Genomic DNA, 54797 nt, shown 5'->3' on the forward strand with positions numbered 1-54797 from the left:
ACCGACACCCGGCAGCGAGTGCCGCCGGGTGGTGACCCGAGGAGCCCACCTTGGCTGCTGAGCTGCACGTCGAGCTCGTCGCCGCGGACCGCAGTGTCTGGTCCGGCGAGGCCACCCTGGTCGTCGCGCGTACCACGTCCGGCGACATCGGCGTCATGCCCGGTCACCAGCCGCTGCTCGGTGTGCTGGAGTCGGGACCCGTGACGATCCGTACGACGGACGGGGGAACGATCGTGGCGGCTGTCCACGGCGGTTTCATCTCGTTCGCCGACAACAAGCTGTCCCTGCTGGCCGAGATCGCCGAGCTTTCGGACGAGATCGACGCCCAGCGGGCGGAGCGGGCGCTGGAGCGCGCGAAGTCGGACGCGGACGCGTCCGCCGAGCGTCGCGCCGACGTGCGACTCCGTACGGTGGCGGCGCGCTGAATCCAGCGAGCCACATGATGTACCTCAGCCGCGGCCCAGGCCGGAGATAATCTCCGGACCGGGTCGCGGCTGAGGCGATCTACAACTGTTTTGCTGTTCCGTTATCGGTCGAGAAGCGAGGAGGTCGGTGCAGATGGTCCTCGTTCTCGTGCTGTGCGTAGTCGCGGTCGTCGTACTCGTGGTGGTGGGGCTTGTCGCCTTCGGGGTGCGGCGGCGGCTCATCCAGCGGTCCGGCGGTACGTTCGACTGTTCGCTGCGGTGGGACGCTCCGGCGCCCGATGCGGCGGATGCCTCCGGCAAAGGGTGGGGGTACGGGATCGCCCGCTACAACGGGGACCGGGTCGAGTGGTTCCGGGTCTTCTCGTATGCGCCGCGGCCCAAGCGGATTCTGGAGCGGGCGGCGATCGAGGTCACCGGGCGGCGGGCGCCCGAGGGCGAGGAGGAGCTCGCGCTTCTCTCGGACGCGGTCGTCCTCGCGTGTACGCATCGCGGTACGCGTCTCGAGCTGGCCATGAGCGAGGACGCGCTGACCGGTTTCCTCGCGTGGCTGGAGGCGGCACCTCCCGGCCAGCGGGTCAACGTGGCGTAGCGCCTCGGGGCTCCAAAATTGGAGCCCGTCCGGCGATTGAGAACAGTCTTGTGAGCCGGTTCGGGTGCACCCTTCCAGCCGTCCGGCGTCTGAGGGACTTCGGGAAGGGGCGGGGTGGGGGAATGGCATGGAGAAGCCGGGCCGCGGGGGGCGTTCCCGGGGCCCGGCTTCGGTCTGTGGAGGGCTACTTCAGGCCGGAGTTGATGGCCGTCACCAGTTCGCCGTTGGACGTGTCGCCCGAGAACTCCCAGAAGAACGCGCCGCCCAGACCCTGCGACTTGGCCCAGCTCATCTTCGAGCCGATCGTCGCCGGGGTGTCGTACGACCACCAGTCCGAGCCGCAGTGCGCGTACGCGGTCCCGGCCACCGTCCCGTTCGACGGGCACTTGGTCTTGAGGACCTTGTAGTCCTCGATCCCCTGCTCGTACGTGCCGGCGGCAGGCCCCGTCGCCGTACCGCCCGGCTCCTTCTGCGTCACACCGGTCCAGCCGCGGCCGTAGAAGCCGATGCCGAGCAGGAGCTTCGAGGCCGGTACGCCCTGTGCCTTCAACTTGGCGATGGCGTCGGCCGAGTTGAAGCCCTGCTGCGGGATGCCGGAGTACGAGGTGAGCGGGGAGTGCGGGGCCGTCGGGCCCTTCGCGTCCCAGGCGCCGAAGAAGTCGTACGTCATGACGTTGTACCAGTCGAGGGACTGGCCGGCGCCCGCGTAGTCGTTCTTCTCGATCTTGCCGCCGGAGGAGGCGTCGGCCGTGATGGCCGCCGTGACCAGGTTGCTGTTGCCGAACTTCGAACGCAGTGCCGTCGTCAGCTTCTTGAGCGCGTCCTGCCCGGACGTGTCACAGCTCAGACCGCACGCGTTCGGGTACTCCCAGTCGATGTCGATGCCGTCGAAGACATCGGCCCAGCGCGGGTCCTCGACCAGCTTGTAGCAGGAGTCGGCGAACGCGGCCGGGTTCTTCGCGGCCTCACCGAAGCCGCCGGACCAGGTCCAGCCGCCGAAGGACCAGAGGATCTTGAGGTTCGGGTGCTTGGCCTTCAGCTGACGCAACTGGTTGAAGGCGCCGCGCAGCGGCTGGTCCCAGGTGTCGGCCTGTCCGGAGACGGAGTTGGCGGCCGTGTACGCCATGTCCGTGTCGGCGTAGGAGTCGCCCATGGTGCACTTGCCGCCCTGGACGTTGCCGAAGGCGTAGTTGATGTGCGTGACCTTGGCGGCCGAGCCGGAGGTCTCCAGGTTCTTCGGGTAGTACTGGCGGCCGTAGACGCCCCAGTCGGTGAAGTAGCCCAGGTTCTTCTTGCCGCCGGTGCCCGGGTCCGTGCCGCCGCCCGTTGTGTGCACCTTGACGGAGCCGGAGACCGGGCCCGTCTGGTCGGCGGTGTCGCGCGCCTGCACCGTGTACGAGTAGTCGGTGCCGGCGCTCAGGCCCGTGTCGGTGTACGAAGTGCCGGTCACCGTGGCGACCTTGGCGCCGTCGCGCAGCACGTCGTAGTTCTTGACGCCCTTGTCGTCGGTGGCGGCCGACCAGGACAGCTTGGCGGAGGTGTCGGTGACGCCGGAGGCGGTCGGGGTGCCGGGCGCGGAGGGTGCCGCGTCGCCGGGCACGTCGCCGCCGTCGCAGGAGGCGCCGTTGAGCTTGCAGCCCGTGGGGGCGCCGGAGCCGGTGCCGTTGAAGCCGAAGGAGACCGAGGCGCCGGGGGCGATCGACCCGTTCCAGGAGAGGTTCTTGGCGGTCCAGTGGTCGGCCGAGTTGGTGACGCTCGCGTCCCAGGCCGAGGTCACCTTCGTACCGGAGGGGAAGTCCCACTCGACGTTCCACGAATTCACGGTCGTGGTCCCGGAGTTCTTGATCGTCCACTTGCCCTCGAAGCCGTTGCCCCAGTCCTGGGTCTTGGCGTACGTGGCGGTGACGGTGGTGGCCTCGGCGGCGGCGTGGGAGGGGGTGGCGAGGCCGACGAGGGCGGCGGCGGGCAGGACGAGGGTCGCGAGTGCCGCGGTCGTTCTGTGCCGAAGTCGCTGTCTGGGTACGTCAGTCGGGTGCATCGGGTGCTCCTCGGGAGGTCCGGGGTTCGTCTTGGGGGTGGAACCCTGCGACGCCCATGAGCACCGGAGTGGGGGGTGTGCTCACCGCAGTGCGGCGAGAATAGAAAGGTCTGGACCAGCGGTCAAGGTCTAAACCAATCACGGCTTTCGGCCAACTTCCCGCGCCAGCACGGCCGCCTGCACCCGGCTGCGCAGGTTCAACTTGCCGAGCAGGCGGCTGACATGGGTCTTCACCGTGGCCTCCGCCATGTCGAGCCGGTCCGCGATCTCCGCGTTGGACAGGCCTTCGCCCAGCCGGTCGAGCACCTCCCGCTCCCGGCGCGTGAGCGTCTCCAACTCCGTTGGAAGATTGGTCGGTTCAACCTCGGAGGGCCGCGCGAACTCGGCGATCAGGCGGCGGGTGACCGCCGGCGCGATCAGGCCCTCGCCCCGGGCGACCGCGCGGACGGCCTCCAGGAGGTCCCGCGCGTCGGTGTTCTTGAGCAGGAACCCGGCCGCCCCCGCGCGCAGCGCCCCGAACACGTACGCGTCGACGTCGAAGGTGGTCAGGACCAGCACGTCCGCGAGCCCCTCCTCGACGACCGCGCGGGTGGCCGACACGCCGTCGAGGCGCGGCATCTGCACGTCCATCAGGACCAGCTCGGGCCGCAGCTCCCGGGCCAGCTCCAGGGCGCGCTCGCCGTCCTCCGCCTCGCCGACGACCTCGATGTCGGGCGCGCTGTTCAGGATCAGCACGAGCCCGGCCCGTACGGCGGACTGGTCCTCGGCGACGAGTACGCGGATCACGTGGGGTCTCCTCCTTCGGTGTGCAGCGGCAGGGCGGCGTGCACCCGCCACGTGCCGCCGTCCTGCGGACCGGCCTCCTGCGGACCGGCCTCGAACGTGCCGCCCAGCAGCGCCGCCCGCTCCCGCATCCCGACGAGCCCGGCCCCGGAACCCGGCGCGCGGGGCCCGCCCCGGTCGCCGTGCGGGCTGTCGACCCGCACCTCGATCCGCTCCCGCGAGCGGTCGACGGCCACCGTGACGCGGCCGGGCCCCGCGTGCTTGAGCGCGTTCGTGAGGGACTCCTGGACGATGCGGTAGGCGGCGAGCTCGACCGGCGCGGGCAGCCCGGTGACGGCGCCCGACACGGCCAGCCGGACGTCGAGGCCGTTCGTGCGGGACTGCTCGACGAGGGCGCCGAGGCCCGCGAGGGTGGGCGCGGCGGCCGGCTCCTCGTCCTCGCCCGCGTCCCGCAGGATGCCGATGAGGCGGCGCATCTCGGCAAGGCCCTCGACGCTGTTCTCGCGGATCGTCGTCAGCGCCTCGCGGGTGGTGTCCTGATCGTCGAGGGACAGCGCGGCCGTCGAGTGGATCGCGATCGCCGACAGGTGGTTCGCCACCATGTCGTGCAGCTCGCGGGCCATCCGGGCGCGCTCCGCGGTCACCGCCTGCGCCCGGTCCATCTCGGCGAGCAGCGCCGTCTGCTCCGCCCGCAGCCGCTCGGCCTGCGCCGCCTCGCGATGGCCGCGGACCAGCAGTCCGGTGGCGGCGGGGCCGAACGAGACGAGCCCGGTCGCGACACCGATCAGGATCGCCTCCGGCTGCCGCAGCCAGGCGACGAAGCCGAGCGTGACGGCGACCGTCACCAGGCCGGTGCTGACCGGGAGGCGGCGGGCCGCGGCCGGGGTCCCGTACAGCGCGGCCGCGTACATCAGGTCCGTGTACATGAGCACCGTCGCCAGGCTGCCCCGGGTGAACTGGTCGGCGATCAGCACGAGCGTGCCGGCGACGACGGCGAACCGGGGGCGGGTGCGGCGCAGCAGTTCCAGCGCCGCCATCGCGACGAGCGGCACGAGCAGCCACGAACCGTCGAAGAGACGTCCCGTGTTCATGCCGAGCCCGAAGCCCCACAGCGCGAGACCGCCGAGCAGCCCGCCGACGGCGATGCGCACGTCGTCACGGTGCGGGCGGGGGAGAGCGGCGGCCTGCATGACTCCATCCAACACGGCCGGGGCGGTCCTGCCATGGTGCGGCGGGACGAGCCGCGTCTTCGCGGCACTACATCGAAGGATGCAGTCCCACTTCGTCATGTACGACGACGATCACGCGCCGCGCGGCAGGGAGCCTGAAAGCAGGGGAACGAGAGGAGCCCGTCGTGATCGTCACGCTGATCATCGTCTGCGAGGTCGGCTTCTGGGTGCTGCTCGCCGCCGGTCTGGCCCTGCGCTACTGGGCGAGGATGCCGCGCGCGAGTGTGGCCGTGCTGCTGTGCGAGCCGCTCCTCGAAGTGCTGCTGCTCGTCGTCACGGCCATCGACCTCAAGAACGGCGCCGAACCCGACTGGAAGCACGGCCTGGCCGCCGTCTACATCGGCTACTCGATCGCGCTGGGCCACTACACGATCACGTGGGTCGACGTCCGCGTCGCCCACCGCTTCGCGGGCGGCCCGCCGCCGTCGACCCCCAAGTACGGGGTGCCGCGCGCGGTCCACGAGTGGAAGCTGGCCGCCCGCTGGATCCTCGCCGCGCTCATCGCGATGGGCCTGTTGCAGGGCGCGATCTGGTACGTGGGCCCCGACGGGGCCACCGATTCGCTCGCCCAGTGGCAGCAGCGCATGCTCTTCCTGATCGCGCTCAACGTGATCATCGCGGTGAGCTACACGGTGTTCCCGAAGAAAGCCCCGGCGGTACCGGCGAGCAAGGGCTAGCGCTCGCCTCCGGGCACCCACAGCACGTCCCCGACCTCCTTGTTCGCGATCCTCGCGAGGATGAACAGGAGGTCGGAGAGGCGGTTCAGGTAGGTCGCCGTCAGCGGGTTCATCGACTCGCCGTGGACCTCCATCGCGGCCCACGTCGAGCGCTCCGCCCGGCGGACGACCGTGCACGCCTGGTGCAGGAGCGCGGCGCCCGCGGTGCCGCCGGGCAGGATGAAGGAGCGGAGCTTCTCCAGCTGCTCGTTGAAGTGGTCGCAGTCCGCCTCCAGCTTGTCGATGTAGAACTGCTCGACGCGCAGCGGCGGGAACTCGGGGTTCTCGACGACGGGCGTCGACAGGTCGGCGCCGACGTCGAAGAGGTCGTTCTGGACGCGGGTGAGCACCTTCACGACCCCCTCCTGCAGGCCGCCGAGGGCGATCGCCGTGCCGATCACGGCGTTCGCCTCGTTGGCGTCCGCGTACGCCGAGATCCGCAGATCGGTCTTGGCGGTGCGGCTCATGTCGCCGAGGGCGGTGCTGCCCTTGTCTCCGGTACGGGTGTAGATGCGCGTCAGATTGACCATGCGACCAGCCTAGTTACGCGGCGGCCCGCCGGAAGCCGCGTGTGCCGACCGTCACGGCGAGCGCCGCGAAGCCGAGCGCGACCAGCACCCCGTAGAGCATGTTCGCGGTCGCGTAGTGGCCGACGTACGCGTCCCGCATCGCGTCCACGAGATAGCGCAGCGGCATCACGTGCGAGAGCGCGTCCAGCCAGCCGGGCGCGAGCGCCATCGGCAGCATCAGGCCCGAGAGCAGCATCGACGGCATGGTGACCGCGTTGATGACGGGCCCGAACTCCTGCGGCGTACGGGCCTTGAAGGCGAGCGCGTACGACAGGGAGGCGAGGGACACCGTCAGCAGGGCCACGAAGGCGAAGCCGATCAGGATCCCGCCGAGCGGCGCCCGCAGGCCCATCGCGAGCGCGGCGAGTACGAGCAGCACGGCCTGGAAGAGGAACAGCGCGGTGTCCCGCAGGACGCGGCCGAGCAGCAGCGCGAGCCGGCTGACCGGTGTCACCCGCATCCGCTCCACGACGCCGCAGTTCTTCTCGATGATGATCCCGAAGCCGCAGAACGCGGCCCCGAAGAGGCCGAGTTGGAGCAGCAGGCCAGGGACCAGGATCTGCCAGGAGCTGCCGCCGGTGCCGAGCGGCAGCTCGGTGAGCAGCGGGCCGAAGAAGAGCAGGTACAGCAGCGGCATGAGGATGCCGAAGAGCATCTGGAAGCGGGAGGAGAGGGTCTGCCGGGCGTAGCGCCCGAAGATCAGGGCGGTGTCCGATGCCAGGGTCTTCATCGCGCTCACACCGCCACCGGGGTCGTGTCCACCGGCGCCGGGCCGCGCCCGGTGATGGCCAGGAACGTGTCCTGGAGCGTCGCGTCGATCGACCCGCCGTGCGCCAGCTTGAGCGCGCTCGGGGTGCCCTCGGCCGCCACGACTCCCTTGTCCACCACGACGATCCGCTCCGCGAGCGCGTCCGCCTCGTCCAGGTAGTGCGTGGTCAGGATGACGGTCGTGCCGTGCTCGGTGCGCAGCCTGCGGACCAGGTCCCACAGGTCGGCGCGGCTGCCCGGGTCGAGGCCGGTCGTCGGCTCGTCGAGGAAGAGCACCTCGGGGCGGTGCACGAGCCCCATCGCGATGTCGAGGCGGCGCCGCTGCCCGCCGGAGAGCGCGGCGGTCCTGCGAGCCATCAGGTCCGAGAGACCGAGGTCCGCCGCCAGCTCCTCGGCCCGCTCACCCGCCTGAGACTTCGTCAGGCGGTAGAGGCGGCCCTGCGTGACCAGCTCCTCGCGTACGGAGATGTTCGGGTCGACGCCACCGGACTGGGCGACGTAGCCCACCGCGCGCCGCACCCCGGCCGGGTCGCCCGCCAGGTCGTGGCCCGCGACGGTCGCCGCGCCACCGGTCGGCGCGAGCAGCGTCGTGAGCATCCGCAGGGTGGTCGTCTTGCCCGCGCCGTTGGGGCCGAGGAGGCCGAGGATCTCGCCCGGCTCGACGCGCAGGTCGATGCCGCGGACCGCCTCGACGGGGCCGTGCTTGGTGGTGAAGGTCCGGGCGAGCCCGGACGCGCTGATGACTGCCATGTGGGCCAGAAAAACAGAGTCACTGAAATTTTGCAACGTCCCCAAAATTTCAGCGAGGTCAGCGAACCCGTAGGATCGGCGCATGGCAGAAGGGCTCAGGGAGCGGAAGAAGCGGCAGACCAGGCAGTACATCTCGGACGTGGCGACCGGCCTGTTCCTGGAGCGTGGCTTCGACGCGGTGACCGTCGCGGAGATCGCGGACGCGGCGAACGTCTCCGTGAACACGGTCTACAACTACTTCCCGGCCAAGGAGGACCTCTTCCTCGACCGCTCCAAGGGCGTTGTCGACCGCATGTCGCGGTGGGTGCGCGCCCGCGACCCGGGGGAGTCCGCCGCCACCGCCGTGCTGCGCGAGCTGCGCGAGGAGATCGAGTCCGTCTCGCCGCGCGTCGGACTCATGGACGGCTACAGCGACTTCATGCGCGTCGTGCACGCCGCGCCCGCCCTGCGCTCCCGGCTCTGGGCCATCCAGCAGGAGGTCCACGACAACCTGGTGGAGACGCTGCGCGAGGAGGTCGGCGCCACGGAGGGCGACCCGCTGCCGGACCTGATCGCCGGTCAGATCGGCTGGGTGCACCAGACGGTGATGGCGGGCATCGGACGCCGGATGGTCGCGGGCGGCAGCGCCGCCGAGGTATCCCGCGAGATGCTCGACGTGCTCGACGAGATGGAGGAACTTCTGAGCGACAGGGTGCTCAACTATGCCGTCCGGGGCGCCTGATGGGCACGGATGATCGATCACTGATCCGTACCAGTGTGATGTCCGTCATTCGAGACGTGACGCGCATCTCTTAGCGGTCACACGGCCGCTCACGGGCGCTAGTGTCCGCCGAAGAGCAAGTAAAAAGCGGTTAAGCGGTCGCGCGGGACACGCGGTTAGGGGACGTACGTGGCAAGGAAGCTCGCCGTCATCGGGGCCGGCCTCATGGGGTCGGGCATCGCGCAGGTCTCGGCCCAGGCGGGCTGGGACGTCGTCCTGCGCGACGTCACCGACGAGGCGCTCGCGCGAGGCACCGACGGCATCAAGGCCTCGTACGAGAAGTTCGTGGGCAAGGGCAAGCTCGACGCCGCCGACGCCGAGGCCGCGCTCGGCCGCATCACCGCGACCACCGACCTGGACGCGGCGGCCGACGCGGACGTCGTCGTCGAGGCCGTCTTCGAGAAGCTCGAGGTCAAGCACGAGATCTTCCGCGCGCTCGACAAGATCGTGCGGGACGACACGGTGCTCGCCTCGAACACCTCGGCCATCCCGATCACCAAGATCGCGGCGGCCACCGCCCACCCGGAGCGCGTCGTCGGCGCGCACTTCTTCTCGCCCGTGCCGATGATGCAGCTGTGCGAGCTGGTGCGCGGCTACAAGACGAGCGACGAAACCCTCGCCACCGCCCGCGAGTTCGCCGAGTCCGTCGGCAAGACCTGCATCGTGGTGAACAGGGACGTCGCCGGGTTCGTGACGACCCGTCTCATCTCCGCCCTCGTCGTCGAGGCCGCGAAGCTGTACGAGTCGGGGGTCGCCACCGCCGAGGACATCGACGTCGCCTGCAAGCTGGGCTTCGGGCACGCGATGGGGCCGCTCGCCACCGCGGACCTGACGGGCGTCGACATCCTGCTGCACGCGACGGAGAACATCTACACCGAGTCGCAGGACGAGAAGTTCGCGCCGCCGGAGCTGATGCGCCGGATGGTGGACGCCGGTGACATCGGCCGCAAGAGCGGGCAGGGCTTCTACAAGCACGCTTGATCGCACAGCTGATGCCATGTCACCCCTCGGGGTGAATTCGGTATCGGTTCGCTTACAGACGGCAACTTTCGGCCCCCGCGGCCCGTCAGTTGCAGTGACATACCCAGATCACCCGGATCACATGACCAGCTGAGTACCGGCTCAGAAGCACTGGAGCAGTCGCGTACTCCGACCATTCTGTATTTCCCACGGGGAGCGCATATGTACATCAGGGGCGACCACGTCGAGCTGGTCGTCGGGGGCCGCCTCGACGTCCGCAGTGCGGCGGACGCCCGTTCGGTCCTGCACACCGCCGTCGACGACGGAATCGGCGATCTGGTGCTCGACCTGTCCGAACTCGACTCCTGGGACGCGACCGGCCTCGGCGTCATCATGGGCGCCCACCGCCGCGCCGGCCGCTGCGGGCGCCGGCTCGTGTTGCGCCGCGTGCCACCCCAGATGCAGCGCCTGCTCGTCGCCACCAGACTGCACCGGATCCTGGCCATCGAGGGCGGCATCGGCGTCGAGTCCCTGCCGCGCGTCTGAGGCGGAAGGCCCCGCGTGTGGCCGGAGTTGTGCGGTTGAACCGGAGGGTTTGTCCCCGGAGGGGGTGAACCAGTCATTCCGTCCGGAATCGCCGACAATCCTCACGAGACTGTGACGTCTCCGTCGGCGCGGTACCTCCCGGCTTCGTAGATACTGAGCGCAGCGACAGCGCGGTGCGCACAGGCCGGGAGGGGCAAGCGGCGCACCATGCTTATGGGGGGCTTTGACGATGGACCCGACGAACCGGGGACCGGAAGATTCCAGCCAGGAACGGCGAGACCGGGCGGCGGACAGCGGGGGGCGCCAGCGCCCGCCCCGCGATCCCTTGACGCCCGACTACGGCCAGCCGTCGCCCGCGCTCGCCCGCACCGTGCAGCTCGTCTCGGGTGACCACCTGCTGACCGTCAATCCCGTCGACGGCAGCGAGATCGAACCCTGCCCGCCCGGCGAGCGCCCGGGCCGGCCCGCCAAGTACGACGCCACGGAGCGCGCGGCGCTCGCCCGCGCCGCCCGGCCACCGCTGCCGCCGGGGCCCGCGCAGCCCCAACTGCCGCTCCTGGAGCGTCAGGAGGAGCGCGAGCGCCTGGTGCGGCTGCTGGCGCGCGGCCGCTCCGTCCGGCTCACAGGACCCGCGGGATCCGGGCGCACGGCGCTGCTCGACCAGATCGCCGAGGACTGCGCCGACATCGCGCCCGACGGCGTCGTGCGGCTCTGCGGCCACCGGCGCACCGTCGACGACCTGCTGCACGAGCTGTTCGGCGCGGTCCACAAGGCGCCGCTGCACCGCCCCGACCGCCCGCTGCTGCTCGAACTCGTCCACGAGATCGGCGCCGTCGTCGTCCTCGACGACCTCGAGTTCGGCGGCGCCGCGCTCGACGAGCTGCTCGAAGCGACGCCCGAGTGCGCCTTCCTGCTGTCCGCGACGCCCGAGGTGCCCGCGCCGTCGGCCGACTCGCACGTCGAGGAGGTCTTCCTGGCGGGGCTCGGGCGCGGCGGCGGACAGGAGCTCCTGGAGCGGGCCGTCGGCCGGGTGCTCACCGACGAGGAGGCGCAGTGGGCCGCCGACCTCTGGTTCGAGTCCGAGGGCCTGCCGCTCCGGTTCGTCCAGGCGGGTGCCCTGCTCCGGCAGCGCGACCAGCTCCGCACCGACCCCGAGGCCTTCGACGCGTTCGGATACTACGAGGGTCCCGACGCGGCGCCGGTCGACGCGCCCTTCGACGCCGACGGGCACGACGTGCCGCTGCCCGCGCTCGCCGAGGCCGCGGCGCCCGCCGCGCTGCTCGCGTCCCGGCTCGGCGCGTCCGCGCGCGCCACGCTGGAGTTCGCGGTCGTGCTCGGCGGCGAGATCCCGCACCAGGCGCATCTGCCGGCGCTCGTCGGCGACACGCACGCCGACGCGGCCCTCGCCGAACTCGTCTCCTGCGCGCTCGTCACCCCGGCGGGCGGCCGCTACCGCCTCGCGGCCGGAGTGCGGCAGCAGTTGGAGACCGCGGGCTACGGCACCGAGTCCGCCGGACGCGGGCGCACCGCCGCCCAGCACTACGCCTGGTGGGCCGCGCACCCGTCGGTGGGACCCGAGCGGGTCGTCGCGGAGTCGGACGCGGTACTGGCCGCGCTCGCCGCGACGACGACGCTGGACGCGTCCGTGGAACTGGCCCGCGCGGCCGCGCCCGCCTTCGCCGCCGGGCTCGCCTGGGGCGCGTGGGAGCGCGCCCTCAGGGCCGGTCTCGAATCGTCGCGCGCCACGGGCGAGGTGGCCGAAGAGGCGTACTTCCACCACGAGTTGGGCATCCTCGCGCTCCTCGGCGGGCAGCTCGACCGGGCCCGCGCCGAGCTGGAGTCCTCCATCGCCCTGCGCGGCGCCGTCGCCGACAAGCGCGGCACGATCGCCGGGCGCCGGGCCCTCGCCCTGGTCGCCGACCGCTCGGGCGGCGCGCTGCCCGGCGGGCGCACGGCGGCGGGGGAGGAGGTCCCGGACGCGATGTACGAGGAGTCGGCCTCGCCGCCCGGCGGAGTCCCCGCGTACGCACAGTCCGAGGCGCCGCCCGAGCCCGACACCCTGGTGACCCGGCAGGCCCCGCCCGCGCCGCCCGCCCCGACCGTCGTCGGCGCCAAGGTGCCCTCGCGCAAGTCGGTGGCCGGCGGAGCCCGGCGCAACATGGTGGCGGCGGGCGCGGGCGCGCTGCTCGCGGCGGTGCTCGGCACGGTCGTCACGCTCGGCGCCACGTCGGGCAATGACGACCCGCCGTCGGACAAGGTCGACACGAAACCGTCGGCGACGGCGGGGGAGAACGGCGAGGACCTCGGCGCGGACAAGGCGGGCGGCGGCGACGGCCGGACGAGCGCGGCGCCGACCGACCCCGGAGAGGACGGAGTCCTGGGCACGGAGGACGACCCGACGCCGTCGAGCGGGGCGAGCGACGGGCCGTCCGGCTCGCCGAGCGGCTCCAAGTCCCCGGACGACCCGACGAAGTCGCCGTCCAAGTCACCCACGAAGTCCCCGACCAAACCCCCGACCAAGCCGCCGACGAAGCCACCCACGTCGCCTCCGACGAAGCCGCCGACAACCCCGCCGACCACGCCTCCGACAAGCCCTACGGCGACGCCGACGACGACCGCGCCGACAACCCCGGACACCTCGGACACGGCGAGCGGCCCGATCACGACGACGCCTGACAATTCAAGCCCCGCCGGCGCTTGAGGCGCGGGGTCCGGGGCGGAGTCCCGAGACGTCAACCGCGCCTCAAGCAACGTCAGAAGGTCAGAAGAGGCGCAGCTTGTCGTCCTCGATGCCCCGCATCGCGTCATAGTCCAGAACGGCGCAACCGATACCCCGGTCCGTCGCGAGAACGCGCGCCTGCGGCTTGATCTCCTGGGCCGCGAAGATTCCGCGGACCGGGGCGAGGTGCGGGTCGCGGTTCAACAGCTCGAGGTAGCGCGTGAGTTGCTCCACCCCGTCGATGTCGCCGCGCCGCTTCAGCTCGACGGCCACGGTCTGCCCGTCGGCGTCCCGGCACAGGATGTCGACCGGACCGATCGCCGTCATGTACTCGCGGCGGATGAGCGTGTAGCCCTCGCCCAGTGTGTCGATGCGGTCGGCGAGCAGCTCCTGGAGGTGGGCCTCGACGCCGTCCTTGATGAGGCCGGGGTCGACACCGAGCTCGTGCGAGGAGTCGTGGAGGATCTCCTCCATCGTGATGATGAGCTTCTCGCCCGCCTTGTTGACGACGGTCCACTTGCCCTCGTCGTCCCCGGTGCCCTCCTTCAAGGTGCAGGGCGGCGACATCCAGTTGAGGGGCTTGTAGGCCCGGTCGTCCGCGTGGATCGAGACACTGCCGTCCGCCTTCACGAGGATGAGGCGGGGTGCCGAGGGGAGGTGGGCGGTGAGCCGGCCCGCGTAATCCACGGAGCAACGGGCGATGACGAGACGCATGGTCGGCAACGCTACTCGAACCCCACGGCCCCACGCACTTCTCCCACCCGTCACCCGCCACCGCCCTTGCCCGAGCCCCTGCGGGGCGCCCCTTTAATTCCAGTAAGCACGCGTTCGCCATTGGCCGGTTGTGTGCGAACGAATACCCCTACGCCCTGTTGCGGTTCGGACACGTTCCCTACCGTAGAAGACAGGAGGTCGCGGCGCGTGCACGCTGCGTGTTCCACGGGCCGTGCGTGCCGAGGACTTCTGCCCTGTCCGTATGCCCCCGCTCCCCGGGGGTGCGAGAGGAGAACCCATGTCGCTCGACGTCTCACCGGCACTGTTGGATCAGGCCGAGCGAGGCGAGGTCGACGAAAAGGACTTCGTCGACTGCGTCCGGACCTCCCTGCCTTACGCATGGGAGATGATCAGCTCCCTGGTGGCTCAGCTGAAGGTCGACGGCGGAGCGTTCGCCGACAACCAGACGCCGCCCCCGGACGAGCAGGCACGTGGACAGCTTCTGCGTGCGCTCGCGAGTGACGCGATACGTGGGGCGCTGCAGCGGCACTTCGGTGTCCGCCTCGCGTTCCAGAACTGCCACCGGGTCGCGGTGTTCCCGCAGGACCCGTCGGTGGACGAGACGCTCGCCCGCTTCACCTCGGCACGCAATCAGCTGCTCAACCAGTCACCGGAACTGCGTGACTGCTGAGGGTTGAGGGCGTAACGGCCTTTGCCTGTCGGCCCGTACGCGGGAGGTGCATCTGTACGGGCCGTCAGGCGCCGAGGCGAAGCGCCCACAAGGTCAGCCGAGTTGCGGCAGCACCTCGGCTCCCAGGCGCCGCACGTTCTCCTCCGTCGCCGTGAGATCTCCCGAGCCCTCGACGAGCAGCGCGAAGCGCGTGATCCCCGTCCGCTCCGATGTCGCCGCGAGCCGGTCCGCGCACAGCTGTGGGGTGCCGACCGGGTGCAGGGAGCACAGCAGCTCCGTGTACGCATGCGGGTCGCGCATCGACCGGGCCCTGCCGTCGACCGTCACATGCGCGTCAAGTCCCTGCTTCAGCCAGCCCGGCATCGCCTTCAGGAGTGTCTCCGCGGCCTCCGACTCGCTGTCACCGATCTGGGCGACACCGGCGGACACGTGCTCCGCCGCGTAGCTCTCCTCGACCGAGCGGCCGGCCTCGCGCGCGCAGCGCCGCCACAGGCCGACCATCTCCGCCTTCTCCTCGTCCCCGATGTGCATGCCGAGCAGCATCGGCAGGCCCCGCTCGGCGGCGAGCCGCACGCTCTTCGGCGACGTACAGGCAACGATCACTTCCGGCCCTTCCCGGTCCGCCCCGCCGATCGCCTCGGACGGGCGCGGCACGACCGGGACCTCGCGGAAGGCGAAGCGCTCACCGGCGCCCCCGACCTGCTCGTCCCGCAGCCACTTGAGCAGCAGGTCGAGGGATTCCGGGAACCCCTTCTCGTACGCCTCGATGCCGGCCCCGAAGACCTCCAGGTCCACCCAGGGCCCGCCGCGGCCGACGCCGAGCGAGAACCGGCCGCCGGATGTGACGTGCAGCAGGGCCGCCTGCTCGCCGAGGGCGACCGGGTGCGCGGTCGGCAGCACGCTGACCGCCGTGCCCACCCGCAGCGTGTTCGTGCGGCCGAGCAGCAGCGCGGCCAGCGTCACGGCCGACGGGCAGGTCCCGTACGGCACGAAGTGGTGCTCGGCGAGCCACACCGAGTCCAGGCCCGCCTCCTCGGCGACCTCGGCGGACCGCACCGCGCGATGCAGCGCCTCCCCCTGCCCCTGGCCCGGAAACTGGGCGGCCAGTACAAACGTTCCTACACGCATCGCACTCCTGCCTTCCTTGGCGCCGACGCGGGCACTCCCCCTGAAGGCAATAACGGCTGGCAAGTGCCAAAGACACGGCCTCCCAAGAAGATTGGCGGATTTTCCGGCAAGTCTTGACGGGGTCTCCTCGATGGACGGTCTTCGGGGACCCCTCGGCCTTCGGCGTAGGCTGGACACGACCTCCAGCTCCGTTCACACATCCCGAGGTGAGACGTGTCTCCGCGCCGCAACCGTCCGAAGGCAGGCGGATCGTCCAGCAGCAGCGCATCCGCCGGCGGTGGGGACGAAGGGCGGCGCTACGGCGGTTTCCAGTCCACGGAGAGCTGGCAGGGCGAGGAGTGGAGCGTGCGTCACGTGGCGGGTGCGAGCGCGGCCGGGAAGACGTACCGCTGCCCCGGCTGCGACCAGCAGATCGCCTCCGGGGTCGCCCATGTCGTGGCCTGGCCCGAGTACGGGGGAGTGGACGACCGGCGGCACTGGCACAAGGCGTGCTGGAACGCGAAGGACCGCCGCACCACGAAGGTGCAGCGGTCCAGGAACGCGCCGCGGTACTGAGCCCGGCCGATGCGCCGATACCGCGGGACGTCTACACGTCGCGGTTGTTGATCGACAGGAACGCGCCGCCGAGCGCCACCGCGGTGACCCCCGCCATGATCCACAGCGGCTCCCAGCCGGTGGGGCCCGAGCTGCCGGTCACGGACTGGTCGTAGAGCACGGCGAGCTGGCTGGGGACCGAGTACTCCAGCAGGGCCTGCTGGAGGTCCTTGAGCGACTCCGCGAACATGAAGATCGCCATGACCAGCGGCAGCAGGACGACCCCGACCATGATCGTGATCGCGCCCGCCGAGTGCCGGACGAGCGTGCCGACGGCGAGGCCGAGCAGACCGAGCAGCGCGACGAACAGGCCGACACCCAGCGTCGTCTTCAGCCACGCGCCGCCGCTCGGCGAGTCCGAGCCCACGACCCCCACCTGGAGCGCGCCGACGAGCGCGGCGAACACCGTGGTCAGCACCGTGACGAGGGCGAAGAAGACGATCGCCTTTGCGGCGAGCACCCGACTCCGGCTGGAACAGGCCGTCATCGTCGTACGGATCATTCCGGTGCCGTACTCGGAGGCGATGGTCAGGACGCCGAGGGTCATCACGCAGATGGTGCCGAGCAGCGTGCCGAAGAAGCCGAGGCTGAGCACCTGGCTGCTGTCCGGCGTCGGGCCGTCGTCGGAGGCGACCACGGCGGCGGAGGCCAGGCCGAGGCCGACCATGAGCACGATCATCACGCCCAGCGTCCACATCGTGGAGCGCACGGAACGGATCTTCGTCCACTCCGAGGCCAGCGCGTCGCCGAGGTGGGCCTTGCGGACCGGGATGGGCGAGGCGTACGAGGCACCGGGTGCGGCGAGGGGCGGGGGCGGCGTGCTCATCGGGCGTCCTTGTCCATCGGCGGGGCGGTCGGGGCCGCCGGTGCGGCGGGCGGGGCCGGTGGGGCCGGCGGGGCCGCGTACGGGTTCTGGTCCATCGGCTGCGGCATCGGCTGCGGTTGGGCCTGGGGCGGCGGCGGGGCGTACCAGCCCGGCTGTCCCTGCCCCGGCACCGGCATCTGGCCGGGCGGCACCACGCCGGGCGGCAGCGGCTCGTGCAGGCCCGCGCGCTGGTCGGCGGTCGAGCGGTAGTCGACGGCGCCCTGCGTCATCCGCATGTACGCCTCTTCCAGCGAGGCCTGGTGCGGCGACAGCTCCCACAGCCGTACGTCCGTGCCGTGCGCCAGATCGCTGATGCGCGGCAGCGTCAGACCGGTGACGCGCAGCCCGCCGTCCTGCTCGGGCAGCACCTGGCCGCCCGCCTCGGTCAGCGCGGCCGTCAGCTTCTCGCGCTGCTGCGGCTCGCTGTCGGGCGTGCGCACGCGCGCGAAGCCGGCCGAGTTGTGCGCGATGAAGTCCCGCACGCTCATGTCGGCGAGCAGCTGCCCGCGACCGATCACGATCAAGTGCTCGGCGGTCAGCGCCATCTCGCTCATCAGGTGCGAGGAGACGAAGACCGTGCGCCCCTCGGAGGCGAGCGTCTTCATCAGGTTGCGGACCCAGAGGATGCCCTCGGGGTCGAGCCCGTTGACCGGCTCGTCGAAGAGCAGCACCTGCGGGTCGCCGAGGAGTGCGGCGGCGATGCCGAGCCGCTGCCCCATACCGAGCGAGAAGCCGTTGGAACGCCGCTTCGCGACCTCCTGGAGGCCGACGACGCCGAGCACCTCGTCCACCCGGCGGGACGGGATGCCGGAGAGCTGGGCCAGGCTCAGCAGATGGCTGCGGGCGGTCCTGCCGCCGTGCACGGCCTTCGCGTCGAGCAGCGCGCCCACCTGGCGCGGCGCGTTCGGGAGCCTGTTGTACGGGTAGCCCCCGATGGTCACATGGCCGGCGGTCGGCTGGTCGAGGCCGAGGATCATGCGCATCGTCGTGGACTTGCCCGAGCCGTTCGGCCCGAGGAACCCGGTCACGGTCCCCGGCCGCACCTGGAAGGAAAGGTTGTACACGGCTGTCTTCGCGCCGTAGCGCTTCGTCAGGCCGACTGCCTCGATCATTCTCCGCACCCATCGGAAGGTTCTGAGAGCTTCAGGACGTCGGGGCAGACGCCCCCCGTAAGGGTTAGGAGCCTATACGCGAGCTGACGGTTCCGGCCAAGAGTGAGCAAAGGGTCAGGCGGGGCCGGAGGGGATGGTTCCGCCCGCGCGCAGGAGCCGGGTGCCCTCCTCGCGTACGGCGGGGGACGCGGCGGCGCGCCGCACCCAGTCCCGCGGAGCGGGGCCGAGCAGCGCGGACAGCTCCGCCGAGCCCGCCATGAGCGCGCTCAGGAGGCCCGCCTGGTCGCCGCCGCCGGGGCGCGGGGCACCGGTGTCCGGGTCGACGAGGACGCCGTGCTCACCCACGTACATCTGCAGTCCGGGCACGGGGGCGTCGGGGACGGCGGCCCTGCGGTAGTTCGGCAGCTCGGTGGCGTCCACGGCCTTGAGCTGCGCCGCGTCGAGCCAGGAGACGACGAGGGTGCGCGCGGCCCGCGGGTCCGGGTAGGGGGCGGCCGCCACGTAACCGTTGCGCCCGATGTGCGCGGAGCAGCCGACGCCGATGCCGCGGACGGGGAGCGGCACCATCGGCACGGCGACCGGGAGACCGAGCTTTCGCAGCTTGTACGCGACCTGGGCAGGGGCCGCGTTGGAGCCGACGGCGAGGACGGGGGTGCGGTCCACGGTCCAGCGGGGCAGCTCGTGCTCCACGTCGAGATCGAGGAGTTCGTCGCCGCACAGCAGGGCGGGGGCGGTGACCGGGCGGCCCGGGTAGCTGAGGGGGAGGAGGGCGGGGACGGTGTCGTAGCCGAGCGAGACGAGGGTGCGGCTGGGGTCGATGAGGGCCATGGTGCCGCAGGTTAGGGCAGGCCCCCGGGCCCGTCCTACGCGTCCCGCTTCTTCAGCAGCACGTATCCGACGATCAGTACCGCCGCGACCCACACCAGCAGGATCCCGAGCCCGCCCCACGGCCCGTACGGCGCGTTGTCGCTCGGCGGGTCCACCACCTGCATGATCTTCAGGCCCGCCTGGTCGGGGAAGTACTGGGCGACCTTCTTCGTGGCCGAGACGCTGCCGAGGATCGGGGAGACCAGGAAGAAGAACGGCATCAGGATGCCGAGCGAGAGCATGGGGGAGCGGAGCATCGCCGCGACGCCCATGGAGAACATCGTCAGCAGCGTCATGTAGACGGCGGCGCCGAAGACCGCGCGCAGCACGTTCGGGGCGCCCAGGTCCGTGCTGTGGTCGCCGAGCATCAGCTGGCCGAGGAAGAACGACGCGAAGCTGATGACCAGCGCGACGACGAGCGCGAGCAGCGTGGCGACGAGGATCTTGGAGAAGAGGAACGTGCCGCGCTGCGGGACCGCCGCGAGCGAGGTGCGGATCATGCCGGTGCTGTACTCGCTCGCGACCACGAGGACCCCGAAGACCAGCATCGCGAGCTGGCCGAGGGTGAGGCCGGAGAAGGAGATGAAGGTCGGGTCGAAGGTCAGCTTGTCCCCGGTCGACATCTTGTCGAACTCGTTGCTGGTGAGCGCGCTGATCAGCATCCCGAGGCCGACGGAGACGAGCACCGCGAGGCCGAGCGTGAAGGCCGTCGAGTTCACCGATTTGATCTTGGTCCACTCGGAGCGGAGGACCTGGGCCGCGGCCATCTCAGGCGCCCTTCTCTCGGTTCGCTTGGTTCCAGCTCGATCCCCAGCCCGACTGCTGCGGGGCCTGCGGGTTCTGTGGTGCTTGAGGGGCCTGTGGCGGCTGTGAGCCCTGCGGGGGCTGCTGCTCGGGAGCGTCCGTGTGTGCGTGGTACTCCACCGACTCCGCCGTCAGCTGCATGAACGCCTCTTCGAGTGAGGCCTGCTGCGGGCTCAGTTCGTGCAGGACGAGCTGGTTCCGCGCGGCGAGCTCACCGAGCTCCTCGGCGGGGTGGCCGTCCACCTCCAGGGCGCCGCCGGACTCCACGACCGTGATGCCGGACCGGTGCAGCACGTCGAGCAGGCGCTCGCGCTGCGGGGAGCGCAGCCGTACGTACGAGCGCGAGTTCTGCCGGATGAAGTCCGGCATCGACATGTCGGCGAGGAGGCGGCCCTGCCCGATGACCACCAGGTGGTCGGCGGTGAGCGCCATTTCGCTCATCAGGTGGGAGGAGACGAAGACCGTGCGGCCCGCGGCCGCGAGGGATTTCATCAGGTTGCGGATCCAGTGGATGCCCTCGGGGTCGAGCCCGTTGACCGGCTCGTCGAACATCAGGATCTGCGGGTCGCCGAGCAGCGCGCCCGCGATGCCGAGGCGCTGCCCCATGCCGAGCGAGAAACCCTTCGCCTTCTTGCGGGCCACGGCCGTGAGGCCGACCGTGTCGAGCACCTCGTGCACGCGCTTCCTGGGGATGCCGTTGGACTGCGCCAGGCACAGGAGGTGGTTGTAGGCGCTGCGGCCGCCGTGCATGGCCTTCGCGTCGAGCAGGGCGCCGATGTAGCGCAGCGGGTCCTTCAGCTGGGCGTAGTGCTTGCCGTCGATCCGGACGTCGCCCGCCGTCGGGTTGTCGAGGCCGAGCATCATCCGCATCGTGGTGGACTTGCCCGCGCCGTTCGGGCCGAGGAATCCGGTGACGATTCCTGGCCGTACGGAGAAGGTGAGGTCGTCCACGGCCGTTTTCTCGCCGTAGCGTTTGGTCAGCCCCGAGAGCTCGATCATGCGGCCACGCTAAATCGTGACAAAGCCCCCGGCCACTCAAGTGGGACCGGGAGCTTGGTGTACCCCGAACCGTGGCTCGGCCCACGGGGCTCTGCCCCGGACCCCGCTGCTCAATCGCCGCAGGGGCTTGAGTTGGGCAAATCAAGCCCCGCCGGCGATTGAGGCGCGGGGTCCGGGGCAGAGCCCCGCGGCCTCGGCCACGGTGCGGGTGGTGGCGCGGCTAGCGGGACTGCTGCGCCGGGACCCCTCGGGAGACCGGCTCGTCCTCTGCCGGGGCGCCCGCGGCGGCGACCGCCGCGCCAGTGAGGGTGGCCAGCATCTCGCGGACGTTCGTGAGCTGCGCGTTGATCGAGTCGCGGCGATTCGTGAGCGCCGCCAGCTCCCGCTCGGACTCGCTGCGGATACGGTCCGCCTTCGCGTTCGCGTCCGCCACGATGTCCTCGGCCTGACGCTGCGCCGTCTCCACCGTCTGGCGCGCACGGCGCTCCGCGTCGGTGCGCAGCTTCTCGGCCTCCAGGCGGAGCTGCTCCGCGCGGTGCTCGATCTCGGCGAGGCGCTTCTCGGCCTTGGCCTGACGCGAGGCCAGGTCGCGCTCCGACTGCTCGCGGCGCTTGGCCAGGTTCGTCTCGAAGTCGGCGGCGGCCTGGGCGGCCTTGGCGCGCGTCTCCTCGAAGAGGGCGTCCGCCTCCTCGCGCTTGGACTGCGCGTCCTTCTGCGCCTCGGTGCGCAGCGCGGTGGCCTCGCCCTTGGCCTTCTCGACGATCCGAACGCCCTCGTCCTCGGCCTTGGACTTGCGCTCCGCGGCGAACGACTCCGCGTCGTTGCGCACCTGCTGGGCCGCCGACTCGGCGAGCTCCCGGTGTTGCTCGGCCGCCCTGCGGGCCTCTTCGCGCAGGTCCTTGGCCTCCTCCTCGGCGAGGCGGAGGATCTTCTCGACGCGCGCGCCGAGGCCGGCGTACGACGGCTCCGCGTCGTTCACCTGCGCCTGAGCGTTCTGCGTCTCGAGGTGGAGTTCCTCGATGCGCTTTTCCAGAGCAGTGATACGGGCAAGAGCGCTGTCACGGTCGGAGACGAGCTTGGAGATCCGTTCGTCCACCTGAGCGCGGTCGTACCCACGCCGCACAAGCTCGAAGCCGTAGGGGGAAGTGTCGCTCATGGGGTTCCTGTCGAATGAGACCGGTGAGGTGATAGTGGGAATCCTAGGGGGCGCAGCGGCGTGTCATCGGGCAGATGTCGGATTGATCAGCCTTCAGCTCTAGAATGACCCCCCTTTTGAGTGGCGTAGGGACGGACTGCTTGCCAGAACAGGGCCAAAGGTCCTTGGCAAGCACGGTAGTTGACCGAAAGGCTAGCCCTCCGAGCCCTTGCCACCCGAACGTGTGGCCCCCGCTGCGGCTCCCGCCTTGACGCCGCCGTCCTTGTTGCCCCCGCCGGACGGAGCCTCAAAACTCTCCAACGCCTCCAGCACGTCCTGGACACGGGAGATCTCGGCATTGATGTCCTCGCGGCGCCTGACCAGCACATCGAGATCGCGTTGGCCCTTCTCGAGCATGGCGGTGGCCTCCTGCTCCGCGTCCGCCTTGATCTTGTCCGCCTCGCGGGAGAGCTCGGTCTTCTTCTGCTCGGCCTCCTTGAGGAGACCCTCGGCCTTCTTGACGGCGGCGATCCGGACCTTGCCGGCCTCCGAATCCGCGTCGTTCAGCACCTCCTTGGCCTTGGCCTGCGCCTCGGAGAGCTGCTCCTCGGCGGCATTGACCAGGGCGTCGCAGCGCTCGCCCGCGGTCTTCATCGCCTCGGCCGACTCGCGCCGCGCGTGCTCGTGCAGCTCCTCGATCTCGGCCGTGATCCGGTCGCGCAGCTCCTGGGCGCGCTCCCTGATCTGCGTCGCGTCCCTGCGGGCGCCGACGAGCAGCTCGTCCGCGTCCGTGCGGGCCTTCTCCACGATCGAGTTGCCCTCGACGGTCGACTCGGCGACCAGCCGCTCGGCCTCCGTGCGGGCCGCGCCGACCATCGTGTCGGCCTGCGCCTCGGCGTCGGCGGTCGTCTTCTGTGCCGTCTCCTGCGCCTCGCGGGTCAGCTTGTCGGCCTCGGTCGCGGACTCCGTGATGAGCTTGTCGACCTGCTCCGCGGCCTCCGTACGCCGCTTGTTGGCGTCCTTGCGGGCCTCGTCCAGTGTGCGCTCGGCCTCCTCGCGCGCGGCGGCCGTGATGCGGTCCGCCTCGGCCGCGGCCTCCGCCTTGACGCGCTCGGAGTCGGTACGGATCCGCTCGGCGTGCTGCTGCGCGGAGGTGACCGTCTCGGCGGCCTCGGCGCGCAGCCGCTCCGCGTCGCCGGACGCGTCCGAGATCAGCTTCTCGGCCTTGGCGACGGACTCGGTCCGCACGCGCTCGGCCTCGGCCCGTGTCTCGGTGGTCAACTGCTCGGCGGCGGCCGTCGATTCGGCGCGCAGCCGCTCGGCCTCGGTGCTCGCGTCGTCGACGAGCTTCTCGGCCTTCGCCGTGGACTCGGCGGCCAGCCGCTCGGCCTCCGTGGTGGCGTCGCCCACCAACTTCTCGGCCTTCGCGGTGGATTCGGAGCGGACCCGCTCCGCCTCCGCGTTCGTCTCCGTCGTCAGGCGCTCGGCCTCGGACGTCGCCTCGGTGATCAGCGTGTCGGCCTGCTCGGCAGCGTCGGAGCGGATCCGGTTGGCGTCCTCGCGGGCGTCGGCACGGGTGCGCGAGGCGTCCTGGTCGGCGGCCGTGCGCAGATCGGAGGCCTCCGTGCGGACCTGCTGGGCGTGCTCGGAGGCGTCCGTGCGCAGTCGCTCGGCCTCGGTGAACGCCTCCGAAACGGTGCGCTCCGCCATGGCCTTCGCGGCCTCCGCCTCGGCGGTGGCCTCGGAACGGACCCGGTTCGCGTCCTCGGTGGCGCGCTCGCGCTCCGCGTAGGCGTCGGAGCGGACCCGGTCGGCCTCCTCCTGCGCCTCCGTCCTGGTGCGCTCCGCCGCGTGCTCGGCGGCGCTGCGCAGGCCGGTGATCTCCTCCTGGGCCTGCTCCTGGAGCCCGGCCACGGAGTCGCGCACCTGCTGCGCCGTCTGCTCGGCGGTGGAGACCATCTCGGTCGCCCGCTGGTCCGCCTCCTCGACCAGACGTACGGCCTCGGCCTGCGCCTCGTCGACGCGGGCGCGCGCCACGGCGAGCAGCTCCTCGCTCTGCTCGCGGGCCCGCTCGCGCTCCTGCTCGGCCTCCTCGCGCGCGCTGCCGAGCGTCTCCTCGGCCTCGCGGCGGCGCCGGGCGGCCTCCTCCTGGGCGGCGGCCAGCGTCTCCGCGGCCTCCGTGGCGATCCGCTCGGCGGCGGTCTGCGCCTCGGCGCGGATCCGGTCGGCGGACTCCTGCGCCTCCGTCTTGAGCCGCTCGGCCTCGGCGGCGGCCTCGGACCGCAGTCGTACGGCGGCGTTCTCGGCCTCGGAGCGGGTCGTGGAGGCGTCGGCCGCGGCCTCCGTACGAAGGCGCTCGGCCTCCGTCTCGGCCTGCGCCTGCACCGTACGGGCGCGCTCGGCGGCGTCCGCGCGCAGCCGCTCCACCTCGTCCGCGGCCTCGCGGCGCAGCGTCTCGCCCTGCTCCCGCGCCTCGTTCAGCGCCGTCTCCGAAGCGGTGAGGCGCTCCTCGGCCTCCGTGTGCAGGCGGGTCAGCTCCTCGGCCGCCTCCTCCTGCTTGGCCCGCATCGCCTGCTCGGCGTCGTCCTTGAGCTGCTGCGCGGCGCGCTCCGCCTCGGACCGGGTGGCCTCGGCCTGCTCCTCGGCCTCGGTGCGGTACCGCTCGGCCTCCGCGCGCGTGCGCTCCAGGGTCTCCTCGGCCTGCTTGCGCAGCGACGTGGCCCGCTCGATGGCCTCCGTGCGGACGCGCTCGCTCTCCGTCGTCGCGGCGGTGCGCAGCTCGTCCGCGTCCGCCTTCGCCTTGGAGAGGAGCTGCTCGGCGGTGCTGGCCGACTCCTCGATCTGCTGGACAGCCTCGCGGCGGGCCTCGGCCCGGATCCGCTCGCCCTCCTCGACGGCCTCGGCCCGCAGCTGCTCGGCCTCGCCGCGCAGCCGCCGCGCCTCCTCCTGGAGCTCGACGGTCTTGGCGCGGTACTCCTTGGTGTCGTCCTTGGCCGCGCCCTTGAGCTCGGTGGCCAGGTCGTGCGCCTCGGCGCGCAGCCGGTCCGCCTCGGTCTCGGCCTCGGAGCGCAGCCGCTCGGCCTCGTCGGCCGCGGCCTTCGTCGTCGCCTTGGCTTCCTCGGACGCCTTGTTGAGCACGTCCTCCGCGGTGCGCGCGGCCTTCGCGAGCTCGCCCGCGGTCTCCTCCGCGGTGACCGTACGGGCCTTCTCCTTGGCCTCGGCGATCAGCTTCTCGGCCTGGGCGCGCGCGTCGGCGACGACCTGCTCGGCCTCCGACTTCGTGGTCTCCGCGTCCTTGGTGGCCTCCTGGACGAGGCGGGCCACCTGCTCCTTCGCGGTGCGGGTGCGCTGCTCGTTGGCCGCCTCGGCGCTCGCGAGCTGCTTGCCCGCGGCGTCCTTGGCCTCCGCGAGCACCTTTTCGGCCTCGGCGCGGGCCTCGCGCAGCGCGCTGTCCGCCTCGGCGATCTTCTGCTCGGCGGCGCGGCTCAGCTCGCCGGAGCGGCGGCGGGCCTGCTCGGACTCCTCGCTCGTCGACGTCCGCAGCTGCTCGGCGTGGTCGGTGGCCTCCTGGGCCTGGGTCGACGCCGCGTTCAGCAGGCGCTCGGCGTCCTGCCGGGCGCGGGCCAGGATCGACTGCGCCTCGGTGCGCGCGTCCTCGGCCTCCGAGGTGAGCCGCCGGCGGGCCTGCTCGGCGACGCGCTCGGCCTCCGTGCGGGCGGCGGCGAGCGCCTGGTCGGCCTCCGCGCGGGACTCGTCGAGGAGGCGGCGGGCCTGCTGCTCGGTGCGGGCGCGCAGCTGCTCGGCCCACTGCACGTTCTCGTTGACGTGCGTCTCGACCGTGCGGCGGCGCTCGGCGAGCTCCTGGTCGAGCTGCTGGCGGCGGTTGACCGCCTCCGTGTGCAGCTCGGACTGGAGCCGGGACTGCTGCTCGGCGTGCTCCTGGAGGATCCGCTGGGTCTGCGCGCGGGCGTCGCGCAGCTCGCGCTCGGCGTCGGCGCGCAGCTGGTCGGCCTGGATCTGCGCGTTCCGCAGGAGCTGCTCGGCCTGGTAGCCGAGGTCCGACCCGTCGTAGGCAGGCCGGGACGCCAGGCTGCGGCGCGCCTCGTGCAGCTTGGCGCGCAACACCTCCACCTGGTAGCCGAGGTCCTCGGCGTGCTGGACGGCCTTCTCCCGATCGGTCTTCAGCCGGTCCATCTCGGCTTCGAACCGCGAGAGATGGTCGGTCTCAGCCGGCCGTCGGCCGTCCTGGCTCTCATAGCCCCGCACTGCGCGGTCCCATCCGTCCCCTGGTCGCAAGTTCTTCTTACGAGCCCCGCCCATCCCGCGAACGGGGCCCCCGGGGAATGGTGTCAGATCGAATTCGCCGGTGTCGTCGGACCGTTACGGCTGATGCCGTGCGCTGCCCTACTTGCACCGACCCTCGTCCCCCGATACCCGGACCCCGGCCCACGACTGGCCGCCCAAGACGTCAGCCGCCCCACAACCCTACCGGCACGGCTATGTGGAGGTCAGTGCTCCGCCGAGTCCTTCGGTGCGGAGGTGACGAGTTCGGTGAGTACGCCGTGGCAGTCCTTGGGGTGCAGGAACGTGATCCGCGAGTCCATCGAGCCGCGCCGGGGCTCGTCGTAGAGCACGCGCACGCCCTTGTCCTTGATGGCGTTCGCGTCCGTGTCGACGTCGGCCGTGCCGAAGGCGATGTGGTGCACGCCCTCGCCGTTCTTGGCCAGCCACTTGCCGACGGCGGAGTCCTCGCGGGTGGGTTCGAGCAGCTGGAGGTAGGTGGCGCCCCCGTCGTTCGTCTCGTTGACCTTGAGCATGGCCTCGCGCACGCCCTGCTCCTCGTTGACCTCGGAGTGGTACACCTCGAAGCCGTATGTGGCCCGGTAGAACTCGACGGTCTTGTCGAGGTCGAAGCAGGCGATCCCGATGTGGTCGATTCGCGTCAGCATGCTGTAAGTGCAGCGCGGTTCGAGGTGGTTACGCAACGTGCGCGCGATCACACCCCTGTGGCGATGACGTGCGCCATACCGGTCAGTACATTCGAGTAAACCCTCGTTCACTCCTCACCTCCAAGGGGCCGTGCCTCATGTCAGGAACGACCGGTACCACGTCAGTGATCGTCGCGGGCGCGCGGACGCCCATGGGCCGACTGCTCGGCTCGCTCAAGTCCTTCTCCGGAGCCGACCTCGGCGGCTTCGCGATCAAGGCCGCCCTCGACCGTGCGGGGATCGGTGGCGACCAGGTGCAGTACGTGATCATGGGCCAGGTGCTGCAGGCCGGGGCGGGGCAGATCCCGGCGCGCCAGGCCGCCGTCAAGGCGGGCATTCCCATGAACGTCCCGGCGCTCACGATCAACAAGGTGTGTCTGTCCGGGCTCGACGCCATCGCGCTCGCCGACCAGCTCGTTCGCGCCGGCGAATTCGACGTGGTCGTGGCCGGTGGCCAGGAGTCCATGACGAACGCCCCGCACCTGCTGCCGAAGTCCCGCGAGGGCTACAAGTACGGCGCGGTCGAGATGCTCGACGCGATGGCGCACGACGGCCTCACGGACGCTTTCGAGAACATCCCGATGGGTGCCTCCACGGAGAAGCACAACACCCGCCTCGGCATCGCCCGTCCCGAGCAGGACGAGGTGGCCGCCCTGTCGCACCAGCGGGCCGCCGCCGCGCAGAAGAACGGTATCTTCGAGGCCGAGATCACGCCCGTCGAGATCCCGCAGCGCAAGGGCGAGCCGGTCGTCTTCAGCAAGGACGAGGGCATCCGCGCGGAGACCACCGTGGAGTCGCTCGGCAAGCTGCGCCCGGCCTTCGACAAGAGCGGCACGATCACCGCGGGCACCTCCTCGCAGATCTCGGACGGCGCCGCCGCGGTCGTCGTCATGAGCAAGGCGAAGGCGCAGGAGCTGGGCCTGGAGTGGATCGCCGAGATCGGCGCGCACGGCAACGTCGCGGGCCCGGACAACTCGTTGCAGTCGCAGCCTTCGAACGCCATCGAGCACGCCCTCAAGAAGGAGGGCATCGGCACCGAGGACCTCGACCTCATCGAGATCAACGAGGCCTTCGCGGCGGTCGCCGTGCAGTCAATGAAGGACCTCGGCGTGTCCTCGGAAAAGGTGAACGTCAACGGCGGGGCCATCGCGCTGGGTCACCCGATCGGGATGTCCGGCGCGCGCATCGTGCTGCACCTCGCCCTGGAGCTGAAGCGGCGCGGCGGCGGCGTCGGCGCGGCGGCCCTGTGCGGTGGCGGCGGTCAGGGTGACGCGCTGGTCGTGCGGGTACCCAAGGCGTAACGCCCTCGACGGCGGAACCCCTTTTCGTACGGGTACGGGAACTGGCGAACGGAGCTGTGATGCAGGACGTCCCCACGTTGGTCGCGCAGGCGAGGGAGGGCAGGCCGCGTGCCGTGGCCCGGCTGATCTCGCTGGTGGAGGGGGCGTCCCCGCAGCTGCGCGACGTCATGGCCGCGCTGGCCCCGCTGACCGGGAACGCGTACGTCGTCGGCCTCACCGGTTCGCCCGGTGTCGGCAAGTCGACCTCCACGTCGGCGCTCGTGAGCGCGTACCGGCGGGCCGGGAAGCGGGTCGGCGTGCTCGCGGTCGATCCGTCGTCGCCGTTCAGCGGCGGCGCGCTCCTCGGTGACCGGGTCCGGATGTCGGAGCACGCCTCCGACCCCGGTGTCTACATCCGCTCGATGGCCACGCGCGGGCACCTGGGCGGCCTCGCGTGGGCCGCGCCGCAGGCGATCCGGGTGCTCGACGCGGCCGGCTGCGACGTGATCCTCGTCGAGACCGTCGGCGTCGGGCAGTCCGAGGTCGAGATCGCCTCGCAGGCGGACACGTCGGTGGTGCTCCTCGCGCCCGGCATGGGTGACGGGATCCAGGCGGCCAAGGCCGGAATCCTGGAGATCGGCGACGTGTACGTGGTCAACAAGGCCGACCGGGACGGCGCCGACGCCACGGCCCGCGAGCTGAACCACATGCTGGGTCTCGGCGAGTCCCGCGCCCCCGGCGACTGGCGCCCCCCGATCGTGAAGACGGTCGCCGCGCGCGGCGAGGGCGTCGACGAGGTCGTCGAGGCCCTGGAGAAGCACCGGGCGTGGATGGAGGAGCACGGTGTGCTCTCCGAGCGCCGGGCGGCGCGGGCGGCCCGTGAGGTCGAGACGATCGCGGTGACGGCGCTGCGCGAGCGGATCGGCGACCTCTCCGGTGACCGGCGGCTCGGCGCGCTCGCGGAGCGCATCGTCGCGGGCGAACTCGACCCGTACCGGGCCGCGGACCAGCTGGTGGAGGGCCTCACCGGGGCCTGAGCGAGGGGCCCGGCCGGTGCGGACCGGCCGGGGTCCGGTAGCTGTTCTTCCCGTCCGCCCGCTGTTACGGTGCGGCCATGTCTTTCCTCCGTGCGTAGAGAACTCCAGTGCTTCCAGGCCCTGTTGAGTTCTCCCCGCATGCTTCTTTCCGGAGGAAATCCGTCATGTACGCCGCCGTGTTGCGGACCCCGTACGCCCTGCGCACCTTTGGTGCGGCCCTGCTCGGGCGCCTCTCGTACGGGACCGTCGCCCTCTCCCTGATGCTCGCCGTGACCGCCGCCACCGGCTCGTACGCCGTCGCGGGCGCGGTCATGGCGCTGTACGGCGCCGCCAGCGTGCTCCTGTCGCCGCTGCGCGCCCTGTTCATCGACCGGTACGGTCCGCGCCGCGCGCTGCCCCCGATGGCTCTGGCGTATGCGGCGCTGCTCGCGCTCTTCGCCGCGGTGGCCTGGCGCCCGGGTGCGTCCGGGCCGCTGCTCGTGGCCCTCGCCCTGCCGACCGGGGCGCTCACGCCGCCGCTCGGGCCCACGATGCGCACGGTGTGGGGGCGGATGTTGGCGGCCGACCGGCGGCTGTTGCAGCGGGCTTACAGCCTCGACGGGGTCGCCGAGGAACTGCTGCTCGTGTGCGGTCCGTTGCTGGTGGGCGTGCTCGTGCTGTGGGCGCCTGCCGCCTTCGGTGTCGCCCTGAGCGCCGGGTTCGTGGCCGTCGGAACGCTCCTCTTCGTCGCCTCGCCCGCGGTGGGCCGGGTGGCCGCCGTGCCGCGGACGGCTGGGCCGCGCCGGTCCGTCCGGGGGAGGACGGCCCGCCGGATGCGGCAGCCCGTGGTCGTGACGCTCGGCGTCGGGGTCGCGCTCGGGGCGGCCGATCTGCTCGTCCTCGCGTTCGCCGAGGAGCGGGGCAGGGGCGGCGCGGCCGCGTGGATCCTGGCCGCGCTCTCGGCCGGCAGCGCGGTGGGCGGGCTCGTGAACGGGGCCGTGGACTGGCGGGCGCCCGCGCGCTCCCGCCTCGCGTTCCTGGCGGTCGGGCTCGCGGCGGCGCTCGGGGGCGCAGCGCTGGCGCCGGGCCTCGTCGCGCTCGCGGTGGCGGCGGCGGGCGTGGGCCTGTTCGTGGCGCCCGCCCTGACCACGGCGTACCTGATCGCGGACGAGTCGGTGGACGCCGGTTTCCGTACGCAGGCCGGGGCGTGGGTCAACACGTCCCTGAACGCGGGCTGTTCGGCCGGCACGGCGGGGGTGGGGCTCCTGGTGGGCCACGTCCCGCTGCCGGTGTGCTTCGCGGCGGCGGCACTGGCCCCGCTGCTGGCGGGGGCAGTGGTATTTCGAGCCCCTGCGGCGATTGAGCAGCGGGGTCCGGGGCGGAGCCCCGTGGCCCGCGCCCCGGTGCCGGGCGACCGTCAGTCGTCGTCGCCGTCGTCGTCCGACGTGTGATCCACGGTCACCGCACCCGACTTGAAGTCCACGTGCCAGTCGTGCTGCGTACCGTTCGCGGACGTCGTCTCGACCTCCCAGACCTTCACCGAGCCGTCGTCGTCGGCGTCCACCGACGTGACCGTGCCCTTCGAGGCCGCGGCCTTCGCGGCGTCCTCGGCCGACGTCGACGCGTCCTTCAGGCTCGCCGCGACGCGGGCGGCGCTGTCGTCGCCGTCGTCGTCGCGCTCGGTGTGGGAGCCGAGCACCTTGCCCGTGCCGGGGTCGACCTCGACGTGCTGCCACTTGTCGCCCGAGCCGATCACGTCGACGTCCCAGACGAGCCGGCCGTCGTCGGAGTCGAGGTCGGCGCCGACGGCGGTGCCGGGCGTGTGCTTGAGGGCGGCGGCGATGGCGTCCTCGGCGGACACCTTGGCGCCCTTGGCCTCGTTGGCCTCTTCCTGGTTGTCGCTGACGCCGTCGTCGTCCTTCACCTTCACGGACGACTGGGACGCAGCCGACTTCGACGAACCGGAACCGTCGTCGCCGGAGACCGCGACCGCGGTGGCCGTGCCACCACCCAGCAGGGCGACGACGGCGATGGCGGAGATGACAGTGGTACGGCGCTTCATGGGGTTCCTCCCGTGGTGGTGTTCCGACGGGAAACACACTGCCCGGACGACCCTGAAGCCCCGCTGAAGGAACCTGAAGGGTTCTTCAGGTTCCTTCAGGGTTCTTCAGGTTCGACCTGCGACCCTTGCTCACATGCGCCTGTTGATCGTCGAGGACGAGAAGCGACTCGCCCTGTCCCTCGCCAAGGGCCTCACCGCCGAGGGCTACGCCGTCGACGTGGTCCACGACGGCCTCGAGGGCCTGCACCAGGCGAGCGAGGCACCGTACGACCTGCTCGTCCTCGACATCATGCTGCCCGGCATGAACGGCTACCGGGTCTGCGCCGCCCTGCGCGCCGCGGGCAACGACGTGCCGATCCTGATGCTGACCGCGAAGGACGGCGAGTACGACGAGGCCGAGGGGCTCGACACCGGCGCCGACGACTACCTGACCAAGCCGTTCTCGTACGTGGTGCTGGTCGCGCGCGTGAAGGCGCTGCTGCGGCGCCGCGGGAGCGCCGGCGGCGCGAGCCCCGTGCACACCGTCGGGCCCTACGCCGTCGACACCGCGGCGCGCCGCGTCACCCACGCCGAGGACGGTGAAGTCCCGCTCACCGCAAAGGAGTTCGCGGTCCTGGAGCAGCTCGTCACGCGGTCCGGCGAGGTGGTGTCGAAGGGCGAGATCCTCGACCACGTCTGGGACTTCGCGTACGAGGGGGACCCGAACATCGTGGAGGTCTACGTCAGCGCGCTGCGGCGCAAGCTCGGCTCCTCCCTGATCCGCACGGTGCGTGGCGCCGGGTACCGTCTCGAGGCGCCCCGATGAGCGGGCTGAGGCGCCCCTTCAGCTCCGTACGGGCCCGCGCCGCCCTCGCAGCCACCCTCGTCGTCGCGGTCGCCCTGGTCGCGGCCGGCGCCACCGTGCTGCTCTCGCTGCGCGGCAACCTCACCGACCGGGCCGGCGGCGACGCCGACTCCACCGCCCGCCGCGTCGCCACCTCCCTGGCCACCGGCACGGCCCCCGACGCGCTCGACCTGGACGACGAGGACCCGGTCCAGGTCGTCGACGACGACGGCCGGGTGGTGGCCACGTCCGAGGACCTGGAGAAGATCTCCGGCACCGGCGTGAGCGGCGTCGAGCCCGTCGCGGCGCGCCCCGACGACGGCGACGATCACGGGGGCGACGGCGGGGGAGACGACGACCGGCGCAACGGCAGCGTCTCCGACCACACCGACTACACCGACGGCAGCGCCACCATCGACGGCGACAGCGCCGACTTCCGGTTCGCCGCGGTCGAGGTCGAGGACACCGCGTACGGGGATCTGACCGTGCACGCGGGCGGCTCCCTGGAGGCCGAACGGAGCGCGGTCAACACGGCGTTGACCTCCATGCTGATCGGTTTCCCCGTGCTGCTCGTCGTCGTGGGCGGGGTGACGTACCTGGTGACCCGGCGCGCGCTGCGGCCCGTGGAGGGCATCCGGGCCGAGATGGCCACGATCACGGCCTCGCAGGACCTGGGAAGGCGGGTGCCGGAGCCGGACACCCACGACGAGGTGGCCCGGCTCGCAGGCACCACGAACGAGACGCTCGCCGCCCTGGAGTCGTCCGTGGAGCGCCAGCGCCGCTTCGTCGCCGACGCCTCGCACGAGCTGCGCAGCCCGATCGCCTCGCTGCGCACCCAGCTGGAGGTCGGTGCGGCGCACCCGGAGCTGCTGGATGTGGACGGCGCCGTCGAGGACACGGTGCGGTTGCAGGAACTGGCGGCCGATCTGCTGCTGCTTGCCCGGCTCGACGCGGGGGAGAAGCCCGGCGGCGCCGGGGTCGACCTCGCGGCCCTGGTGCGCGAGGAGCTGTCCCAGCGCACCGGCGACCGGGTCCCCGTCGCCGTGGAGGTGACGGCGGTGCCCCAGGTCAGCGGCTCCCGGGGCCAGTTGGCGCGGGTGCTCGGCAACCTCGTGGACAACGCGCAGCGGCACGCCCGCGCCGGGGTCCGGGTGGCGGTGCGCGAAGCGGGCGGCCGGGTGGTGCTGAGTGTCGCCGACGACGGGCACGGTGTGCCGGAGGGCGAGCGGGAGCGGATCTTCGAGCGGTTCGTACGGCTCGACGACGCCCGCACCCGGGACGGCGGCGGGGCCGGTCTCGGCCTCGCCATCGCCCGGGACGTGGCGGAGCGGCACGGTGGTTCGCTCACGGTGCGTTCCGCGCCGGAGGGCGGGGCGCTGTTCGAGCTCGCCCTGCCCGCCCGCTAGCGGATCACGGTTTGCCGCGTTGCGAACGCAGGTGTTCCGCGATGGGGGAGAGCGCCTGGCGCAGACTGCCCAGCTCCTGTGCGGAGATGAGGTCCACGAAGTGCCTGCGGACGGACGCCACGTGGTGCGGGGCGACCTTCCGCATGGTCTCCATGCCGTAGTCGGTGAGCACGGTGTAGAGGCCCCGGCGGTCCGACTCGCAGTTCTCGCGGCGCACCAGGCCCGCGTTCTCCATGCGTGTGATCTGGTGCGAGAGGCGGCTCTTGGACTGCAGGGTCGCGGCCGCGAGGTCGCTCATCCGCATCCGGAGGTCCTCGGCCTCGGAGAGGTTCACCAGAATCTCGTAGTCGTTCATCGTCAGGCCGAACGGCTGGAGATCCTTCTCCAGCTGGTAATTGAGCAGTCTGTTGACCTCCAGGTGGGTGCGCCAGGCGCACTGCTCCTCGTCGGTCAGCCACGCTGTGGCCGTCTCGGTCTCCATGGAATCGATTCTACCTAAGAAGTTGAAAGGTGAACGAATGTGGGGGGTGACACACTACGCACTCGCGTTCGACGTCACACTCCGCAGACTACCGCTCACAGCCCGAAGCGACGCTGGAGGTCGCCGAGCTGTCCGGGAAGACGCGGTGCTCCAGGATTGCCGGTGGAGGCCCCCGGTCCGCCCGGAACTCCTCCCTGGTGAGGTACGTCACCCACCGGCTGTTCCGGCATCAACGACTCGCTGGATTGCAGCAGCACCGTGCCGGCGCCCACGAACTCGAACTGGTGCTCCTCGCCCGAGACCCCGCCGATGCCCGTCATCGCACGTAGACCGCCGATCACGCCCGTCAGATATCCGTGGTCGTAGTGATGACACGGCGAGGGACAGTCGGCCCAGCCGACGAGCGCCTGCGGATCGACCCGGATCGGCGGCTCCATGAACACAACCGGACCGTTTGATGCCGCGACGAATTTGCCGGTGCCAATGAGTGTGAGGAAGCCGGGAACGATCGACTGCTTCAGCGCGAGAGTTGGCTGAAAAGCGAGCAGATTCCCCGCGCGGATCGTCAGATTCCCCTCGTCGAGGTCGTACGAGTTCACATCGAAGGCCCGGTCCGCGAGCAGCATCTTGCCGTCGCCCTCCGCGACCACCCAGTCGCTCGCGTGCAGCGGCGAGTGGAACGAGGTGCGCACGAGCCGGTCGAGCCGGCCGTGCCCGATGCCGTTGAAGTCGATCCGCCCGTAGTGGGCGATCATCTTCCCCTTCTGCAGGAACCACTGGCCGCCCCGCAGTTCCACACAGAAGGTGTACGCGTTGACGTTGTCGTCGACCGGCAGGGACGCCGGGTCGTACGCGATCGGGCCGCTCACAGCTTCTCCTCCGACGCCTGCACGTACACCGCACCGCTCCCGCTCAGCTCCAGCTGGAACGCCTCACCGCTGCCGCGCCCCACCATGTCCCGCCAGCCGAGCGCGGTCGACAGCTTGTTGCGCACGTCGCCGTGGTGCGCCACGTACGCCTGCGGGTCGACGTGCACGGCCCTGCCCGGGGTGATCGGGACCTCGATGACGCCGCCGTGCGCCATCACCGCCACCGATCCGTGGCCCTGCAACGTGGTCGTGAACAGGCCCTGTCCGGTCACCTGGCCGCGGACCATCCCCATGACGCCGCCCTGCGCGCCCATGAACATGGTTCCCTGCCGCAACGCCCCGTCGAAGGCGAGCAGCCGGTCCGCCTCCACATACAGGGTGTCGCCGGACAGCGTGATCACCTGCACGTGGTGCCCGCCGTGCCCGAACAGCACGGTGCCGCTGCCCTCGACCGTCATCAGCGGCGTCGACTCGCCCGCGACCCGCCGCCCGATCATCGACATCACCCCGCCCTGCCCGCCCTGGATGTCGGGGGTGAAGGAGACGTCTCCCTGGTAGGCGAGCATCGCGCCGCGCTGGCTGTAGAGCCGCTGCCCGGGCACGACGGTCGCCTCGACCATCTTCGAATTGATCTCCCGGAACGCCGGTGGGCCCGCCGTCGTCATCACACGTCCCCCGCGATCGTGTTGCGCTCACTGGGCTGTACGTAGACGAGCCCGTCGCCCTCGAAGAGGATCTGGAAGGCCTCGCCGCCGCCCTCTCCGAGGAACGTACGGAAGGTCACTCCGGACTGGAACGACTGCCGCAGATTCCCCTGGTGCGCGACGTACGCGCCGGGGTCGACGGTGAGTGGGTAGTCGTGGCCGACGCGCAGCACCACGGCCGGACCCTCGCTCATGATCGCCGCCTGGCCGTGGCCCTCGACGGTCGTCGTGAACAGTCCGTTGCCCTGGGAGGCGCCGCGGGCGCCGGTGAACGAGGTGCCGGTGCGCAGGCCGGTGTCCGTGCAGAGCAGATTGCTCGACTCGACGTAGAGCTTGTCGCCCCGCAGCCCCACCAGATTGATCTCGCTCGCCCGGTCCGCGAACCAGCAGGTGCCCTCCCCTTTGACCTCCATCATCGTCATCTGCTCACCGGTGATCCGCCGGGTCACCATGCCCCTGACCCCCTCGCCGCCCCCGCTCAGCTTCTTGAACGCCATCCGGCCGTCGTAGGCGACCATCGAGCCGTTCTTCGCCTTCACCGCGTCGCCTGTCATGTCGACGGCGAGCACCTTGCTGCCCTGCAGTCGGAACGTAGCCACGAGGTCGAAGGTAGCCGCCAAGCAGAGCCCGCCGACAGGGCCCCATCGGCGCGATGCCACAATGGGAAAACGCTTGTGCGTACATTCACAAGATCAATGACCGTCCGCCCGCTCAGCCGAAGGTGCACCTGTGGACCTCAAGACCGCCTCCGCCCTCCGACGCCTCCGCCTCGTCTCCGCCCCCGAGGCCGTCTCCTTCCTCCTGCTGCTGCTCTGCTCGGTCCTGAAGCGGACGACGGACTTCAACGCGGTGCCCGTCATGGGCATGGTCCACGGCGTCCTCTTCGTGCTGTACGTGATCTTCTGGCTCGACGCCTGGAACAAGGCGAAGTGGAGCTTCGGCACCGCCGCGCTCTACTTCGTCCTCTCGGTGCTGCCCACCGGCGGCTTCTTCGCCGAGCGCAAGCTCAAGCGCGAGGGCGAGGCCGCGGTGATCGCCGGCCGCGCCCGCCAGGAAGGTGTCGTGAACGCATGATCGTCGCCTTCTCCGTGACCCCGCTCGGGGTCGGCGAGGACGTGGGGGAGTACGTCGCCGACGCGGTCCGCGTGGTCCGCGAATCCGGCCTCCCGAACCGCACCGACGCGATGTTCACCTCGGTCGAGGGTGAGTGGGACGAGGTGATGGCCGTCGTCAAGCGCGCCGTCGCGGTGGTCGAGGAGCGGGCGCCGCGGGTCTCGGTCGTCATGAAGGCGGACATCCGCCCGGGGGTGACGGACGGTCTGACGTCGAAGGTCGAAACCGTGGAGCGGCAACTCTCCGACGGCTGACCGGGGTAGCCCTCCCCATACCTCACTCTTACGCCCCCCTCTGGTCGACACGCCCGGGAAAGTCCCCTTTTGTTGGGGTACCGAGAAGGCGAACACCAGATCGTGGAGGGCGCTGTGCGGCCTGACGAGGGCTACGACTACGACACCTACAGCAGGCTCGCCGGGCCGCTCACCGAGCCGCCCGGCGACGGCGGCTACCGGGTGCAGTACACCTCGCTCCTGGCGAACGAGCCGCACCGAATACGGGCGATCCTCCTGATGACGCTCGCGCCACTGCTCACCGGGGCGCTGCTCGTGTACTTGGTGTGGCCCACCCACTGGGTGGAACGCGAGGGCGGCGAACGCTGGTTGGTCTCGCTCGACATCGTGATGCTCGTCGCGATCGGGCTCATCGAGCTGTTCATGGTCGTCAACGTCATATCCATCGCCCACGCGACGATGGTCGCCAGGGACCCGATCCCCGTCCGCGCCGAGCCCGGCACGCGCGTCGCGTTCCTCACGACGTACGTCCCCGGCAAGGAACCCCTCGCGATGGTGCGGTCCACCCTCGAGGGCGCCGTGCGCATCGCGCACGAAGGACCGCTGGACATCTGGCTCCTGGACGAGGGCGACGACCCCGACGTCAAGCGGCTCTGCGCGCAGCTCGGCGTCCGGCACTTCACCCGCAAGGGCATCCCGGAGTGGAACCAGAAGAAGGGCCCCCACAAGGCCCGTACCAAGCACGGCAATTACAACGCCTGGCTCGCCGCGTACGGCGCGGACTACGACTTCTTCGCCTCCGTCGACACCGACCACGTGCCGCACCCCGAGTTCCTCCAGCGGATGCTCGGCTACTTCCGCGACCCCGACGTCGCGTTCGTCGTCGGCCCGCAGGTCTACGGCAATTACGACTCCCCGGTCACCAAGGCCGCCGAGTCCCAGCAGTTCCTCTTCCACGCGCTGATCCAGCGCGCCGGAAACCGCTACCGCGCCCCCATGTTCGTCGGCACCAACAACGTCGTACGGATCTCCGCCCTGAAGCAGATCGGCGGCCTCGTCGACTCGATCACCGAGGACATGGCGACCGGCTTCGAGATCCACCGCCACCGCAACCCGGACACCCATGAGCGCTGGCGCTCCGTCTACACGCCCGACGTGCTCGCGGTCGGCGAGGGCCCCGCCTCCTGGACGGACTTCTTCACCCAGCAGACCCGCTGGTCGCGCGGCACGTACGAGACGCTGTTCCGGCAGTACTGGAAGGCCCCGGCCTCGATGCCGCCCGGCCGCCTCTTCTCGTACACGATGATGCTCGTCTACTACCCGATGACGGCCGTCAACTGGCTGCTCGGCGTGCTGAGTTGCGTGCTGTTCCTGTGGACCGGAGCCTCCGGCACCCAGGTGTCCGCGTCCGTGTGGCTCATGCTCTACAGCGACGCCGCCGCCCTCCAGATCGGCCTCTACCTCTGGAACCGGCGGCACAATGTCTCCCCGCACGAACCCGAGGGCTCCGGCGGCCTCGCCGGCATGGGCATGTCCGCGATCTCCGCGCCCATCTACCTGAAGTCGCTCGGCGCGGCCCTGCTCGGCCGCCCCAGCCGCTTCGTCGTCACCCCCAAGGGCGGCGACGCCAGCGCCGACCAGCCGCTGACCTTCCGTATCCATCTGGCCTGGGCGGGCGTGCTCGCCACCTCGCTCGTGGCGTCCGTCGCCCTCGACCACACCCACGTGGCCATGCGCACCTGGGCGGTCCTCGCCCTGGGCATCGCGCTCGCGCCCCCCGTCGTGTGGTACGCCACGCAGCGCCGCGAGGCCGCTGCCGCTGCCGCCGCCGCGACCGAGACCGAGACCGCCAGGAGGGCGGAGCTCGAACCGGTCCGCACCGTGCAGCCGGCGACGCCCCGTACGTCGACCACAGGAGGGAACTGACGCATGGCCTACAGACCTTCGCGCCGGATGAAGAAGACCGTCTTCGGAGCGGGCGGCGTCGCCCTCCTCGTCGGCCTGAACGCCCCGGCCGCCTGGACCTTCGCCACCGAGCGGTACGAGGACTGGAAGATCGCCCAGCCCGGCTACAAGGCCAAGTACGGCTCCTGGTCGCAGGTCGAGATCCCCGAGGAGTACCGCACCAACGCCATCCACGCCGCGCTGCTGCACACCGGCAAGGTCCTGATCGTGGCGGGCTCGGGCAACGAGCAGAAGAAATTCGACGCGGGCACCTTCGACACGGTCCTGTGGGACCCGAAGGCGAACACCTTCAAGAAGATCCCGACCCCGGCCGACTTCTTCTGCGGCGGCCACGCCCAACTCCCCGGCGGGCGCCTCCTGGTGGCGGGCGGCACCGCCCGCTACGAGCGGCTCGACGGCGAGGTCGACAAAGCCGGCGGCGGCATGCGCGTCAAGAACGAGAGCCCCGACAAGGCGGTGCACCTGAAGAAGGGGACGACGTTCCGTTCCCCCTCCGGCACCGAGTACGTCTCCAAGTTCGACGTGACCGTGCCCAAGGCGACGCGCACCTTCGACAAGAAGCGCAACGCCGCCGGTGTCATGCAGCCGTGGAAGACCAGGGTCAAGGCGAGCGAGTCCCGGGTCTTCGTCGAGGCGGCGAAAAAGGGCAGGCAGTACGTCACCGACGACAACGCCCAGTACGAGATCGAGGGCCTGCGAGGCAAGGACGCCGACAACACGTACGGCCTCTCCGAGAAGATCACCATGGAGAAGCAGGACTTCCAGGGGATCAAGGAGGCCTACGAGTTCGACCCCGTCGCCGAGCGGTACGTGCCGGTCGACCCGATGGAGAAGGCCCGCTGGTACCCCACCCTGGTCGGCCTGGAGGACGGGAAGGTGCTCGCGGTCTCCGGACTCGACGACGTCGGCATGATCGACCCCGGCGACAACGAGATCTACGACCCGAGGACCAAGAAGTGGTCGATGGGCCCCAAGCGCTACTTCCCGACGTACCCGGCGCTCTTCCTCACCAAGGGCGGCAAGCTCTTCTACCCCGCCTCGAACGCCGGTTACGGCCCCGCCACCAAGGGACGCGTCCCCGGCCTGTGGGACCTGAAGACCAACAAGTTCGAGAAGGTCCCGGGCCTCACCGACACGGACCAGACGGAGACCTCGTCCTCGCTGCTGCTGCCGCCCGCGCAGGACCAGCGGTTCATGATCCTCGGCGGCGGCGGGGTCGGCGAGTCCAAGAAGGCGACGTCCCGCACGGCGGTCGTGGACCTGAAGGAGAAGAGCCCATCCTTCAAGACCGGGCCCCAACTCCCTCAGGGCACCCGCTACTTGAACTCCGTGATCATGCCGGACGACTCCGTGTTCACGACCAACGGTTCCAAGGACTACCGCGGCCGCAGCGCCAGCAACATCTTCAAGGCGCAGTTCTACGACCCAGAGCAGAACGCCTTCCAGGAGGCCGCCGCCCCCAAGGTCGGCCGCAACTACCACTCCGAGGCGCTGCTGCTGCCCGACGGCCGGGTCGCCAGCTTCGGCTCCGACCCGCTCTACGACAACCAGCAGAACACCAAGCTCGGCCACTTCGAGCAGCGCATGGAGATCTACACGCCGCCCGCCCTGCACCGCGGCGGCGACCAGCGACCCGTCCTCGGGTCGGGTCCCGAGACCCTGCCGGCGAGCGGTCGGGCGACGTTCCGCACGAAGGACGCGGACGGCATCGCCAAGGCCCGTCTCATGCGGCCGTCCGCCGTGACGCACACGACGGACGTGGAGCAGCGCTCGATCGCCCTCGACGTCAAGAAGTCCGAGGGGGCGGTGACGGTGGACGTCCCGAAGGACAAGACGCTGGTCCCGCCGGGTTGGTACATGTTGTTCGTGTCCGACGCGGACGGTGTGTCGTCCGAGGCGAAGTGGATTCAGGTGGAGTAAGGCTCACGGGGCCGGGGTTGCGGTCGCGGGGCTCCGCCCCGGCCCCCGCGCCTCAATCGCCGGCGGGGCTTGATTTGGCGAGCCCCAACGCGTAATCCGCCCACCACGTTCCGGCAGCCGGCCCCCCACGACACGTGCCGTCCGACTCGCCGGGCCGCTTGACCCACAGGTTCGCGTCGTTCAGGGCGTCGCCCGTGCGCGTGGTCGGGGCGGAGCCGAGCGCGCGGCCCGGCGGGTTGCACCAGGCGTCGCCCTGGCCGTCCCCGTAGGGGCCCGCTCCGTTGCGGCTGGTGTCGACCACGAAGTGCGCGCCGCCGAGCAGTCCGGAGAGCCGGCGGCCGTACGCGGCGCTGTCCTGGTCCGTCTGGAAGTTGGACACGTTCAGGGAGAAGCCGTCCGCCTTCCCGATACCGGCCCGCCGCAACGGCTCCACCAGCTTGTTCGCGTCGGGGATCCAGGCCGGGTTGCCCGCGTCGACGTACACCTTGGTGTTCGGCTGCCGCTTGAGGCGGTCGATCGCCGACGACATCAGCGCGTACCGCTCGTCCTCGTACTGCTTCGGGGTGCAGCCGCTGACGATGTGCCCGATCGCGTCCGGTTCGAGGACGACGACGGCCTTCGCCTTCCCGATGCCGGCGGCGAACGCGTCGATCCACTGGTGGTAGAAGTCCGCGCTGTGCGCCCCGCCCGCCGAGTGCTGGCCGCAGTCGCGGTGCGGGATGTTGTACGCGACCAGGACCAGCGTCTTGTTCGCCTTCGTGGCCTGCGCGGCGGCCCGGGAGATCGGTGGCCGCGGGTAGTCGCCCGGCGCCCACATGGCCTGCGGGCGCGCGGCGATCCGCTCGATCAGCGCGGCGTCGGAGCCGCGGCCCGCCCGCTTCCACTTCGCGACCTGGTCGGCGGCGTCGGAGTCCGGATCGACCCAGAAGGGCGAGGAGTCGGTGACGGAGCCGGACGGGGCGGTCCGCTGCGCGGCCTCCGCCGCGGCGTCGTGGCCGCCGCCGCTGCTGCCCGCGTCGCCGCCACCGCCACCGCCGCCGTCGGAGCAGCCGATGGCGAAGGTGGACAGCAGGATCGCGGCGCCGGCGAGCGCGAAGGTGCGGGTGGGGGTGCTGGCGGACGTGTGGGCGGGTGGGACGGGCATCCTGCCCCCTGGATCGGAGCGCGTACAGGGCGTACGAAGGTGTACGAAAGCGTAAATACCGGGCAATCGTTACACAGGGTTGCCGTTTCGCCGCGCATTAAGCGCCGCGTCAGCGGCCCTGATCGCCCGTCACGAGCGTGCCGCCCAGCGGTGTCTGCTCGTACAGGACCTGGTGTCCGCGGCGCCGCGACGAGAGCAGCCCCGCCCCGCGCAGTGCCGCCAGATGCGCGGACACGGACGACGGCGCACGGCCGAGCCGGTGCGCGAGCGCGCTGGTCGACGCGGGTTCGGCGAGCGCGCAGAGCACGTCGGCGCGGCCCCGGCCGAGCAGGTTCGCCAGCGCGTCGGGGGCCCGCGCGGCGGGCGCCGACCACAGTGCGCCGACACCCCGCGCCGGATACGCGACGGTGGGCTGCCACGGCGGATCGAAGCCGCTGACCACGTCCGGCCAGCAGAAGACGCTGGGCAGCAGCACCAGCCCCCGGCCGTCGAGGTCCCGGCTGTGCTCGCTCGCGCGGGCGCTGAGGGTGAGGGTGCCGGGCTCCCAGCCGACCCGGGGGTGCAGCTCCCGCAGCAGCCCTTCGAGGCCGACCTCGGCCAGGCGCCGCGAGTGGTACGCCACGTCGGCCTCGAGCAGCGCCCGCAGCCGGGGCCACTCGGGCTCCACCAGGACGTGCCAGGCCCGTGCCACGAGGTCGGCCAACTCCCGTACTGCGCGGGCCGGTTCGGCCGTCATCGCGCGGCCGTGCGGGGTGTCGGCGGCGCCCGGCGTGCACGCCAGCGACTGGCGGATGCCGCGCAGTGCGTCGTCGGGAGCGGTCGCCCGCAACGCGGCGATCTCCTCGTCGAAGGTGGCGGCCGGGCCGATCGGGGGCGGCCCGAGGAAGTCCGGGGAGTGCCCGCGCCGCGGCATCAGCAGCCACACCGGCGCCAGGTCGAGCCCCCGCGCGGCGTCCCGGATCCGGCGCAGCCACGGCAGGTGATAGCCGTGCCGGTCGGGCCGCTTGAGCGTACGGATCGCCTCCTGCGTCTCCCAGAGCGGCGAGATCGCGAACCGGCACCGCAGCAGGTCCTCCTGCCCGAACCGGAGATGCAACGACATCCGTCCCCCCCTCCGCCCAACATTCGCCGTACGCCGAAACACTACGACCGGCGCGAGGCACTCGGCAGTCTGCGGCCATGACCAGCGAAACGCCTCCCGAACGCCCCGGCTACGCAAGGCTCTTCCGGATCGCCGAGTTCCGCGCCGTGTTCGTCGCGCACGCCGCCTCCCTGCTCGGCGTCGTCGTCGCGGAGATCTCGCTCAGTGTGCTCGTGTTCGGGCTGACCGGGTCGCCGCTGCTCAGCGCGCTCGCCTTCACGCTCGGGTTCCTGCCGTACCTCGTCGGCGGGACGCTGCTGTCCGGGATCGCCGACCGGTTCCCGGCGCGGCGGGTGCTCGTCGCCTGCGATCTCGTGTGCGCCGGGTGCGCGGCGCTGATGGCGCTGCCGACCACGCCGGTCGGCGGGCTGCTCGCGCTGCGCTGCGTCATCGCGCTCGTCTCGCCGGTGTTCAACGGCACCCGCATGGCCACCCTCGCCGATGTGCTCGGCGACGGAGACCTGTTCGTGCTCGGCCGCTCGCTGCTGCGCATCGTGTCGCAGAGCGCGCTCCTCGTCGGCTTCGGCCTCGGCGGCGTCCTGCTCACGGTCGTGTCCCCGCGCGGCGCGCTCACCGTCACCGTCGTCACCTTCCTGTGCTCGGCGACCCTGCTGCGCCTGGGCACGAAGGCGCGCCCCGCGCGGGAACGGGAAGCGGACCGGAGCGGCGCCCTCCTGGAGTACTCGCTGGCCGGCGCCCGGCAGGTGCTCGGGCACCGCCGCATCCGCGCCCTGCTGCTCCTGCTCTGGGTGCCGCCCATGTTCGTGATCGCGCCGGAGGCGCTCGCCGCGGCGTACGCGGACGAGATCGGGGCGGGCGCGGCGACCGTCGGACTCCTGATGTGCTCGATGGCCGTCGGGACCGTCGTGAGCGAACTCGCCGCGGGCTCGCTGCTCTCGCCCTCGGCCCGCTCCCGTATCGCGCTGCCGCTCGCGTCGGCGACCCTGCTGCCGCTGATCGGCTACGCGCTCAAGCCCGGCCTCGCGTGGGCGGTGGTGATCCTGCTGCTGGCCGGGGCCGGCTCCGCGTACACGCTCGGGCTAGACCGCTGGTTCGTGGACGCGGTGCCCGAGGAACTGCGCGGCCGGGCGATGGCGCTGCACAGCGCGGGCCTGATGACCATCCAGGGCGTGGGCGCCGCGCTCGCGGGGGCGGCCGCCGAGTTCCTCGACGTGTCCACCGTCGTGGCCGGCGCCGGGCTCGTCGGAGGGCTGTGCTGCGCGGCGCTCGCCCTCGAAGTGCGGGCCACGGCACGCGGCGAAAGCCCAAAGGCCGAGACGGGGCTGACCGCCATATGACCGCCCGGTAAGGTCGGATGCGTGCCGAAGCCCCTCTCTCTCGCCTTCGATCCGATCGCCCGCGCCGACGAACTCTGGAAGCAGCGTTGGGGATCCGTGCCGTCCATGGGCGCGATCACCTCGATCATGCGCGCGCACCAGATCCTGCTCGCCGAGGTCGACGCGGTCGTCAAGCCGTACGGGCTCACGTTCGCGCGCTACGAGGCGCTGGTCCTGCTCACCTTCTCCAAGGCGGGCGAGCTGCCGATGTCGAAGATCGGCGAGCGGCTCATGGTGCACCCCACGTCCGTGACGAACACGGTCGACCGGCTCGTGAAGTCCGGCCTCGTCGACAAGCGCCCCAACCCCAACGACGGGCGCGGCACGCTCGCCACGATCACGGACAAGGGCCGCGAGGCCGTCGACGCGGCCACCCGCGACCTCATGGCGATGGACTTCGGCCTCGGCGTGTACGACGCGGAGGAGTGCGGCGAGATCTTCGCGATGCTGCGGCCCCTTCGGGTGGCGGCGCACGACTTCACGGACGAGTGAGAACCGGCGGGTGAGACCAGGGCCACCCCGGCCCGCCCGAAGATCGCGCAAAACGGGCGGTTACCCTCGACCCATGAAGAAGAGCGTGCTGACCCGCTACCGCACCATGGCCTACGTGACCGGTGTGCTCCTGGTCCTCCTGTGTCTCGGCATGATCGCCAAGTACGCGTTCGGCATGGACGGCGCCGCGGACTTCACGCGCGTCATCGCCATCGCGCACGGCTGGCTGTACGTCGTGTACCTGGTCTTCGCCTTCGACCTGGGTTCCAAGGCCAAGTGGCCGGTCGGCAAGCAGCTGTGGGTGCTGATCGCCGGCACGATCCCGACCGCCGCCTTCTTCGTGGAGCGCAAGATCTCCGCGGAGCTCGAGGGCAAGGTCGCGGGCGACGCGTCCAAGCTCGCCAAGGCGTAACCCCGGCCACGCACCGGACTTCGCGCGCGTCCCTCCGAGAGGAGCGGACGCGCGCGTTTTTCTGTGACCGGGGGAGCGCGTCCGGACCTGACACCGTGTCCCCACCGGCACGTACGGCCCCGAGGAGAGCACCCGCATGACCGCCACCGCACCCCGCCTTGAGGACCACCCGCTGGTGGCCGCCGCCCGACGGCTCGCCGCCGACGTCCTCGCGCCCGCCGCAGAGGCCCACGACCGCAGCGGGGTCACCCCGGAGGCGATCGCCGAGGTCCGGGCCTCGGGCGTGCTCGGCGTGCACGCGCCCGTCGAGTACGGCGGCTCGGGGGCGTCGGCCGCCGTGGGGCGGGAGGTCGCGGAGATCCTTGCGGGCGCCTGCTGCTCGACCTTCTTTGTCCAGGCCCAGCACCACACGCCGGTACGCACCCTCGCCACGGGCCGCGCGGCGGCCCGCGAACGCTGGCTGCGTCCGCTGTCCGAGGGCACCGCGCTCGCGGGCATCGCCTTCTCGCACCTGCGGGCCTTCCCGAAGCTGCCGGTGCGCGCGACGCGGCTCGCGGACGGCGGGGTGCGCTTCGACGGGCGGGTGCCCTGGTACACGGGCTGGGGCCTCAACGACGTGTTCCTGCTCGGCGGCGCGACCGAGGACAGCGAGGTCGTCTTCGCCGTCGCCCGGCCGCGCGAGCAGCCGGGCCTCACGCCGACCGAGCCGCTCCAGCTGGCCGCGCTCACCGGCACCCGCACCGTCGGCCTGCACCTGGACGGACTCACGGTGACCGAGGAGGACATCGTCGTACGACTGCCGTACGAGGAGTGGGCGCGCGCCGACCGGCCCAAGAACACCAACACCAACCCGGCCGTCCTCGGCGTCGCGCGCGCCGCGCTCGACCTCCTCGACGCGTCCGGCGACACCGAGGCGAAGGAGACGGCGGGCGTGCTGCGCGAGCGCCTCGACGGCGTCCGCCGGGACGCGTACGCGCTGGTCGACGAGGTACCGGCGGGGGAGCGGCTCGCGGACCGGCTGACTGTGAAGACCCGCGCGTACGACCTGATGCGGGCGGCGACGACGGCGGCGATCGTGGCCGGGGGCGGACGTGCCTTCGGCCTGTCGGCGCCGGCCCAGCGGCTGGCCCGCGAGGGGCTGTTCCTGGTGGTGCAGGGGCAGACGGCGGACGTGCGCGCGGCGCATCTGGCGGCGCTGCGGGCCTGAGCCCGTCCGGGTTCGCGGCGATCGGACGCCGTGGCCCATCGACATTTAGTAGGACGTCCAAGTAAATTTGAAGCATGGACGCTGACGCGATCGAGGAAGGCCGCCGACGCTGGCAGGCCCGTTACGACAAGGCCCGCAAGCGGGACGCGGACTTCACCACGCTCTCCGGGGACCCGGTCGACCCCGTCTACGGGCCGCGGCCCGGGGACGCGTACGAGGGCTTCGAGCGGATCGGCTGGCCGGGCGAGTACCCGTTCACCCGCGGCCTCTACCCGACGGGGTACCGGGGGCGTACGTGGACGATCCGCCAGTTCGCCGGGTTCGGCAACGCCGAGCAGACCAACGAGCGCTACAAGATGATCCTCCGCAACGGCGGCGGCGGGCTGTCCGTGGCCTTCGACATGCCGACGCTGATGGGGCGGGACTCCGACGACCCGCGCTCGCTCGGCGAGGTCGGGCACTGCGGTGTCGCGATCGACTCGGCGGCCGACATGGAGGTCCTGTTCAAGGACATCCCGCTGGGCGACGTCACGACGTCGATGACGATCAGCGGCCCCGCGGTCCCCGTCTTCTGCATGTATCTGGTCGCGGCCGAGCGCCAAGGGGTGGACCCGGCGGTCCTGAACGGCACGCTCCAGACCGACATCTTCAAGGAGTACATCGCGCAGAAGGAGTGGCTCTTCCAGCCCGAGCCCCATCTGCGCCTGATCGGCGACCTGATGGAGCACTGCGCTTCCTCCATCCCCGCGTACAAGCCGCTCTCGGTCTCCGGGTACCACATCCGCGAGGCGGGCTCGACGGCCGCGCAGGAGCTGGCGTACACGCTGGCGGACGGCTTCGGCTACGTGGAACTGGGCCTTTCGCGCGGCCTGGACGTCGACGTCTTCGCCCCCGGCCTCTCCTTCTTCTTCGACGCCCACGTGGACTTCTTCGAGGAGATCGCCAAGTTCCGCGCGGCGCGCAGGATCTGGGCCCGGTGGATGCGCGACGTGTACGGGGCGCGGAGCGAGAAGGCCCAGTGGCTGCGCTTCCACACGCAGACGGCGGGCGTCTCGCTGACGGCGCAGCAGCCCTACAACAACGTCGTCCGTACGGCGGTGGAGGCGCTGGCAGCGGTCCTCGGCGGCACCAACTCCCTCCACACGAACGCCCTCGACGAGACCCTCGCGCTGCCGAGCGAGCAGGCCGCCGAGATCGCGCTGCGCACGCAGCAGGTCCTCATGGAGGAGACCGGCGTCGGCAACGTCGCGGACCCCCTGGGCGGTTCCTGGTACATCGAGCAGCTCACGGACCGGATCGAGGCCGACGCCGAGAAGATCTTCGAGCAGATCAAGGAGCGGGGCCTGCGGGCGCATCCGGACGGGCGGCACCCGATCGGGCCGATCACGTCCGGGATCCTGCGCGGGATCGAGGACGGCTGGTTCACGGGGGAGATCGCGGAGTCGGCGTTCCGGTACCAGCAGTCCCTGGAAAAGGGCGAGAAGCGCGTGGTCGGGGTGAACGTGGCGGAAGGTTCCGTCACGGGCGATCTGGAGATCCTGCGGGTCAGCCACGAGGTCGAGCGGGAGCAGGTGCGGGTGCTCGGCGGCCGCAAGGCGGGCCGGGACGACGCGGGGGTGCGGGTGGCCCTCGACCGGATGGTGGCGGCGGCGCGGGACGGCTCCAACATGATCGCCCCGATGCTCGACGCGGTCCGCGCGGAGGCCACCCTCGGCGAGATCTGCGGGGTGCTCCGCGAGGAGTGGGGCGTCTACACGGAGCCGCCGGGCTTCTGACCTCAACCGTGGCCGGTGCCGCCTTGCCCACCCTGCCGCCCCAGGCGGCAGATTGCCCAAGGCGGGGGGGCGGCCGTATCGGGTGGGCGAATCAAGCCCCGCCGGCGATTGAGGCGCGGGGGCCGGGGCGGAGGCCCGTGGCGTCAACGCCGGTGCGGCGGGCGGCAGCTGACAGGTGTCACCACGTGATCTTGGGGTAGGCGCGGGCACGCCAAGTGCCCACGCCTACCCAGGAGTCACCGTGCCACTGTCCGCGCTCAACCGCACCACAACCACCGTCGGCGCCGCCACCCTCGCCCTCCTCGGCGGCATCGCCATCGGCGCTGCCGGCACGGTGAGCGCGAGCCCGCCCGCCGAACCGAAGGTGCAGAACCACTTCGACTCCCTCGGCGCCGACGTCCACGCCGCCGACCTGTCCTCGGGCCGCACCGCCCACTACACGGACTCCGGCCCGGCCGACGGCACCCCCGTGCTCTACATCGGCGGCACAGGCACCAGCGCCCGCGCCGTCCACATGACCGACTTCATGCGCACCACCAGAGAGAACCTGGACCTGCGCATGATCACGGTCGAGCGCAACGGCTTCGGCGACACCGATTACGACCCGAAGCTCGGCAAGGCCGACTACGCCAAGGACGCCCTTGAGGTCCTCGACAAACTCGGCGTGAAGAAGTTCAAGGTGATCGCGATATCCGGCGGCGGCCCGTACGCCGCCGAGATCGCCGCGAAGGCCCCCGAGCGGATCAGCGCCCTGCACCTCGGCGCGGCCCTCCCGCCGTACGGCGAGAAGCCCTCGTACTGCGGCCTGACGGACGACCAGCTGGCCGCCGCCGTCAAGGACGAGATCAAGGACCCGCGCAAGTGGTGGGCCTTCCCCGACGACAGCCCGGTCAAGTCGATCCCCGGCTTCGCCGACACCGCGTACGAGGAGGGCGCCCGCACCTACAACCAGCGCGGCCAGCAGGCCGATCCGGCGCCGCAGGTGCACGAGCAGCGGCTGTACTGCGACCGTCCGGGCCCGGACCTGTCGAAGCTCAAGGCGCCCGTGTTCCTCTACCACGGCGACAAGGACACGACCGTGCCCGCGAGCACCCTCAAGGCCTGGCGCGACAACCTGCCCGAGTCGGCGCCGGTGAAGACCCGTACGTACGCCGACACCGGGCACGACGTCCAGTACCGCCACTGGGACCAGATCCTGGTCGACCTGGCGGGCCGCTCCGACCGCACGGTGGTCTGCCACGACCGGCGCACGCGCGCGCTGCCGGCGACCGAGGCGGACGCCCTGGTGTCCAAGAAGCGCGCCACGCTGGGCAGCTGCGCCTGGAACGACTAACAGCGGGCACCCGTAGACAGCACTGAGGACAGCTACTTGGTCGCGGCGGCCGCGAGCCCTCCCAGCAGGAGGGCCGTGAACCGCCGCACCCACTCCGCGTCGGCCGGCTCCGCGCTCACCAGGGTGCGGTGCACGACCGCCCCCGCCGCCACGTCGTAGATGAGATCCGCCGTGGCCGCGGCGGCGGCCGGGTCGGGGGCCGGCGGGAGCTCCCCGCGGCGCTCGGCCCGCGCCCGCCCCTCCAGTACGAGCCGCTTCTGGCGGTCGACGATCGACGTCCGGATCCGGTCCCGCAGCGGGGCGTCGCGGGTGGACTCGGCGACCACGGCCATCAGCGCCGTCTTCGTCTCCGGCCGGTCCAGGATCGCCGCGAACTGCCGCACCACGCCCTCCACATCGGCCGCAAGCGAGCCCCGGTCGGGCAGTTCCAGCTCGTCGAAGAGGACCGCGACCGCGTCCACCACGAGCTCGCTCTTGCCCGGCCAGCGGCGGTACAGCGTCGTCTTCGCGACACCCGCGCGCGTGGCCACGTCCCCGAGCGTGAGCTTCGACCAGCCGAGCTCCACGAGCGCCGCCCGGGTCGCCTCCAGAATCGCCTCGTCGGCCGCGGCGGAACGCGGACGCCCCGTCCGTACGTTGGCAGGGGGAGAGGGCTGTGACGAAGGGGACGAGGGAGACGGCGTGCGGCGCTGCATGGTCGTTGACCATACCGGCGGGTACGGCGGAAAGATCGCGTGAGGCAGATCACCGGGTGATCACGGGGACCCCGGTTCCCGCGTCCCGGTCACGGCAGTTACGCTACGAGTCGTAGCGAAAGCTGCGCGATCTCGTACGAGCGTCCCGGATCTGCACCCTGGGGCGGCCCGGACGAGCGGCAACCACAAGGCGCCGGGTGGGGATCCGGTGCCGAAAGCACACCAGGCCGAGTCCGCTCCGTGCCTCCAAGATGCGTCTCGCATTCCGGCGGGAGGTGCACGGGGCAGGACCCGGCCCACAACTGTCCGCGGAAGGGGGAGACTGTACGCATGCAGCCACGGAACATGTCCATGAGCGGAGTCGTCGACCTCGCCGCGGTGAAGGCGGCCCAGGAGGCCAAGGCGAAGGCGGAGCAGACGCGCGCCGAGCAGGCCCGTACGGGCGGTGGCGGCGCCGTGCCGCCGTCGAGCCTGGTCATCGACGTCCAAGAGGCCGACTTCGAAAGCGCCGTACTGCAGCGCTCCGCCGAGGTGCCCGTCGTCATCGACTTCTGGGCCGAGTGGTGCGAGCCCTGCAAGCAGCTCAGCCCGCTCCTCGAGCGGCTCGCCGCCGAGTACAGCGGCCGCTTCGTGCTCGCCAAGATCGACGTCGACGCCAACCAGATGCTGATGCAGCAGTTCGGGGTCCAGGGGATCCCGGCCGTCTTCGCCGTCGTCGCGGGCCAGGCCCTGCCCCTCTTCCAGGGCGCCGCCCCCGAGTCCCAGATCCGGGGCACGCTCGACCAGTTGATCCAGGTCGCCGAGGAGCGCTTCGGCCTCACCGGCATCGCGGTCGACCCGCAGGCGGAGGGTGAGGCGCCGGTCGTGGCGGAGGAGCCCCCGGCGGGCCCCTACGACGCGCTCCTCGAGGCGGCCGTGCAGGCCCTCGACGCCGGCGACCTCGACGGCGCCGTGCAGGCGTACAAGAACGTCCTGTCCGACGACCCGGGCAACACCGAGGCCAAGCTCGGCCTCGGCCAGGCGCAGCTTCTCCAGCGCGTGCAGGGGCTCGACCCGCAGCGGGTCCGCCAGGACGCCGCCGAGAAGCCCGCCGATGTGCAGGCGCAGATCGCGGCGGCCGACCTGGATCTGGTCGGCGGTCATGTCGAGGACGCCTTCGGCCGGCTCGTCGAGACGGTGGGGCGCACGGCGGGCGAGGAGCGGGACGCGGCGCGTGTACGACTGCTCGAACTGTTCGAGGTCGTGGGTGGCGACGATCCGCGCGTGACGACGGCGCGTACGGCTCTGGCCCGAGTTCTTTTCTGAGTCGTCAGTGACCAGTTGTTAAACACTGCGGCTTGTGATGCCGAAGTGAAAATTTCGTCCGCGAGGGCGCACAGCGGCCGCGCTTTACCAAAACTTGGTAATCGCGGCCGCTGTTACTTGGAGTAAGTCGGGCCTGATCTTCTGTCCGATTCCGTCCCGTATTCAACCTGTATAAAAACTCCGTTGACGGCACCCTCAGTTGCTGTTCGGTGCCGCTGTGTCCGTGTTCGGTTATCCGTCCGTTACCCGCGAGTAACGAACCCCCTTGTGTCTGCGCCTCGAATGCACCACGATCGGGCACGCTCGGTCCTCTACCCACCGTCCGACAGCCAATCGTGCGGCGGGGTTTTTGGGTCCCCACCGAGTGGTCGACGGCGAACCAAGGGGAGCGCCGGCGGTCCAGGACAGGGGGGTCTCAACCATCCGGTTGGGCCTGTCCGGCAGGTTGCGCGTGATGGCTCAGGTGCGACCAGTGGTTGTCGCTCGGGGGTGATCGCCGGTGATCAAGGTGCGGTGCAGACCAAGCACTTCCGATGCGGGCGCTCTCCTTCCCGAGGACGTAGCACTTCTCCCATCCCTGCCCGGCTGAGCCGCCTCTAGGGGCAGTCAGGGCCGGAGATGTACGTCCGAGAAGGAGGAACAGTCATGAAGTCCGTGACTCGTGGCGGAACCAGATGGAAGCGGTTCGCCGTAGTCATGGTGCCGAGCGTCGCGGCGACCGCCGCGATAGGCGTGGCCCTGTCCCAGGGTGCGCTCGCGGCATCGTTCAGTGTGTCGGGTCAGTCGTTCAAGGTGACGGCGGACTCCCTCGACGGCAAGGGCTTTGTCCAGTACGGAGCCGTCGACTCCGGCAAGACGGGTAACCACCCGGTCGCCGTTGTCGGCATGAAGACCGCGACGATCAACAACCTCTGCCAGTCGGTGGTTGTCCCCGTCCCGGTCTTCGGCGATGTATCGATGAAGCTGTCGGCCGGTGCGAACAAGAGCGCCCCGGTCGAGGCCAAGACCCTCTACATCGACGCCGATGACCTGAAGGCCGATGCGACCTTCAAGAACATCGACATCGGTGTGGCCGCGGGTGACGCCAAGAAGGGCCCCGGTATCCACCAGGGCGACAAGGCCGACCCCAACGCGTTCGCCCAGCAGGCCGACTCGGTGCACTTCGAGAACGTCCAGCAGCGTGCGTGGGCCACGACGGCCGGCACCTTCAAGCTCTCCGGCCTCAAGATGAAGGTCCAGAAGGGCAAGCACGAGTGCTACTAGGCCCACAGGGCCCGAGTGCGGGCCGGGGGCTTGGCACTTGATGAGCTGAACGGCCGGGCGCGGGGGCACTCGCAGTGACGTGGGGTCGTCCCCGTGCCCGTTTCCGGAAAGCCACCATCACCACAGATCAACGCCTTTCCCGAGGAGCTGTACGACATGAGCGCCGAAGCGCACGCAGGACTGGGCCCCAAGCTTGGTCAGATGCGCCAATCGTTCCGAGGGTGGCGCGGTCAGCGCCCGTTCTGGGGCGGTCTGCTGTCAATCCTCGGCGGCCTCCCGATCATGTACTTCCCGTACGCGAACCTCGCGATCGGCAACATGACGATCAAGATGGCGACCACGGCCGGTGCCGGTTCGCTCATCATCGGCGTCCTGCTGGTCGTGCTCGGCCTGACGATGTGGTTCCAGCCGCACTCCCGTGTGTTCGCGGGCGTCGCGGCGATTCTTCTCGCCCTGGTCTCCCTCGTGGTTTCGAACTTCGGCGGCTTCGTCATCGGTTTCCTGCTCTCCCTCGTCGGAGGTGGCCTCGGTATCGCCTGGGCACCGGCGGAGCGACAGGACGACTCGGCCGGGAAGGGCGGTGACCAGGCCACGTCCTCCCAGGACGCGGCGCCGGTCGTGCCGCCGGTTGCGGGAGCCACCTATCAGGTCGCGGGCGTAAACGACGACGTGTCAGGGACGAGCCCGAACAACGGGACGAACGGGAGGCACCGTGCCGGCTGACGAGGTGCAGTACGAGGGCTCTTCAGAGCCCCGTGCGAGAACCGGGCCGCGGCATGCGGCGCGGCGGCATGCGGCACCAAAGAAGCATCTCTTTACCAAGATGCACATGCCCGCGGGCAAGGCGGTGGCGATCGCGGCCATGCCCACGGCCGTGCTCATGGGACTTGGTCTGACGCCGACGCTCGCGTCGGCCAAGGACAACCCGACGAAGTTCTCGGTCGACGACTACAAGGCGTGCGCCGACGCCATGGAGTCGAACAAGGACGACGGGTCCGACGAGGCCAAGGACAAGGACAAGGCCAAGGAGTCGGCCAAGCCGACCCCGAAGCCGTCCGCCTCGGCCTCCAAGGACGGCTCCGAGGAGACGAAGGAGAAGGCGACCCCGACTCCTTCGCCGTCCACGGAATCGCAGGACTCGGACAGCAAGGACGCGGCCACGCCGTCGCCCTCGGCGTCCGAGACCAAGAACCCGCTGGACCCGCTGGGCGTCGGCGACGCCCTGAAGAAGGCGTTCACGCCCGACGACAAGGAGTCCGAGAGCGCGACTCCCGCACCGTCGGCGTCCTCGAAGGACTCCGGCGGCCTGCTCGGTGGCACCACCGACAAGGTGGACGACACGGTCAAGGACACGACCGGGTCGGTCAAGGACACCACCGACAAGCTCGGCGACACGGTCAAGGACACCACCGACAAGGTCAAGGACACGACCGGCAAGGTGGGGGACGCGGCCAAGGACGCGACCAAGAACGTGGGCAACCCGCAGGGCTCCGGCGATGTGCCGGACAACTGCCCCGCGGCCACGGACGCGTCGGGCGCCGACGAGGACACCCCGTCCCAGCTCCCGGACAAGACCTGGAAGCTGGAGGCCAGTTCGCTCCTGCTCAAGGGGGCGGACTACAAGGGCCTGGTGGACGTCCGGATGGCCGACGGTTCGACCAAGCGCGTCATGAAGTACATCATCTCCAAGGGCACGGACATCGGTGATCTGCACCAGATCGCCCCGGGCCCGGACGGGAAGTTCTTCCACATTCGTTCGGACAAGGGCTCCACGTCCACCATCCGTGACGGGCAGACGACGATGTACACGGAGGAGCTCTCGGGCAACCTGTTCGGGCTCGTTCCGCTGACGTTCAACGCCAAGAACCCGCCGCCGCTCAACCTGCCGACCCTGTTCTTCACGAACGTCAAGGTCACACAGGCCTCGCAGTTCGGTGGAACCCTGCACGTGCCCGGTCTGCACACCACGGTCGAGGACAGCTGACCGTAGCCTCAAGGCCGGTTCGGGATCCGCATATGACAAAGGGCGCCCCCTCAAGGGGGGCGCCCTTTGTCATGCGCTCATGTGCTCG

52 protein-coding genes are annotated in these 54797 nt (G+C 71.1%); 28 read left to right on the top strand and 24 right to left on the bottom strand.

Annotation, left to right across the window (positions count from 1 at the left end; all coding sequences use genetic code 11):
• The first annotated feature begins 50 nt into the window (after nt 1–50).
• Nucleotides 51–425: a F0F1 ATP synthase subunit epsilon gene (locus ACIA8D_RS13890; RefSeq protein ID WP_385762538.1), complete on the top strand. Its 375-nt coding sequence runs from the start codon at nt 51–53 to the stop codon at nt 423–425.
• A 133-nt stretch (nt 426–558) separates the two neighbouring features.
• Nucleotides 559–1014, top strand: coding sequence for a DUF2550 domain-containing protein (locus ACIA8D_RS13895; RefSeq protein ID WP_399231763.1), 456 nt, complete (start codon nt 559–561; stop codon nt 1012–1014).
• A 184-nt stretch (nt 1015–1198) separates the two neighbouring features.
• Here ACIA8D_RS13895 and ACIA8D_RS13900 read toward each other — a convergent pair whose 3' ends face one another.
• From ACIA8D_RS13900 to ACIA8D_RS13910, 3 genes are all read right to left on the bottom strand, one after another.
• Entirely contained in the window at nt 1199–3052 is a 1854-nt protein-coding gene (locus tag ACIA8D_RS13900) for a glycosyl hydrolase family 18 protein (RefSeq protein WP_399231765.1), read from the bottom strand.
• A 138-nt stretch (nt 3053–3190) separates the two neighbouring features.
• Entirely contained in the window at nt 3191–3838 is a 648-nt protein-coding gene (locus ACIA8D_RS13905) for a response regulator (protein ID WP_399231766.1), read from the bottom strand.
• Complete coding sequence (locus ACIA8D_RS13910) at nt 3835–5025, bottom strand: sensor histidine kinase (protein WP_399231767.1); 1191 nt, start codon at nt 5023–5025, stop codon at nt 3835–3837. Before ACIA8D_RS13910 ends, ACIA8D_RS13905 begins: the two co-directional genes overlap by 4 nt.
• A 164-nt stretch (nt 5026–5189) precedes the next feature.
• Here ACIA8D_RS13910 and ACIA8D_RS13915 point away from each other — a divergent pair, with 164 nt between their 5' ends.
• On the top strand, nt 5190–5741 hold the full coding sequence (locus ACIA8D_RS13915) for a hypothetical protein (protein ID WP_399231768.1): 552 nt from the start codon (nt 5190–5192) through the stop codon (nt 5739–5741).
• On the opposite strand, the gene ACIA8D_RS13920 is transcribed toward ACIA8D_RS13915, so the two are convergent.
• From ACIA8D_RS13920 to ACIA8D_RS13930, 3 genes are read right to left on the bottom strand one after another with little or no spacing between them, the layout of a single operon-like run.
• Complete coding sequence (locus ACIA8D_RS13920; RefSeq protein WP_399231770.1) at nt 5738–6310, bottom strand: cob(I)yrinic acid a,c-diamide adenosyltransferase; 573 nt, start codon at nt 6308–6310, stop codon at nt 5738–5740. The two genes, ACIA8D_RS13915 and ACIA8D_RS13920, sit on opposite strands and share 4 nt — an antisense overlap.
• 13 nt (nt 6311–6323) lie before the next feature.
• Nucleotides 6324–7079: an ABC transporter permease gene (locus ACIA8D_RS13925; protein ID WP_399231772.1), complete on the bottom strand. Its 756-nt coding sequence runs from the start codon at nt 7077–7079 to the stop codon at nt 6324–6326.
• 5 nt (nt 7080–7084) lie between these two features.
• A complete protein-coding gene (locus ACIA8D_RS13930) occupies nt 7085–7867 on the bottom strand; it encodes an ABC transporter ATP-binding protein (RefSeq protein WP_399231774.1) in 783 nt (260 codons plus the stop codon).
• An 82-nt stretch (nt 7868–7949) separates the two neighbouring features.
• Between ACIA8D_RS13930 and ACIA8D_RS13935 the strand changes: the two genes are divergently transcribed.
• The 4 genes from ACIA8D_RS13935 to ACIA8D_RS13950 all read left to right on the top strand — a co-directional run bounded on the left by ACIA8D_RS13935 (nt 7950) and on the right by ACIA8D_RS13950 (nt 12834).
• Entirely contained in the window at nt 7950–8588 is a 639-nt protein-coding gene (locus tag ACIA8D_RS13935; RefSeq protein ID WP_399231776.1) for a TetR/AcrR family transcriptional regulator, read from the top strand.
• A 168-nt stretch (nt 8589–8756) separates the two neighbouring features.
• The gene (locus ACIA8D_RS13940) at nt 8757–9608 is read left to right on the top strand and encodes a 3-hydroxyacyl-CoA dehydrogenase family protein (RefSeq protein ID WP_399231777.1); all 852 of its coding nucleotides are present in this window, start codon (nt 8757–8759) and stop codon (nt 9606–9608) included.
• Nucleotides 9609–9809: 201 nt separating this feature from the next.
• Nucleotides 9810–10133 carry an STAS domain-containing protein gene (locus tag ACIA8D_RS13945; protein ID WP_266714147.1) on the top strand — a complete coding sequence of 108 codons (324 nt, stop codon included), beginning with the start codon at nt 9810–9812 and terminating at the stop codon, nt 10131–10133.
• A 229-nt stretch (nt 10134–10362) separates the two neighbouring features.
• Nucleotides 10363–12834 (top strand): ATP-binding protein, encoded by a 2472-nt coding sequence (locus tag ACIA8D_RS13950; protein WP_399231779.1) that lies wholly within the window; start codon nt 10363–10365, stop codon nt 12832–12834.
• A 60-nt stretch (nt 12835–12894) separates the two neighbouring features.
• On the opposite strand, the gene nucS is transcribed toward ACIA8D_RS13950, so the two are convergent.
• On the bottom strand, nt 12895–13566 hold the full coding sequence (gene nucS / locus ACIA8D_RS13955) for an endonuclease NucS (protein ID WP_399231781.1): 672 nt from the start codon (nt 13564–13566) through the stop codon (nt 12895–12897).
• Between the two features lie 298 nt (nt 13567–13864).
• Here nucS and ACIA8D_RS13960 point away from each other — a divergent pair, with 298 nt between their 5' ends.
• On the top strand, nt 13865–14257 hold the full coding sequence (locus ACIA8D_RS13960; RefSeq protein WP_266714153.1) for an SCO5389 family protein: 393 nt from the start codon (nt 13865–13867) through the stop codon (nt 14255–14257).
• A gap of 93 nt (nt 14258–14350) precedes the next feature.
• Here the strand turns inward: ACIA8D_RS13960 and ACIA8D_RS13965 are convergent, their stop codons facing one another.
• Entirely contained in the window at nt 14351–15385 is a 1035-nt protein-coding gene (locus ACIA8D_RS13965) for an LLM class flavin-dependent oxidoreductase (RefSeq protein ID WP_399231782.1), read from the bottom strand.
• 213 nt (nt 15386–15598) lie between these two features.
• On the opposite strand from ACIA8D_RS13965, the gene ACIA8D_RS13970 reads away from it, so the two are divergent.
• Nucleotides 15599–15940, top strand: a complete 342-nt coding sequence (locus ACIA8D_RS13970) for an ATP/GTP-binding protein (RefSeq protein ID WP_399231784.1) — start codon at nt 15599–15601, stop codon at nt 15938–15940.
• Nucleotides 15941–15971: 31 nt separating this feature from the next.
• Here ACIA8D_RS13970 and ACIA8D_RS13975 read toward each other — a convergent pair whose 3' ends face one another.
• From ACIA8D_RS13975 to mce, 8 genes are all read right to left on the bottom strand, one after another.
• Complete coding sequence (locus ACIA8D_RS13975) at nt 15972–16805, bottom strand: ABC transporter permease subunit (protein ID WP_399231786.1); 834 nt, start codon at nt 16803–16805, stop codon at nt 15972–15974.
• Entirely contained in the window at nt 16802–17956 is a 1155-nt protein-coding gene (locus ACIA8D_RS13980; protein ID WP_399231788.1) for an ATP-binding cassette domain-containing protein, read from the bottom strand. Before ACIA8D_RS13980 ends, ACIA8D_RS13975 begins: the two co-directional genes overlap by 4 nt.
• 114 nt (nt 17957–18070) lie before the next feature.
• Complete coding sequence (locus tag ACIA8D_RS13985; protein WP_399231790.1) at nt 18071–18784, bottom strand: hypothetical protein; 714 nt, start codon at nt 18782–18784, stop codon at nt 18071–18073.
• Nucleotides 18785–18819: 35 nt separating this feature from the next.
• The gene (locus tag ACIA8D_RS13990; protein ID WP_399231791.1) at nt 18820–19590 is read right to left on the bottom strand and encodes an ABC transporter permease subunit; all 771 of its coding nucleotides are present in this window, start codon (nt 19588–19590) and stop codon (nt 18820–18822) included.
• A 1-nt stretch (nt 19591) separates the two neighbouring features.
• Nucleotides 19592–20626, bottom strand: a complete 1035-nt coding sequence (locus ACIA8D_RS13995; RefSeq protein WP_399231793.1) for an ABC transporter ATP-binding protein — start codon at nt 20624–20626, stop codon at nt 19592–19594.
• A gap of 220 nt (nt 20627–20846) precedes the next feature.
• A complete protein-coding gene (locus ACIA8D_RS14000) occupies nt 20847–21782 on the bottom strand; it encodes a cellulose-binding protein (protein ID WP_399231794.1) in 936 nt (311 codons plus the stop codon).
• Between the two features lie 192 nt (nt 21783–21974).
• Nucleotides 21975–26027 carry a polarized growth protein Scy gene (gene scy / locus ACIA8D_RS14005; protein WP_399231796.1) on the bottom strand — a complete coding sequence of 1351 codons (4053 nt, stop codon included), beginning with the start codon at nt 26025–26027 and terminating at the stop codon, nt 21975–21977.
• A gap of 242 nt (nt 26028–26269) precedes the next feature.
• Nucleotides 26270–26710 carry a methylmalonyl-CoA epimerase gene (gene mce, locus ACIA8D_RS14010; protein WP_399231798.1) on the bottom strand — a complete coding sequence of 147 codons (441 nt, stop codon included), beginning with the start codon at nt 26708–26710 and terminating at the stop codon, nt 26270–26272.
• A 137-nt stretch (nt 26711–26847) separates the two neighbouring features.
• Here mce and ACIA8D_RS14015 point away from each other — a divergent pair, with 137 nt between their 5' ends.
• From ACIA8D_RS14015 to ACIA8D_RS14025, 3 genes are all read left to right on the top strand, one after another.
• Nucleotides 26848–28050, top strand: a complete 1203-nt coding sequence (locus ACIA8D_RS14015; protein ID WP_399231800.1) for an acetyl-CoA C-acetyltransferase — start codon at nt 26848–26850, stop codon at nt 28048–28050.
• 59 nt (nt 28051–28109) lie between these two features.
• Complete coding sequence (gene meaB, locus ACIA8D_RS14020; protein ID WP_385762589.1) at nt 28110–29066, top strand: methylmalonyl Co-A mutase-associated GTPase MeaB; 957 nt, start codon at nt 28110–28112, stop codon at nt 29064–29066.
• 164 nt (nt 29067–29230) lie between these two features.
• A complete protein-coding gene (locus ACIA8D_RS14025) occupies nt 29231–30496 on the top strand; it encodes an MFS transporter (protein WP_399231802.1) in 1266 nt (421 codons plus the stop codon).
• Here the strand turns inward: ACIA8D_RS14025 and ACIA8D_RS14030 are convergent.
• Nucleotides 30463–31107, bottom strand: a complete 645-nt coding sequence (locus ACIA8D_RS14030; RefSeq protein ID WP_399231803.1) for a PepSY domain-containing protein — start codon at nt 31105–31107, stop codon at nt 30463–30465. The two genes, ACIA8D_RS14025 and ACIA8D_RS14030, sit on opposite strands and share 34 nt — an antisense overlap.
• A 133-nt stretch (nt 31108–31240) precedes the next feature.
• Between ACIA8D_RS14030 and ACIA8D_RS14035 the strand changes: the two genes are divergently transcribed.
• Nucleotides 31241–31912: a response regulator transcription factor gene (locus tag ACIA8D_RS14035; RefSeq protein WP_399231805.1), complete on the top strand. Its 672-nt coding sequence runs from the start codon at nt 31241–31243 to the stop codon at nt 31910–31912.
• A 5-nt stretch (nt 31913–31917) separates the two neighbouring features.
• Nucleotides 31918–33336, top strand: a complete 1419-nt coding sequence (locus ACIA8D_RS14040; RefSeq protein ID WP_399231872.1) for a sensor histidine kinase — start codon at nt 31918–31920, stop codon at nt 33334–33336.
• Between the two features lie 4 nt (nt 33337–33340).
• On the opposite strand, the gene ACIA8D_RS14045 is transcribed toward ACIA8D_RS14040, so the two are convergent.
• From ACIA8D_RS14045 to ACIA8D_RS14060, 4 genes are all read right to left on the bottom strand, one after another.
• Entirely contained in the window at nt 33341–33817 is a 477-nt protein-coding gene (locus ACIA8D_RS14045) for a MarR family winged helix-turn-helix transcriptional regulator (RefSeq protein ID WP_399231807.1), read from the bottom strand.
• Between the two features lie 95 nt (nt 33818–33912).
• Nucleotides 33913–34686, bottom strand: coding sequence for an AIM24 family protein (locus ACIA8D_RS14050; RefSeq protein ID WP_399231809.1), 774 nt, complete (start codon nt 34684–34686; stop codon nt 33913–33915).
• A complete protein-coding gene (locus ACIA8D_RS14055) occupies nt 34683–35351 on the bottom strand; it encodes an AIM24 family protein (protein ID WP_399231810.1) in 669 nt (222 codons plus the stop codon). Before ACIA8D_RS14055 ends, ACIA8D_RS14050 begins: the two co-directional genes overlap by 4 nt.
• Complete coding sequence (locus tag ACIA8D_RS14060) at nt 35351–35989, bottom strand: AIM24 family protein (protein WP_399231812.1); 639 nt, start codon at nt 35987–35989, stop codon at nt 35351–35353. Before ACIA8D_RS14060 ends, ACIA8D_RS14055 begins: the two co-directional genes overlap by 1 nt.
• 130 nt (nt 35990–36119) lie before the next feature.
• On the opposite strand from ACIA8D_RS14060, the gene ACIA8D_RS14065 reads away from it, so the two are divergent.
• The 4 genes from ACIA8D_RS14065 (at nt 36120) to ACIA8D_RS14080 (ending at nt 40621) form a co-directional block, all read left to right on the top strand.
• On the top strand, nt 36120–36464 hold the full coding sequence (locus ACIA8D_RS14065; protein ID WP_399231814.1) for a DUF3817 domain-containing protein: 345 nt from the start codon (nt 36120–36122) through the stop codon (nt 36462–36464).
• Nucleotides 36461–36757, top strand: a complete 297-nt coding sequence (locus ACIA8D_RS14070; RefSeq protein ID WP_399231816.1) for an MTH1187 family thiamine-binding protein — start codon at nt 36461–36463, stop codon at nt 36755–36757. Before ACIA8D_RS14065 ends, ACIA8D_RS14070 begins: the two co-directional genes overlap by 4 nt.
• A 114-nt stretch (nt 36758–36871) precedes the next feature.
• Nucleotides 36872–38662 (top strand): glycosyltransferase family 2 protein, encoded by a 1791-nt coding sequence (locus tag ACIA8D_RS14075; RefSeq protein ID WP_399231817.1) that lies wholly within the window; start codon nt 36872–36874, stop codon nt 38660–38662.
• 3 nt (nt 38663–38665) lie between these two features.
• Nucleotides 38666–40621: a galactose oxidase-like domain-containing protein gene (locus ACIA8D_RS14080; RefSeq protein WP_399231819.1), complete on the top strand. Its 1956-nt coding sequence runs from the start codon at nt 38666–38668 to the stop codon at nt 40619–40621.
• 52 nt (nt 40622–40673) lie between these two features.
• Here the strand turns inward: ACIA8D_RS14080 and ACIA8D_RS14085 are convergent, their stop codons facing one another.
• Nucleotides 40674–41765: a glycoside hydrolase family 6 protein gene (locus ACIA8D_RS14085; RefSeq protein WP_399231821.1), complete on the bottom strand. Its 1092-nt coding sequence runs from the start codon at nt 41763–41765 to the stop codon at nt 40674–40676.
• Between the two features lie 109 nt (nt 41766–41874).
• Nucleotides 41875–42867, bottom strand: a complete 993-nt coding sequence (locus ACIA8D_RS14090) for a DUF5937 family protein (protein WP_399231824.1) — start codon at nt 42865–42867, stop codon at nt 41875–41877.
• A gap of 77 nt (nt 42868–42944) precedes the next feature.
• Here ACIA8D_RS14090 and ACIA8D_RS14095 point away from each other — a divergent pair, with 77 nt between their 5' ends.
• The 6 genes from ACIA8D_RS14095 to ACIA8D_RS14120 all read left to right on the top strand — a co-directional run bounded on the left by ACIA8D_RS14095 (nt 42945) and on the right by ACIA8D_RS14120 (nt 49462).
• On the top strand, nt 42945–44204 hold the full coding sequence (locus ACIA8D_RS14095; protein WP_399231826.1) for an MFS transporter: 1260 nt from the start codon (nt 42945–42947) through the stop codon (nt 44202–44204).
• Nucleotides 44205–44225: 21 nt separating this feature from the next.
• Nucleotides 44226–44735, top strand: coding sequence for a MarR family winged helix-turn-helix transcriptional regulator (locus tag ACIA8D_RS14100; RefSeq protein WP_399231829.1), 510 nt, complete (start codon nt 44226–44228; stop codon nt 44733–44735).
• 73 nt (nt 44736–44808) lie between these two features.
• The gene (locus ACIA8D_RS14105) at nt 44809–45147 is read left to right on the top strand and encodes a DUF3817 domain-containing protein (RefSeq protein WP_399231830.1); all 339 of its coding nucleotides are present in this window, start codon (nt 44809–44811) and stop codon (nt 45145–45147) included.
• 136 nt (nt 45148–45283) lie between these two features.
• Nucleotides 45284–46354, top strand: a complete 1071-nt coding sequence (locus ACIA8D_RS14110; protein WP_399231832.1) for an acyl-CoA dehydrogenase family protein — start codon at nt 45284–45286, stop codon at nt 46352–46354.
• A gap of 74 nt (nt 46355–46428) precedes the next feature.
• On the top strand, nt 46429–48129 hold the full coding sequence (locus ACIA8D_RS14115; RefSeq protein ID WP_399231833.1) for a methylmalonyl-CoA mutase: 1701 nt from the start codon (nt 46429–46431) through the stop codon (nt 48127–48129).
• A gap of 241 nt (nt 48130–48370) precedes the next feature.
• A complete protein-coding gene (locus ACIA8D_RS14120) occupies nt 48371–49462 on the top strand; it encodes an alpha/beta fold hydrolase (protein WP_399231835.1) in 1092 nt (363 codons plus the stop codon).
• A 32-nt stretch (nt 49463–49494) separates the two neighbouring features.
• Here ACIA8D_RS14120 and ACIA8D_RS14125 read toward each other — a convergent pair whose 3' ends face one another.
• Nucleotides 49495–50157, bottom strand: coding sequence for a TetR/AcrR family transcriptional regulator (locus tag ACIA8D_RS14125; RefSeq protein ID WP_399231837.1), 663 nt, complete (start codon nt 50155–50157; stop codon nt 49495–49497).
• Between the two features lie 330 nt (nt 50158–50487).
• Here ACIA8D_RS14125 and ACIA8D_RS14130 point away from each other — a divergent pair, with 330 nt between their 5' ends.
• The 4 genes from ACIA8D_RS14130 (at nt 50488) to ACIA8D_RS14145 (ending at nt 54709) form a co-directional block, all read left to right on the top strand.
• Nucleotides 50488–51462, top strand: coding sequence for a tetratricopeptide repeat protein (locus ACIA8D_RS14130; protein ID WP_399231839.1), 975 nt, complete (start codon nt 50488–50490; stop codon nt 51460–51462).
• A 645-nt stretch (nt 51463–52107) separates the two neighbouring features.
• Nucleotides 52108–52725: a DUF6230 family protein gene (locus ACIA8D_RS14135; RefSeq protein WP_399231841.1), complete on the top strand. Its 618-nt coding sequence runs from the start codon at nt 52108–52110 to the stop codon at nt 52723–52725.
• A gap of 156 nt (nt 52726–52881) precedes the next feature.
• A complete protein-coding gene (locus tag ACIA8D_RS14140; protein ID WP_399231843.1) occupies nt 52882–53448 on the top strand; it encodes a DUF6114 domain-containing protein in 567 nt (188 codons plus the stop codon).
• Nucleotides 53449–53554: 106 nt separating this feature from the next.
• Nucleotides 53555–54709 (top strand): hypothetical protein, encoded by a 1155-nt coding sequence (locus tag ACIA8D_RS14145; RefSeq protein WP_399231844.1) that lies wholly within the window; start codon nt 53555–53557, stop codon nt 54707–54709.
• The last annotated feature ends 88 nt before the right edge of the window (nt 54710–54797 follow it).

The organism is Streptomyces sp. NPDC051684 (assembly GCF_044453445.1).
Lineage (GTDB): Bacteria > Actinomycetota > Actinomycetes > Streptomycetales > Streptomycetaceae > Streptomyces.

What these genes read in the sequence shown, in the direction of transcription:
- ACIA8D_RS13950 (WP_399231779.1), top strand. Translation starts at nt 10,363, where the DNA reads ATGGACCCGACGAACCGGGGACCGGAAGATTCCAGCCAGGAACGGCGA.
- ACIA8D_RS14130 (WP_399231839.1), top strand. Translation starts at nt 50,488, where the DNA reads ATGCAGCCACGGAACATGTCCATGAGCGGAGTCGTCGACCTCGCCGCG.
- ACIA8D_RS14140 (WP_399231843.1), top strand. Translation starts at nt 52,882, where the DNA reads ATGAGCGCCGAAGCGCACGCAGGACTGGGCCCCAAGCTTGGTCAGATG.
- ACIA8D_RS14030 (WP_399231803.1), bottom strand. Translation starts at nt 31,107, where the DNA reads ATGAAGCGCCGTACCACTGTCATCTCCGCCATCGCCGTCGTCGCCCTG.
- ACIA8D_RS13925 (WP_399231772.1), bottom strand. Translation starts at nt 7,079, where the DNA reads ATGAAGACCCTGGCATCGGACACCGCCCTGATCTTCGGGCGCTACGCC.
- ACIA8D_RS14105 (WP_399231830.1), top strand. Translation starts at nt 44,809, where the DNA reads ATGAAGAAGAGCGTGCTGACCCGCTACCGCACCATGGCCTACGTGACC.
- ACIA8D_RS13995 (WP_399231793.1), bottom strand. Translation starts at nt 20,626, where the DNA reads ATGATCGAGCTCTCGGGGCTGACCAAACGCTACGGCGAGAAAACGGCC.
- ACIA8D_RS13980 (WP_399231788.1), bottom strand. Translation starts at nt 17,956, where the DNA reads ATGATCGAGGCAGTCGGCCTGACGAAGCGCTACGGCGCGAAGACAGCC.
- ACIA8D_RS13920 (WP_399231770.1), bottom strand. Translation starts at nt 6,310, where the DNA reads ATGGTCAATCTGACGCGCATCTACACCCGTACCGGAGACAAGGGCAGC.
- ACIA8D_RS13965 (WP_399231782.1), bottom strand. Translation starts at nt 15,385, where the DNA reads ATGCGTGTAGGAACGTTTGTACTGGCCGCCCAGTTTCCGGGCCAGGGG.
- ACIA8D_RS13895 (WP_399231763.1), top strand. Translation starts at nt 559, where the DNA reads ATGGTCCTCGTTCTCGTGCTGTGCGTAGTCGCGGTCGTCGTACTCGTG.
- mce (WP_399231798.1), bottom strand. Translation starts at nt 26,710, where the DNA reads ATGCTGACGCGAATCGACCACATCGGGATCGCCTGCTTCGACCTCGAC.
- ACIA8D_RS14035 (WP_399231805.1), top strand. Translation starts at nt 31,241, where the DNA reads ATGCGCCTGTTGATCGTCGAGGACGAGAAGCGACTCGCCCTGTCCCTC.
- ACIA8D_RS14015 (WP_399231800.1), top strand. Translation starts at nt 26,848, where the DNA reads ATGTCAGGAACGACCGGTACCACGTCAGTGATCGTCGCGGGCGCGCGG.
- ACIA8D_RS14090 (WP_399231824.1), bottom strand. Translation starts at nt 42,867, where the DNA reads ATGTCGTTGCATCTCCGGTTCGGGCAGGAGGACCTGCTGCGGTGCCGG.
- ACIA8D_RS13935 (WP_399231776.1), top strand. Translation starts at nt 7,950, where the DNA reads ATGGCAGAAGGGCTCAGGGAGCGGAAGAAGCGGCAGACCAGGCAGTAC.
- ACIA8D_RS14085 (WP_399231821.1), bottom strand. Translation starts at nt 41,765, where the DNA reads ATGCCCGTCCCACCCGCCCACACGTCCGCCAGCACCCCCACCCGCACC.
- nucS (WP_399231781.1), bottom strand. Translation starts at nt 13,566, where the DNA reads ATGCGTCTCGTCATCGCCCGTTGCTCCGTGGATTACGCGGGCCGGCTC.
- ACIA8D_RS14070 (WP_399231816.1), top strand. Translation starts at nt 36,461, where the DNA reads ATGATCGTCGCCTTCTCCGTGACCCCGCTCGGGGTCGGCGAGGACGTG.
- ACIA8D_RS14080 (WP_399231819.1), top strand. Translation starts at nt 38,666, where the DNA reads ATGGCCTACAGACCTTCGCGCCGGATGAAGAAGACCGTCTTCGGAGCG.
- ACIA8D_RS13985 (WP_399231790.1), bottom strand. Translation starts at nt 18,784, where the DNA reads ATGGCCCTCATCGACCCCAGCCGCACCCTCGTCTCGCTCGGCTACGAC.
- ACIA8D_RS13975 (WP_399231786.1), bottom strand. Translation starts at nt 16,805, where the DNA reads ATGAGCACGCCGCCCCCGCCCCTCGCCGCACCCGGTGCCTCGTACGCC.
- ACIA8D_RS13990 (WP_399231791.1), bottom strand. Translation starts at nt 19,590, where the DNA reads ATGGCCGCGGCCCAGGTCCTCCGCTCCGAGTGGACCAAGATCAAATCG.
- ACIA8D_RS14135 (WP_399231841.1), top strand. Translation starts at nt 52,108, where the DNA reads ATGAAGTCCGTGACTCGTGGCGGAACCAGATGGAAGCGGTTCGCCGTA.
- ACIA8D_RS14145 (WP_399231844.1), top strand. Translation starts at nt 53,555, where the DNA reads ATGCCCGCGGGCAAGGCGGTGGCGATCGCGGCCATGCCCACGGCCGTG.
- ACIA8D_RS14025 (WP_399231802.1), top strand. Translation starts at nt 29,231, where the DNA reads ATGTACGCCGCCGTGTTGCGGACCCCGTACGCCCTGCGCACCTTTGGT.
- ACIA8D_RS13960 (WP_266714153.1), top strand. Translation starts at nt 13,865, where the DNA reads ATGTCGCTCGACGTCTCACCGGCACTGTTGGATCAGGCCGAGCGAGGC.
- ACIA8D_RS14095 (WP_399231826.1), top strand. Translation starts at nt 42,945, where the DNA reads ATGACCAGCGAAACGCCTCCCGAACGCCCCGGCTACGCAAGGCTCTTC.
- ACIA8D_RS14110 (WP_399231832.1), top strand. Translation starts at nt 45,284, where the DNA reads ATGACCGCCACCGCACCCCGCCTTGAGGACCACCCGCTGGTGGCCGCC.
- ACIA8D_RS14115 (WP_399231833.1), top strand. Translation starts at nt 46,429, where the DNA reads ATGGACGCTGACGCGATCGAGGAAGGCCGCCGACGCTGGCAGGCCCGT.
- ACIA8D_RS14055 (WP_399231810.1), bottom strand. Translation starts at nt 35,351, where the DNA reads ATGACGACGGCGGGCCCACCGGCGTTCCGGGAGATCAATTCGAAGATG.
- ACIA8D_RS14125 (WP_399231837.1), bottom strand. Translation starts at nt 50,157, where the DNA reads ATGCAGCGCCGCACGCCGTCTCCCTCGTCCCCTTCGTCACAGCCCTCT.
- ACIA8D_RS13910 (WP_399231767.1), bottom strand. Translation starts at nt 5,025, where the DNA reads ATGCAGGCCGCCGCTCTCCCCCGCCCGCACCGTGACGACGTGCGCATC.
- ACIA8D_RS13900 (WP_399231765.1), bottom strand. Translation starts at nt 3,052, where the DNA reads ATGCACCCGACTGACGTACCCAGACAGCGACTTCGGCACAGAACGACC.
- ACIA8D_RS13930 (WP_399231774.1), bottom strand. Translation starts at nt 7,867, where the DNA reads ATGGCAGTCATCAGCGCGTCCGGGCTCGCCCGGACCTTCACCACCAAG.
- ACIA8D_RS14045 (WP_399231807.1), bottom strand. Translation starts at nt 33,817, where the DNA reads ATGGAGACCGAGACGGCCACAGCGTGGCTGACCGACGAGGAGCAGTGC.
- ACIA8D_RS13945 (WP_266714147.1), top strand. Translation starts at nt 9,810, where the DNA reads ATGTACATCAGGGGCGACCACGTCGAGCTGGTCGTCGGGGGCCGCCTC.
- meaB (WP_385762589.1), top strand. Translation starts at nt 28,110, where the DNA reads ATGCAGGACGTCCCCACGTTGGTCGCGCAGGCGAGGGAGGGCAGGCCG.
- ACIA8D_RS14000 (WP_399231794.1), bottom strand. Translation starts at nt 21,782, where the DNA reads ATGAGCGACACTTCCCCCTACGGCTTCGAGCTTGTGCGGCGTGGGTAC.